Consider the following 56,711-nt stretch of genomic DNA (forward strand, 5'->3'; position numbering starts at 1 on the left):
TAGTGGACAGTCAGTGGTACTTTTTGAGGTGCACCATTAAGTACCTAACAAGAAAAATCATTGGGACAAGTTAAACAGCGCGGCTTTGCCGCTAACTTGCTCCCTGTTTTAAGCGTTAACTGTCTGTAGAAGCATGAAACTAGAACTAGTACATTGTGAGCGGTTATCACCAGAACTATTCGAAAGGCATCCTGTTTGGGCTGAGTACTATGAGCCTGACGATGAGCACCGAATGGTTGAGGATGGTTTCGATCGGGCAGAGGTACAGCGAGAATTAAAGAGGGTCAAATATTCGGATGACTATTTGATCCCATTTATTAATTACGATAAACCATCGCCATATGAATTCACTATTTACAAAGCAAGTGCAACAGTGAATGATTCCAAGGTTCTTTTCGCCACTCTTTTTGTGATGGAGAATACTGTTAACTCTGTGACTATTTTTGTGGGTAATGAGCAGTTTGTCTTAAATCTAACAGATTCTGACTTCAGCGAGGAAAAGGAGTTATGTGCTGCTTTAGAAGTAAAATCAATCTTTTCTCTTACGGTTAGGTCGGATAAAGGCATTGAATTTAATGAGCGTTTTGAGTCTGGAGCGTAAAGCAGTTAACAAGCACAGTCTGTCGGACGTCAAAACCTTCGCTCCTTCGTAGCTACGGCTTTGTCGCCGCAGCTGTGGGCGTTATGTTTCTTAAGTATGAAAAAGATCAGTGAAGCTATCGAGGCTGGGAAGCAAAGAGGACATTCTGGCGAATACTCAATTGAGGGCGAAGAATACTATTGCTCAGCGGCTATACAGAAATACGGCTTTGTATATAAAGCTCACCTTTCAATAATCAAAGAGAGTGATATGGCGCAAGAAGCCTTTAAAGAGTGTTTTACCCGCGAGTTTTCTTGCTTAAAAGAGGCTATTCGATGCATTGAAGAGAGTGGCCCGATCAAGTTTTCTTTATTTGAGTCCTTAAAAGGGCAAAAGCTGTTCAATCCAGCATTCAACGAAGAAAACGAAACATAACAATGCAAGTCACTAACTCGTCGCTACGCTCCTCGGGGAAAAAGGCCACTGCGCGGCAAGCCGCTGGCCTTTGCCCTTGCTTGCGGCGTTAGCTGCCAAATGAAAAACGAAAACAATTTATGCCCCTTGTAGTAAGAATCATCCTGATAGTTATCACAATCTCAGCTGCGCTCGCTGTTGGTACACCTGTTTTAATGAACTACGCCGACCAAAAAGCGTCATCAGCTAGCTCGCAAGCTGACCTACAATGGATCGCTGATCAGATGAACGCTAAGCTTCCGAAAATGGTCGGCGAGAACATGAGTTTTGATCAGGTTGCAGTTAGACCCGATGGCTTTCAATTCATCTACACCCTCGTTGATTACGCGGCGGAAGAAATAGATACGGCTCACTACCAAACAGTAGTGGAAGAGCACTTTGTAAGCTCATACTGCACGGCTCCACAAATGCGCGTTTTTTATGAACAAGGCATTAACGTATTAGCCACCTATAAAGGTAAGAACGGTGGCATTCTGGCAAACGTTGCAGTAAATCGCTCGGCATGTGTAAGCAGCTAACAATGCAGCTCACTAACTCGTCGCTTTGCTCCTCGGGGACAAAAGCCACAGCGCGGCGGTTTTGTTTTGAAGACTCAAGTTTAAACGAAAACCTCCGCATAAATTTTCCACCCATTATGCTGGGCGTTAGGTGGCCTTTTATATGGATATGCAGCACTTCAAAAAAGTAATTTACGACCTAGCCCAACGGGCTGGTTTCACTGTTGTTGAGTTTCATGGTCCACTGGCTACACCGAACTTTTTTGCTGCTTTAATGGAACAAAGGGAAAAGGAGTTTGCTGTTCTCGCTTCCATAAATTCAGATTGGGCCGTTGTCTCAGGGTTTGAACCGTCGGTATGCGAACTCGACTTCATCGATAGCGCAGACGTCGCACGAGAGCTTAAGTATCGCCACGGTATCGATCTCATTTCGAGCAAAGTGCTTAATGGTCCATTTGTAACGAGGCCCTATTTAAGCCATAACGATGTTAAGTACTGGAAGCCTCAATCGTTGGGCGAGGCATTGTTCAACTGGTGGGACTAGCTGCTAACAAACAAATCATGGTGCTGCTGCGTAGCCGGATCCTATACTCCAGCGCTTAGCGCTTACATTCCGGCCCGATATTTGGCGGCTGCATCCGAGTAATATGTATTAGACAACATGGAAGTATATCAATGTCATCAACATTCGATTTTTATCAAAGCGAAGAATTCAGAAATGAACTTAGGGTGTGCCGACTCTTCAGGTTGAAATACCCTAGAGGTGGTCACTACAACGATGGCTTTGAGCTTTTGGGTGAAATCAAATTTGCTAATGGAGAGGAGCTATTAAAGGCCTTAGATGTTATTGGTGTTCGCTATAAAATCCATAGCGAAAAACCACAGGTATGGTGTCCTCCACCGTTAGCTGTTGGCTCAGAAACATGCTGGATTGAGTATGAAAACATCGTCACCTGTTTCGGATATAAAACATACGTAAAAATTGGCACGTGTGAGCCTTCACTTGAATTCAATTTCAACTCAGTTAGCTGGTATGAAGTCACGTTAGAAGACGTAAAACGAGCAGCTTCTTTCGAAAAGGTTCTAATCTCATACAATTTGTTGTGAAAAAGGTGCCTAACAAACAAAAGCAGAGCGCCCCAGCGTTATAATTCACAGAGGATCTCATGTTAGGAAAGCATCAAAAGCATTACGAAAATTTTTATCACTCCACTCACGAAAATGCGCATCTGGATTCCAAAACAGAGCTTTTAGTGGGGCTTGCTGCCGCCATGGCGATGAATTGCTTGCCGTGTACAAATTATTACTTAAAGCAGGCAAAGCAAGCGGGCATAACAAAAGGTGAAGTTTCCGATGTTACGGCGAAGGTTATGGCTGTTGCAGCAGGGCAAAAGAAACTTCAAATGCAGGAGGTTCTCGCCAAGTACGAAATCGACCTGGACTCCTTTGAAAAGTGAGGTCTAACAAAGTTTTCTGATTCTGTAGTTGAGCTGATTCAGTAGACCCTAAAGTCAAAAACGGTGGCAACGCCGGAAGGAGTGAGTGCCCAGAGCGTTGTGGAAATTGTCACTAAAGTTTACATATTTGTTAAAAAAAATGAGGGCTTTTAAAAAATATCGATAAATAACAATTGGTTAGCGGTCTGGCGCATTTCCTGCTTATTTCAGCAAACTCTTATTGTAGTAGGGCAGTAATAATGAAAAAGCAGTTTTTTAAAATCATCATGGGGTTGTCTCTTCTGGTCAGTGCCAGTGCAGCGCAAGCCGCTTTAATTGAATATGTAGGCTCATGGCAGGTTGGTGACGGCCCGAACTGGAGCTCTAACCCGCTTGCATATTCAGGTGTTGGTGCAGCTGAGGAGCTGTTTGGTGCTGGCACTTATATGATCTCGACAATTGACGATCAGGTCGCGAACATCAATAACATGGCTCACTACGCGATTATTGGTATCGGCTTCGAGGTTTTTGCTGAAGACTACTTCCGTGGTGTAGAAGGTATTACTCGCTATCAGGACGTTTACATTTTCGATCGTGACCTCGATACCGTCTCTGCTTATGTTCGTGACTTCGGTGTTGGTGGTACTAACTATGCGTTCCGGATCAGTGATGTTCCTGCGCCAGCGCCACTGGCGATGCTTGGCTTAGGTCTGGCTGGATTGGCATTTTTCAGAAAGAAGAAAGCTGCTTAGTGTTTTAAAGAACATTTAGCGATGAGCCTCGTCTTTTGACGGGGCTTTTTTGTATCTTGAATACCGAGCGGCTTGGCTTCGGCCTGAGTGGTCTTTGGCTTGGTTATCCCATGTGGTGTATTGAACACAATGGTGCAGGTGTAATCGAATACCTGTGGTATGGGTTCAACTCCGGTGAAAGCTCAGCGGTTATATACGATTTTCAAGTTATCGAGCAGTTTAGCGGAAAAGGCTATGGCCGGAAGATTTTTGCCAAACTTGAACAAACGCTGAGATCTGAAGGTGTTGATTAAATTTAACTATTGGTAGCCTACGAAAACAAGCCAGCTGTCAATCTATATGCCGAGCTGGGATTTAAACCCACTGGCGTCAACATGGTGAAGTGCACGAAAACATGCAAGTCACTAACTTGTCGCTGCTCTCCCCGGGGGCGCAGGTGTCAGTTTCCTTGTTGCCGCGATTAAGCTCTACTCCTTACGTCTATGGGTTTGTCGTTGCGGCATTTGGGCTTGGTGTTGCTAGTGCTGTATTCGTGTAATATTTCACGGCGGCACTGAGGCATTGGGTTCTTAACCAATCTTAACCTTCCTTGACAGCCATTAACGCTGGTCTAGATAGACTGCTTGCTGATTTTTTAACAAAAGATACTCAGCATGTTCATAACCCAGCCAATGAAGTTAACAGTCGTTTTACTTAGTGGACTATTTCTCTTTGCATGTGATGACAGTGACGATGACAGTAGCGGCGCGACGACGATGCAGGTCTACAATGTCTCTTCTAACAGTAGTCCTCTAACGTATGAGTTTGATGATTCATATACGCTCAGTGATATCTCTTTTTCTGATGCTACCAGCCCAAGTACTGTGAATAGTGGGACTTACTCGTTAGTTATCTCTGGAGTGAATTCCAACGGTGTTGACGACGAGATCTATGACGGTGAGGTTTCTCTGTCTGGAGAGCAGCGCCATCTGTTTATTTCTGCGGGGGACTATAGCCAGCTTGAACTCTACAGCGTGGAGTACAATCTGGACGATCTGGGCGATGACACCATGCGTTTGTTTGTCGCCGATTACTCGACTGATTCGCCGGGCTACGATATCTATCTGGGGGAGTCAGGCCTGGGCTTTGAACTAGCGAGTTTGATATCAACGACAGCCTATGGTGAAGCAGTGTTAGTGGGGGATTATGGGCTTGATGTGTATGACGTCTACCTGACCTCAGTCGGCAATAGTGAAGTACTTTTTACGGCGGAAAATGTCAGCTTGACGGGTGAAACCGCTTATTTTTTGGTGGTTAGAGACTCGTTCGGTGCCACTGAAACAGGCATTGCCATCGATAAGGTGCTGCTTTCAAGCACGGTGATCCATTATGAGGACAACTACGCTAACGCCCAGTATCGGGTAATTAATGTTAGCCCTGATGCGGTCTCTACTAGCCTGAAGAGTGGTGATGATGAAGTTCGTTCAGAACTCGTCGCAGCCAAGGGAGTCACTGAGTATGAAATATTACCCTACGGTGATTACAGTTTGTCAATCATGAACGAGGCCGAAGAGGTACTCCTTAACAACCTGCTGATCAGCATGCCGCAAAATGCCACTAAGGGGATCGCCGTATATCAAGATGAAGCGGGTGCGACACAATCTATCGCTTTTGAAGAGTCGGTACGGGCGATCGCTTTCAATAGTGATATCACCTTGGCTAATCTCAGCTACGACTTAGATGATGTGGATGTCTATTTCGTTCCTGAAGGGGAGACCCTAGAGAGCACTGACTATGACGCACAGGATCTTGATTTTGAGGAGCTGACAACGGGGGTGTTGCCGAGTGGTTTTTATCAGATCAGTGTCGTACTGGAGCGCGACGATGACTCCATGTTACTCCTGTATCAGTCTGACATACTTGAATTTGCCGCGGCGACAAACTACTCCTTGCTGCTGTTTAAAGATGACACTGCTGAATTTGGTTACGACATGGCGGTGGTAAGTAACTGAGCTGATTTAGTAACGCAGATTAGTTTAATTAAGTCGATAAAGCGGGCTTCAGTGACCATGGTCACTGAAGCCCGCTTTTGTCATTCGTTGGTTTTATTTTTGCTCTTTGTTTGTGCCATGGATGGTCATTCTTATTGCCGGAACAGTATTGCCTCATAAGGAATAGTGTTGCCGTTTCAGTCGGTTAGCTATTCAAATGGGTGAATTTGATTAATTCATTTTTTACGTTTGTGGCAGGATTTTCCGATGCTTTTATCGTTATGGGTGTTGAAAGTAAAGTTAGGTAAATCTGTGTAAATATTGCTCTGATTGGAATTGCATTTGCTTAGTGATTGGTGCCACCAATTTTACTATTCACGGAGAACTGGCAATGAATATTTCAGGTACGGGTACATTTAGCTCGATACAGATGAAGTCACAGATGGATGAGGTTAAAGCGCAAAGGGATGAAATTAAGGCGCAGATGGATGAGGCTTTTGCTACGGCGGATACAGACAATAGCAACAGTGTAAGCGTGGAGGAGATGAGTGCTGCGTTGGCTGCACAAGGGGCCGAATTTAATGCTGAAAAATTGGCACAGCATTTCACTGAAATGGACACGGACGAAGATGGGCAAGTATCGGTAGCGGAGCGCGATGCGTTGCTGGAAAGCATGAAAGATCGTATGGAGGGGATGCCAACAGGCATGCCTGGTGAAACCGCTGGCGGTCCTCCTGGCCCTCGTGCGGCGGCAGATACCGCACCACTATTTGAAAGTCTGTTGCAAAGTTTGAGCGAGGATCAAGAGCAGGGCAGTACCGAGCAACTCGAATTGAACGAACTCATTGAGAAGCTGCAAACTGAAGGCTACAACCAAGACAATGTGGACCAAGCGGTGAACTATATTCGGGAACTGATCCCCATTGTCAGCACTACGGCTTGAATATTCGTGAAGTGGCCAGCTTTTAACGTGTCGCGTCTATCAAGGAGGCTTACATTGTTGCTCCTGACTGCGATACCGTTTCTACTTACGATAGCGACTTTGGTGCAGATGTTACTAACTAAGCGTTCCGGATTAGCGATGTTGCTGCGCCAGCGCCACTGGCGATGCTTGGCTTAAGTCTGGCTGGCTTGGCATTTTTTAGAAAGAAGAAAGCTACTTAGTTAAGCGTTTTTATGCGATGAGAAGCCCCGTCTATGACCGGGCTTTTTTTATGTCTAAAGCTCTCTGCGGGTTCTGCTCTGCTGGGTGGTTTATGCCGTTCACTAAAGCTGCAATGTTAAACGGTACCCGATTGCTCAATAGTTCGACAGTCTTCACGGTTTTTATGAATATTTGTAATTGCGTCTCAGCTTAATTAGTTGCAATATATGCTATGTATCATATTGATAAATAATAGTAAGTTATCAATGTTGAGTTGTTGATGTTCGATATTACAAGGATGTTTATGTGTATTCTCACCTCTTCGCGGATTTGTTCTGCGTTCTTTTTAATCATCTCTACCTTTGTGTCTAGTACCTCATATGCAACGACTGAAGGTAAGACACTTAGTTATTCCGATGGATTTGAGTCAGGTTTAGGTCACTGGTCTAATACTGCTGGCGCAGATACGGATGAATGGAGTCGAGATGCCTCGGGTACTCCTTCTTCTGGAACCGGCCCCTCTTCTGGTGCTGACAGTAAGTGGTACATGTACGTCGAAACATCTTCGGGCGGCGCTTATCACGCAAGTGAAACAGCCATTTTAATGGGGCCTGAAGTCAATGCCGCTTCGGTTACCGTGGTGTTTGACTACCATATGTATGGTTCAAGTATTGGCAATCTATCGCTTGAAGCTTTAAGTGAGGGCGTTTGGACTCAAATATGGAATGCCAGTGGACAAAAGCACTCCTCAAATGATGCTGCTTATCTAACAGGCGAGGTTGAGCGTAATGCTTATACTGAGTCGCTACGCTTTGTCTATACCGCAGCGGGCGGATTTAGAGGGGATGTCGCCATTGACAACATTGAAGTCTGGTTAGGCTCAATGGACCCGGTTGCTCCAGTTTTTGAAAGTAGCCCTTTAGTAAAACCCTTGGCAGTTATTGATGCTTCATATAGTGCAAGTATTGCGGGGGATGCACACGATGAAAACGGTGATAGTCTCACTTTCTCTAAGTTGTCAGGACCTCAATGGTTAGAAGTTGGAATTGATGGGCAACTTACTGGAATACCTCTGGCTACGGACATTGGTGCCAACCGTTTTGAAATAGAAGTCTCTGATGGTGAACTGACTGCGACTACTTTTTTGGATGTTATGGTCGCAGAAACTGATGTAAGAGCGCCGTTACTTGCCGCAGACTTCGAATCTGGCTGGGGCGGGTGGGAGAATGACGTCATTAATGCTTCTAATCAATGGCTTCGTCATATGGGAGAGACTCCTTCTCCTGATACAGGCCCTGATTCTGGAACGAATAATGAGGCTTATTACCTATATTTCGAAACGTCCGCAAATTTTGCAAATGACGCAGGAAATACTTCCATCCTTCTAAGCCCGACGATTGAGCCTGCAAATAGTGTCGAGTTAAATTTCGATTACCATATGTTTGGGACAGACATTGGTACCCTTTCTGTCGATATATTCTCTCAGGGTATGTTGGTGGAGGATGTTTGGCAGGTTTCTGGTCAGCAGCACCTGTCATTGGCTGCTGAATACACTTCGGTAAAGGTTGACTTGAGTGCTTATACCGATGTGACAGGTATTCGCTTTAAGGCATTGGCTGTTGGTGGTTTCCGAGGTGATATCAGCATCGATAATATCCAGCTGATAGGAATTACAGCACGAGATGAAGACAGCGACAATATCGACGACGCTTATGATCGTTGTCCAGACACTCCAGAGGGAGAAAGTGTCAATGATGAAGGTTGTTCTGCTTCGCAAATCGACAGCGACGGTGATGGTGTCAATGACGCTGAAGACCTATTCCCAAATGATCCGAATGAAACGTTAGATACGGATGGCGATGGTGTCGGTAATAATAGTGATGATGACGACGATGGCGATGGAATTCCTGATATCACTGATTTTTATCCGTTAATCTCATTAGGTGGTTTAACTGACTCTGATCTTGATGGTATTCCCAATGACTGTAACGAAGCTTGCGTTGCGCTTGGTATGGCGGCTGACTTAGATGACGATAATGATGGTGTTGACGATATCGCAGACGCATTCCCAGTTAATCCTACGGAAACGTTAGATACGGATGGCGATGGTGTCGGTAACAACAGTGATAGCGACGATGATAATGATGGCGTCGCGGATATATCAGATGCTTTCCCGCTAAATGCTAATGAACAGCTTGATACTGATGGCGATGGTATAGGTAATAATGCCGATAGTGACGATGATAATGACGGCGTCGCAGATATAACAGATGCTTTCCCGCTAGATGCCAATGAACAGCTTGATACTGATGGCGATGGTATAGGTAATAATGCCGATAGTGACGATGATAATGACGGCGTCGCAGATATAACAGATGCTTTCCCGCTAGATGCTGATGAACAGATCGATACAGATGCAGATGGCATAGGTAACAACGCAGACAGCGACGACGACAACGATGGTGTTTCAGACGCTCTAGATCAGTTTCCGCTGGACAGCACAGAATCTCAAGATTTCGATGGTGACGGTGTAGGGAATAACACTGACCTGGATGATGATAATGACGGCGTACCAGATACCGAGGATGCATTTCCTCTTGATCAATCTGAGAGCGCCGACCATGACGGCGATCTTATTGGCGACAATGCCGACCGTGATGATGACAACGATGGCGTAGAAGATAGCGTTGATTATTTTCCGCTCGTATCTTTGGATGGTCGTTCGGACACCGATAGTGATGGTGCGCCAGATACATGCGACATCGACTGTCAAAACTCTGGGTTGAGTGCAGACGTTGATGATGACGGTGACGGCTTGATCGAAATCGCGAGTCTGATGGATCTGGATAAAGTACGTTACAACTTGTATGGAGATGCCTTCGGGACGAAAAGCGCTAGCTCTTCAGTGGGGTGTGGTGACGGTTTAGCCGTTATTAGTTGCGCTGGTTACGAGTTGATAACGAATCTTGATTTTGATGAAAATGGCAACGGAATCAGTGATGACCCCTTTAATGCAGGTGAAGGTTGGGATCCTATCGGTGAGGAGGGATATGGTTCCTATGAGTTCAACGCTATTTTTGAAGGCAATAACCATGAGATCCGTAATCTAACCATTAATGTTATTCCCGCATACAACAATAGTATTTATTACTATTCAGGCTTGTTTGGTTCGGCAGGCCCTAACTCTGTGATCAGAAACCTTGCCGTTGTTGGTGCTAACTCGTCAGTCAATATCAATTCTGATTTCGTGGGGCTTTTGGTTGGAAAGAATAGCGGCCTGATTAGTAATATCTATGTGAGTGGAAATGTGGTTGCCCAGGACTATGCCGGCGGGTTAGTTGGCAGAAACTCTGGTCTTATTGAGCGCTCAGTAAGCATAGGCACGATCTCTGGTCAGTTTGATGTCGGAGGTTTAGTGGGCTCAAATTCCGGCACAATTTCGGAATCGGCAAGTCATATGAGGGTTTCTCGTGCATTAAACGATGGTGGTGGGCTTGTCGGAAGTGCTAGTTCCAGTAGCGTAATTATGAATGCTTTTTCTACCGGGAGCGTGACCGGACGAACGGTGGGTGGACTGATAGGGACTGCGATCGGCGGAATCGTTGAAAATACGTATAGCCTAGGTTTGGTCACGTTGTATGAAAATGCACATGGCGCAGGCTTTGCGTATTCAGCTTCTGACACGGATATTAATGATTCATATTGGAGTACTGAAAGTAGTGGTTTCTCTATTGGCTTGCATGAGGCAGCAACTGGAGAAGGACTGACAGGCTTGAATAATGATGAATTGACTTGCCCAACAGAGCCTGAAGCTTATTCTGATTGTTCAATTGCGCCAATGTATCTTAACTGGAGTGAAAGCATTTGGTCGTTCGGAACCCAGCAAGACTATCCTACACTGATAAACCTTCCGCAATATATAGACACTGACGGCGACGGTGTTTTCGATAATCTTGATGATTTTCCACATGATCCTGAAGAGTATCGCGATAACGATCATGACCTAATTGGCGACAATGTTGATGAAGATGACGACAATGACCTGATCCCCGACCATGTTGAAATACAAAATGGTTTGAACCCGTTGAATAAATTTGATGCTGGATACGATGCCGATTTAGATACGTTTTCGAACTTGGAAGAGTATCTTGTTGGAACCGATATAAATGATTTAACTTCGTTACCAGTTGTAATAACAAGTCAACATTATTCGTTTGAAAACCAGATCTTACCAAATGGTTGGCGGGTTAATTCCATAGCAATACCGTGGCAAGTAGATGACACAGCGTCATCAGACGGCAGCTATAGCATTTTCACTAATAACGCTGGAAGTGTGGAATTCAGCTTGCGATTTAGTGGTAATAGAGTTCAATTCGATGCCTATAATAATTGTGAGAATGTTGGACAATTTACGATCTCAGTTGATGGTGAAGAAATTGGGGCATACGATGTAAGTAATAACTGGAGCTCATACTCATTTAGCGTGTCATCAGGTGTAAGAACGGTGAAAATTGAGACGCTTGAAGATTGTGGTCTTCGTTTAGATAATATTTCTATTTCTCCTTTGGAAAACATTCTTGATTCAGGTGCAACATGGGTTGCTATATCGGATGGAGCATTGAGTCACTTTGATCTTCTCTTCTATAGTGATTCAGGTGATGTAATTCGGCGAGAAAGAATTCAAAGCCTAATAGTTGATACCGTTCCAAGAGACTTGGCTGTGTTGGAGGGGGGAAGAATCGCAGTTTTAAATGGCGAGAGTGACTCTGAGTTAGCAATTTATGATACCTCTACGCATTTATGGTCATTTATGAATTTTGAAAAATGGGACCAAATAAATAATGTGTACTTTGGCGCAGTCGATGTGTCAGGGAATTATATATTCTCGAACGACATGATTGTAGGAGAAGATGTTGATAGTGGTGTTATAAGGTTTGATACTTCTGATGGTAGCGCTGTTAGAGTAAAAGGTAATAATTATAATACACTGACGGTTGGGTTGGATAACAAGCTATATGCTCTAGATGAAAGAAAAGGGATTGATGTGTATGATCCTGTTTCAATGGAGGTAATAGGCATTGTTGAACTGCCGATTAGAGCTAAAATTTCTGTTGATGAGTTTGGATACATATACGCTTCTACATCTTCAGGGTGGATTAATAAGTATGACTCTACAGGAAGTAAAGTAGGGTCGATATTTATATCTAGTGAAGGTGTTCAGGATATATCTATTAATAGCTCTGATGAGATTTATTTTGTTAGTGGCGGTCAAGTGTTCGTTACAGATAGCTTATTGGAATCATACTTTAACGTAGCAAGTGGTGATATTTTGCTATCTGAATTTGTTAAATAATAAGCAATCTAATCCGTTTTAGATTAGCCGTCTAGACAATAAGTGCGTAGCTTGTTTTTAACGATTAAGTGCAAAGCCCCGTTTATGACGGGGCTTTTTTTATGTCTTAAGCCCCTTGCTGATTCTGCGCTGCAGGGCCGTTTATGCCGTTAATCTTTCGCGCTGAACGCCGTTATGCGTTAAGCCGTCTAAGCTTGAATTGTCGATGGCTTTAATCAGGTGGCGGGAGGTGAGTGATGACTCACGATAAAGACAAAAGTAGTTGGGCGATAGGCGGCGGCGTGTTGATCGGCACTGGCGTGGGTTTCTTTTATATTCAGACTTCTGTTTTGGCGTTTGTAGGCTCTATCATAGTGGGGCTTGGCTTCGGCCTGGTGTTGACTGCGTTCCTGTCGAAAAGGGCACAGCCTCATGATTGACATTGACCAAGCTGTTAAGTTGCTTTTTCCCCGAGCGCATCTATAACGACGATTCAAAATAAGATTTATTTTTCTGCACCTTAGCTTCTATTTCTAAAAAACGGCTATGGTTAATAAGAGTTAATTTTGGGAGATTTTTGATGATGAAATGCCGCCTAGTATTGTTGATGTTTTGTTTGTCTGCGGGTTGTTTTAGCGCAGCTAACGCCGAGGACAGTTTTGACACCAAAACTATCGGTGATCTGCTTACCCTGTGTGATATGTCGATTGATGACCCTTGGTATGGTGTGTCGCAGGCTTACTGTCTCGGTTATATCAGCTCGGCCCAAGATGCGCAGGTTATCGGTAAGAAAGGTGATCCTGCTTCCTGCCCTGATGCCACTGTGACGCGTCAGCAGATATTAGATAATTTTCTGGTTTGGGCAAATCAACACCCAGAGCAGATGGAGAACCCAGTGCCGGTGAGCGGCCTGACATTATCCGCCAGTAAAAAGTGGCCTTGCCAGTAATCGCTAAACATTTAACCCTTGCTATTGTTTAGACCGTCAGTAAGAGTTTCTCTATGCCAAAACCAACGGGCAGGATGATAAGCTGCCCGTTGGTTTGCTCATTTCGTTAAAAACGCCCCCGAATTCACCCTCGATTTTCTTTCTTCAGATTTGTGTCTTTGGACGCTTATCCGGCCGGTGTGTACAGGTAGCTGGATTGAATACCCAGCGGGATACCCAGCCCCCAATAGATCAATAGAAAGATGCTCCACAGAATGAGAATACTGATACTAAATGGCAGCATCAGAGACAGCACGGTACCTATCCCCGTGGATTTTACATAGCGTTGGCAATACACCACCACCAGCGGAAAATAGGGCATCAGTGGGGTGATGATATTGGTGGAAGAATCACCAATACGATATGCAATTTGGGTCAGATCCGGAGAGATATCCAACTGCATCAGCATGGGTACAAAGATGGGGCCAAGTAGCGCCCACTTTGCCGAGCTGGAGCCGACAAATAGGTTCACAAAGCCAGTAAGAAAGACAATACCAATCACTGTCACCATGGTTGGCAGCGACAACGCCTTGAGTACCTCTGCGCCCTCAATGGCCATCAACGCGCCAAGATTCGATTTACCAAAGGCATCAATAAATAGCGCACAGAAGAATGCCATCACGATGTAATAACTCATCCCATTCATCGCTTTGGTCATGCTGTTAATCATATCTTTGGTGGTTTGGTAAGTACCTGAGAGATAGCCATACACCACGCCAGGTAACAGGAATAGCAGAAAGATCAGCGGTACGATTGATTGCATTATCGGCGCTTTAAAGGAGGTCAGCTTGCCGCTGGCATCCCGCAATGGGCTCGACTCTGGCACCAGTATCGCAATAAGCATGATCACCCCTGCCAGCATCGTCAGGCTGGCCCAGCGCAGCGCACGGCTTTGTACGGCCGTAAGCTCTGCAAATTTAGGGATATCGTTAGGGTCACCATCCACTTCGACATCTTTCAATCTGGGTTCAATCACCTTATCTGTCAGATACCAGGCGATACCAATGATCAGCACTGATGATGCTGAATTAAAGAACCAGTTATTCAGCGGGTTAACCTGAATTGCTGGGTCGATAATTTGTGCGGCGGTTTGGGTAAAACTTTGCAGCAATGGGTCGATGGCCGACGGAATAAAGTTGGCGCAGAAGCCGCCACTGACCCCGGCAAATGCAGCAGCAATACCCGCTAATGGGTGTCGGCCCATGGCGTAGAAGATCACACCGGCCAGTGGGATCACCAGCACATAACCCGCATCGGTGGCGGTGTGACTAACGATGGCCACCATAACAACCATCGGTGTCAGCAAGCTGCTGGGTGTGGAATCCAGCATCCGCTTTAATCCGGCACTGATAAACCCGGAATGTTCCGCTACGCCCACCCCAAGCATGGCAACCAGCACCACACCTAAAGGCGCAAAGCCGGTAAATATGGGCACCATCCGACTCAAGAAGCTAGCCAGCGAATCGCCCGTCAGTAGGTTGTTTACCACGATCGCTTCGCCAGTACGCGGGTCGATGGCGTCGAAGCTGACCTGAGAAAAGATCGCCGATGCGATCCAGACTATCGCCAGACAGATCAGAAAGATAATCGCGGGATCGGGCAGCTTGTTACCCACCACCTCAATGCGATCCAAGGCGCGGGTGGTCCAGGTGGCTGACGTGTTATCCATGCATATTGCTCCGTGATAAATAGTTAACGTCGACTGACACAGCTACTAAGTGTAGAAGCTAAATTTATTAGTAATGAAAGAGTTAGGTGATAAATAAAAAATAGGGGATCTGTCTTCGATCCCCAATCTCATTGAAATCAGTATTTGGTGCTGCTGAAGTGGGGTATATAAGCGATTTGCTGCTGAAAGGCGTGCGAGGGTTGCCCAGAACGAGAGCGGCTTGAGCGAGCGCGTCAATATAGGAGGGAGCAACACTTTCTATCTGCGCACCTTATATCAGGAGATTTTCTATCAGCACATTGATTGCGCTATTTGTTTGAAAGAGCCGCCCTTGGGCGGCTCGGTTATCACTAGCCTGCAGTATCAAAGCTCTCTCTAACTTGTTCTCTTATCCGCTTCGACTTGCTGCTATAGCGCCTGCGTTGCCAGTACAAATACAAGCCAGTGCCAGCCAATATCACGGGGGCTAACCCCAAAACACACCAAAGAATACGGGTGAACAAGCCGCCAAAATAGCCAAAATGCAGCTTGCGAAAGCTGTCGATGAATACCCGCAGAAAACTGGCCTCGCGAATATCTATCTTGTTGAGCAAGGCGCCACTGGCTTTATCGAAACTGACTGTGCTGGCGTATTCGCTGTGCAGCGGGTTATGGCTGTTCACTTCACCGTAAAAAGTGATATCACGATCTGGTTCGTGGGGCATGGCAAGGTAACCCGCTTTGTAGCTATCAATTTCTACTTCCGCTTGTAACCGCAAAGACTCGAATGAGATCTCTGGGCTATGCAGTGGTGCCTGAATATAGACATGGTCGCCGTCGCCGTGTTCGGTCACTTCATGGATGATCCCCATGATGTTCCAGTAGCCACCGGTAAAGGCGATGACGATCAATATGGGCGAACTTAAGATGCCAATAAATTTATGCAGATCACTGAACAGGATCCGCTTGGCTGCGGTGGTTCGGAGGGTGAATAGTTTGGCCCAAAAGCGGCGGTAAAGAATAACGCCACTGATGCCGAGAAACAGCATGATCAGCGCAACCACAAACCCTACGCTGGCACCTTTTACGTGCAGTAAAAAGCTGTAGTGCAGCTCCAATAGCCAGTCGGTTAGGTAGTGGTCCATCGGTTGTGGTGCTGAAAGCAGTGCCCCACTGTATTGGTTGATATAGACCTTGGCCCACTCCTCGGTGCCACGGCGGATCAAGTAACCGGCATCAGAGCGTTGCTTGTCATCAAATATCTCCCAGCCGCCCAGTTCGAATTCGGGGTTGGCCGCCAACATGGTGTGCATCAGGCTGTCCAGACTGACGCGCGGCGTTTCCGCTGTCGCATCCACCTGCATGTGCTGGGGGCGCAGGAGGGAATCTATCTCAACTTTAAATACCAGTATGCTGCCGGTGATCGAAATAATAAGCAGCGGTAACATGGCGATCAGTGCCCCATAGGAGTGCCATTTAAACAGGGTCTTTCTCATGCTGAACTCTTCTTTCTTCGCATTGTGAGTGCGGCCAACGACAACTTAAAAGGCACCGAGAAGCACAATTGCTTTCGGTGCCTGTGTGTCTAAGCGCGCACATGACGGGTCTGTTGTCTGAGCTATGGGCGTTAAAATGCCCAGCTCAGCGTGGCGCTGTAGTTCGCCGGTGCACCGTAATAGCCCTGCGCCCAGTACAAACTGGTGAGGTACTTTTCATCAGTGACGTTGTAGGCGTTTACGCTCAGGCTGACATCGTCGTTAAAGTTGTAGCGTGCCATTAGGTCAACGATGGCATAAGCATCCTGCTCGGTAACAATCTCATCACCCGCATTGGCAAAATCGTCACCCACGACGCCCTGACTTCGCGATATATCGTCTTGCCAGCGCATGTTCATACCTGTGCTTAGCCCTTCAACAAACGGCACTTCATATACCGCGGTGAATTTGAACATTCGGCTTGGGGTATAGGCCGCTACTTGCTCATCTCCGTCGATATCAAAGTCGGTATAGCCAATGCTGACATTCAAGCCCTCATAGATCTCACCGGCGACGTCCAGTTCAAAACCGTTACTGCTGATACCATCAGCACCGATATAGCGCTGTTGGTCTGGTGGCAGGTTTTCGGTGCTGGGATCGAGGATCGCCAGGTTCTTCTGCTGAATATCAAAGTAGGCGACACTGGCAAGCAGGCGGCCATCAAACCACTCACTCTTCAGACCTATTTCACTGCTTTCGCCAGTCACTGGATCCAGGGTTTTATCGTCAATATCCAGCTCTGTCTGTGATTGAAACGTTTCGGTATAGCTGGCATACGCGACGACGTGAGGAAGTACCCGGTACACTACGCCTAGATAGGGAATAAACTCAGTATCGCCGGTGTCACGCACCACATCGTAAGATTCACCATCGACATCCCAATTGTTGTAGCGGCCGCCGACAATGGCATGGAAGCCATCGAACAGATTAAAGCGTCCGGTCACGTAAGCGGCTTTTTGTTCCTGCGTGACATCGCCACCGGTTTCACCGTCAGCAAAGACCGGTTTCGGCGTGTTGCCATCCCACTCATTCAGATCAGGCATCGCTGGGAAGCCTGCGCCAGTGGTGTAGTCGTAAAGGGATTTATCGGTGTAATCCAGCTTGGCGTAGTTAACGCCAGCTACCAGTTGATGATCACGACCAAACAGCTCGAAATCACCGCTGAGATAGAGGTCGAACAGATTGTGTTCGTCATCATGATGGTACCCGCTGGCGTAGCCTGTTAATCCTAATTCAGTATCTCGGTCGGGTGTACCAAACACGTAGAAAAGTTCGCTGTCTTCGTCGGTCTTGCGGTACGAGTAGGTCGAGCGTATCTGCCAATTGTCGTTAAGCTGGTGGTCAAGTTCTACCACGGTGTTGTTGCGTATCACGTTCCAATTGGACCAATCCGCTGAGGTGCTGGTGGAGCGTCCGTAGTCGGTGGCACTACCGTCGGTGTAATACAGTGGCAATGCGCCCCACAGGTTACCATCAGCATTGTTGTTGCTATAGCTGTGACTGAGCGACACCGTGGTGTCATCGGTCAGATGGCCTTCGAGAAAAATATAGGCCACCTGTTTGTCGGTTTCGTAACGGTCGAGATAGGATTCTTTGTCCTCACTGACCAGCACCGCGCGGGCGGCAAAGCGGTCACTGAAACGCTTGCTGCCATCAACCTCGACGCGACCACTGTTCCAACTACCGTAGGTGCCATTGACTACTAACTGATCGTCAGCGGTGGGGCGTTTACGGATGAAGTTGATGGTTGCTGATGGGTTGCCCACACCTGTCATCAGGCCGTTGGCACCTCGGATCACCTCTAATCGGTCATAGATGGCCGTGTCTTCTCCGGCGTGATTGTTTCCTGACGCCAATGGCAGGCCGATACCGTCAATCTGGAAGTTGGTAACGTCAAAACCACGGGCGGTGTAGTAGGTGCGATCGGTTTCAATACGTTCGACATTGATACCCGTGGCGGTATCCAGTGCAGCGTTGATATCTGTTAGCTGGAAATCTTGCAGCTGCTGATTGGTGATAACTGAGACGGATTGTGGGATCTCAATGATAGGCAGTTCTAACTTCGAAGCACCGCTCGCTGAGTGGGCGTTGTAGCCTTGAATATAACTGCCTTTTACTTCGATCCTTTCGATATCGTCTGTGTCGTTAGGGGTGTCAGCCCAGCTAAGGGAGCTGGTGCTAAGGGCTAAAGGGATGATTAACAGAGACTGCTTCATGTCGGTTTTCATCTATACGTCAGAGTGATGGTTTGACAGGCGGGGTAAGCGCCTTGCCAACGATGGTGTTAACAGCATGTGCTGTATTAGCGGCAGAATAGTACGATCATGTAATACGAATGTAAATGATAATAATTCGTAATAATAACTATAAGAGTGAAGAGGGAGATATGAGAGAGAGATGAGAGAGAGGGGAGAAAGATAAAGGAAGGAGCACTATTTGGAGAGCAAGCCTGCGTAACTACTTTTACGCTTGTTGACGTTAATTTGAGCGGTACCTAAATATTCGCTATTGATTATTTAGCAAGGCGAAGGGCTTTGCGCTCAATCATGGTTTTGTTCACTGGAACATGGCTTAGTGTTCGCGATGAAAGGAATCATAGCTTACTTAATCTCTTGTTTTCCTTTCCAAATCTGATACTTCTGGTTTGATTTTTATTGCGTTTGGCTTAGCTTCCGACGCGGTGAATTATCAAGGATGAGTATCCAACCAATGCATATGAAAAGGAAAGCACCATGAAAATCGCTGGCATTATTCTAATTCTTATTGGCTTACTGGATGTGATCGGCAGTCATGTCGGTTTTGATCTCTGGGGTGGCTTCTTCGGTATTGAACTGCCCGATCTGCTTTGGCAGTTCTCCGGTTATATCGAATTGGGTGCTGGTTATCTGTTGATGAAAATGGGCAGTAGCAGTGACGATGCTGCAGCCCAAACAGAAGCGGAGTAACCAGAGTGCTTTCTAGGCTCGATAAAATATTCGAGCCTAGAAAGCTAAATAGCGTTCTGCTTCATCACCCTTATCAATTTTTGATACCCCCAATCATCCCGCCGCGGGGAGGGGCACGCTGGTTTGAGTGGTCAAAAATAGTGGTTCTAGTATGATTGGCGACCGTTAATCATTATCAAAAGGAATTGATATGGACATTATCTCTAAGATCTCCTATTCGCTACTCGCTGTCATGCTTATCTCTGTCGTTGCTGCGTTGGTGGTGGCAGCACCAGAAGATAACCCCGATCCTGCTAATGGCGTCACTTTGAAAGTGCTTTATGTGCTGGTGAACGTGCTGGCGCTGTATTTTATTTGGTTTTAATCACCCGCAGCAGAACAGATGAGCATGTCGCGATTGGATCCTCTTTCAGATAAGCCATTTGCTATCGAGAAATTTGTGGGATGTTCTGCGCTACGTGTTCGACCTGGTTTAGTCGTCGATATCTATGCCCTTATCATTTACATGGTCTTGATCTATTCTTACGACTTAGTTTTTGGCGTGTCAGCCAGTATGAAACACTGAACATACTAAAAAACTCTTTCGGAGATAAACATGGAAAGTTTAAAGGCGATAATTCAACCCGCTATCCAACGCTTTACTGTGCTCATCCTACTTAGCAGCCTGCTTGGTTGCAGCCAATCACCTGGCGACAATCATCCCCCGACTTCATCCAAATCACCCTTTGCAGTGTCTAGCCCAGAGGCCCAAGGTATGCAATCTGCCCTGTTGGCCGATATGATGGCCAAAGCCTTGGATTCCAGCTATTCAATACACTCGATGGTGGTGATCCGTAATGGGCATAAGGTGCTGGAAGCCAACTTCTGGCCAAATCAGGCCGAAGAGCCCCATGCGATTTATTCGGTGACCAAAAGTATCGTGGCTACGCTGATTGGGATTGCACTGGAAAAGGGCTATCTGCAAAGCCTTGATCAGCCCGTTTTGGATTTTTTCCCTGATACTCAAATCGCCAACCCTGATCCGCGCAAGGCTGAGATAACCATCAGAGATCTGTTGACCATGTCTTCCGGTCTGGATTGCAGAGACTCGTCCCGCTATTACTGGTCCGGATTGAAGACATTAATGGAGAGTGCCGACTGGGCTGAGCACGTACTGAGCCTGCCGATGAAGGAATCCCCAGGCCAATACTTTGAATACTGCAATGGTGTTTCTTTTTTGCTATCAGCAATCGTCGAAAACAGCACAGGTATGGGAGCGCTGGCGTTCGCAGATAAACACCTCTTTGAACCCCTGGAAATAGACAGTGTGAGCTGGAAGCAGAACCACAACGGCCGTTATATGGGCTTTAGTGAGATGATGATGTCACCTGAAGATATGGCCAAAATTGGTCAGCTCTATTTAAACAAAGGGCAGTGGCAAGGACGACAGGTTTTGCCTCAGGCGTGGGTCGAGGAATCAACGATTGGGCACCTAAAGACTGACTTTTTAGATGGCTATGGCTATCAATGGTGGATCGATGATAGTGGTTACTACATGGCTATTGGCTTCCGCGGGCAGGCGATCTACGTGTTGCCAGATCAAGACATGGTGGTGGTGTTTACCGGCTATATTTTTGATTCTCGTACTTTCTATACGTCATTAGTTGAAGATTACCTGATCCCCTCTGTGCGCTCGGACGAACCCCTACCAGAGAATGAACCTGCTCAGCAAAAGTTGGCTGCTTTGTTAGAACAGGCAAAAGAGGAGGGCTTTTCTTGGGGGGATAAAGCGAATGGCTTCGCTAAAGATGGGGTGTTTACGCGTAAAGCAGCGCCGGCGTTTAGCTTTCAGTACCCGAAAGAGAGCATCAAGTTTGAGCTGGATCACCCACAGAAGATCATGAGAATGTCATCGCCAACACACAGCGATTTTGACGCCGCCGTGTTCGATCTGGAACAAGAGGTTTCTTACGCTGATGCCGTGCAATGGTATGCAAAAGGTTTGCAAGGAGTGGGCTCAGATATCCGGGTTGAATCTCAGGAAGTCTTAATTTTGGATTGCGGAACGGAAGCCTACCAAGCCCAATACACATGGCTCTACGGTGGTGAGGTCCCTTTATCGACACTGGTTGTTTTTGCCAAACAAGAGAACAAAGCTGTGGTTATTGCGGTTCATGACAAACAGTATGAGTGGATCGCACGTAGTTTGAAGTTCGATAAAACGGCCTATTGAGCCGTAGGAACCGCCAACACAACACCGTGTGTGCCTTCGTTGTATCAAGAAGGCACACATTGCCAAGATAAAGAGCAAAGCGATTGCTTAGCCATTCCAATCAAGCCTCATAGTCAGGTTTGAGCGTATTTCGGTCATACAGAGAATAATCGTATTTTGGTATGAATACCTTAACGCGGTCATCCAAGGGGCCTCAGTTGCCTTGGAATATTCACACATAACTGGCCTGAGCCTCTTCTACTTTGCTACCCGGTAGCATGTCTGCGGGGCTGGTAGTGCCAGCCCGCCGATCTCCCACAACATGCGTGTAGATCTCGGTCGTTTTTAGATCTGAATGCCCGAGTAATTCCTGTACTGTGCGAATATCTGTGCCTTTTTGAAGCAGCCGTGTAGCAAAAGAGTGCCGGAAGGTATGCGCCGTAACTCGCTTTTTAACGCCACTTTTAAGCACAGCCTTGCGTAGTTGCTTAGCAAAGCTCGTAGCATGTATATGATGGCGACACACGTAACCATCATGCGGATGTCGGCACAGCGTCGTTGATGAAAAGAGATACTGCCATGCAACGTCGGTCATAACGCCCTTGTACTTGCGATAAAGGGAAGACGGAACCGAAGTCATTCCTGCTCCCTCGACAAGATCTTGAGCATGACGTTTTTTAACGTAAGTAATTTGTGCCTGAAGCCTTGGTACCAGGGATTGGGGTAGCAATGTGTATCTGTCTTTTCGTCCCTTGCCTCGAAATACAAGGATGGACTTAAGCGAAAAATCGATATCCTTTACTCTCATAGAAAGCGCTTCCTGCAAACGCAGCCCACAGCCATATAGCAATACAGCGATCAGCCAATACTTACCTGTCATATGCGCGAGGATCTTGGCCACTTCCTCCTGGTCTAACACCGTTGGAATGTTTCTCGGTGCGCGCGTGTAGCTGTAGTTCAGTCCTTCAATTTCCCGACCAACCACATGACGGTACATAAAGATGATGGCGCACAGTGCGAGGTTTTGTGTGGCAGCACTGACCTCCCTGTTAACTGCTAAGTGACTGAGAAACCGTTCTATCTCGGCGTTGCCCATCATGTCTGGATGTTTGTAGTCATTGAAGCGAATAAAGTAACGGATCCAATGCAGGTAGGTCTTTTCGGTGCGGTAACTGTACTGCCGCGTGCGCAGCTCCTTGCGCACCGACTCGATGAATGGAGACTTAGCCATGTTGAACGTCCTTGTTTGACTGTATATACATACAGTTATAAGTCAGGTTGGCAAAATCTGCCAGGATTTTAGGTTCTATACGGAAAAGTGATTCTTTCTTTGCCGGAACTCATTATCTATATCTTGTTGAATATATTGGCTTTTACAGCCTGGGCCTGCTGCATGTTAGTTCCCTTGAGAACCCAATTCTTCTTTTTGTATGTCAGACAAGAGTAAGTCAAACGAGAGTGTGTGATGTAACACATTGATAGTAGGAAACTTAGCGCGTTATAGTGGGGAAATTATCAAAGGCTGGATGCTGATGTTTAGGCAGAGTTCAGCCTAATACACTGTTATATTTCAAGGAGAAAGCATGGACTTCGATTCTTTAGATAAATCAATTAAAACGGAACTTTGGACTTCTCTCCCTCTTTATCTGTTGGCAATCACCATACCGGTGCTGGCATGGCTAGGCTTCCTACAGATCGACGCTGATCTAGGTGTTTGGTTTCAACGAAGCGGCTCACTAATGGTTCTATTTGCCGTTTGGGTGGAGTTCAAGTTATTCAAAATTACAAACTTCTCCAATCCACTAAGCCCCGGTGGTCAAACGTGGGATGATCTTGAGACTGGAGACCGTTTGAAGGACAAGTACAGTAGTCTGATTCAAATTCTGAAGTACTTTGCAGCATTGCTGGCGATTTTAGGCACTCTAATCTGGGGGTATGGCGATCTCTTCAGAAACGTGGTTGCTTAAAAATATAACAATGCAAGTCACTATTTCGTCGCTTTGCTCCTCAGGGACAACGGCCACTGCGCGGCGAGCCGCTGTCCGTTGCCCGTGCTTGCGGCGTTAGGCAACCCTAAAGAACAACCTGAGGAATAAATGGAAAGTATATTATCAATACTCGGATCGGTTGCATCTATTGGGGCCGCGATATGGGCATTTATCGAAGCTGGTAAGGCTGCTGAGTCCGCGTCTCAGGCAGTCCAAGTCAGAGACGAGATGATCGACCGTAGACGTTTAGTTGAAGTTTCAAAAGTTCATGCCCAAACAGATAGAATTTTATCCGTTGTATCTAAGATAGGGCCGTCATGTAATATCAAAAAGCTAAAAGGCGTCGACTTTCATGGTATCGCAAAGGAAGTGGAGGAGTATGCAAGGTTTCTGAATGAGCAAAGCTCAAATTTCTCTGATCTCTTTGTAAATAAAGCTAGCTCACTGTGTAGTGAGCTAAATGATGATATTGAAGCATTATCAGATGCATCTGACCCCGAATCTATTAAAGAAGTTGGGAAGAGGATTTATTACAAGATTAATAGCTTCATGCCCTTTGTGAAAGATCTCGCTGACGAGCATCAGGAAAGTCCTGTCTCAGCTAAATAATATGGAAGGTAATATGAAAATATCAGATGGTGAAAAACTAATACTCCTGATGCTGAGTGAATTGTATGAGAACCTAGAAATAGACGGTGAAATTGAACCGAAATTTATCCAGTCCGCAATCTTTAGTAATAACTTATGGGCAATACCTTGGAAATATTCAGGAGTACCTTTTGAGGATCAAGATGATCCAGAAATTGTTAAAGAGGTACTTGATATATTGGATATGTGGAGCTTTATTGAGCATAGTTATGAGCAGCTGTCAGACGGAGAAAAAGCACAATTAGAAGAGGCGGCAAAGCCGTTTGGAAAAGACCCTAAGTTTCCCGGATTTGATGGAAATAATGAATCATCCTATATGGGAATTGCATCTTTTATTGTTAATGATTTAGAGCGATTCGAAGAATTCAAAGGTAGAAATTTTAATTCTCATTGTCCATCTTTAGATGGGCACGGAAGAATGCTTTCCGTTTTCGAGGGGATTCGAAAAGATATGAATTTTGGCCCATTATCTGTTGATGATCTAGCCCGTATTCTTAACGAGCGAATTCATCCAAGTAACAGAGAAAATGCCTAACAAGGCCAGCCAGAGGGATGCCAAAACCGCGGCTTCGCTCTGGTTTTGTCACCCCTGCTGGCGGCGTTAAATGGCACAAAGAATGACCGAACCGAAGCCGATAGAAGAGATAACTCTTGAAGATCTAGAGAGCCATCGTTGGTGCTATTACCAAGATGACGAAAAGGGCTATGACGGCTTCGAATATGTGATACCTGATAGTCATACGGATTTTTCGGACCAAGTAATTGAAATGGAATTGGCCTTCTTCACCTTTAGTAATGGTGGGGTTGCCAAAGGTATGTTCGATGGCTCCGAGGGCTTTCATATTTTCGATGGGCATACATGGTTTTCCATGTGGCATGGTGTGAGAGAGCCGACAGCAAGCGAACTGGAGAATTTCTCCTCGTTTCTTAAACACTATGGTTTTGAAATGCCCGTTCGCGCAGAGGCTCAAAGGTCTCGCACTAGCAAATCCTTTGGTGGCTTGCAGTACCTTAGTGAGGAGGGCGATGTCTGTGAATGTGCCATTTAACAAGTCACGCAAGTTCACTCCGGCCGCTGAAAAGCGCGGCCTTCGCGGGACTGGCTACGCCAGCCCCTTCGAGAAGCGTTAGGCTTCTCAAGGATGCAGTGCATGGAATCTTTTATCGAGTTAATTTCAAAAGTGCCTAATGTGATTTGGAGTGCAGTCATTGCGTCCTTACTTACGTTCATAGGTGTTTTGTGGACAAATAAAGGTAATGAAAAACGACAAACTGCGTTACTTGAGCACGAAAAACAAAAGTATCAATCAGAGCAAAAGTTAGCCTTAAAGAAAGAAGTGTTTTTAAACGTAGCTAGGTCATTTGCTGATGTATTAGGAATAATTCCTAAATTAATGAATTTAGATTTCACACAAAAAGAAATAGAAATTCAAATGTCAGATCATAGTGGAATTGTTGCCAAATCCTACCTTGCAGCAAAAGAAGAATCAGTTGCGGCTATTTTGAATTATTCAGCTGAAACGGCCGAAGTTTTTATTAAATTAATGAAAGAAAGAGCTGTAGCTTTAGATCACAAAAAAGCAATTGAAATATATCAAGCAACTATAGATTCAGCTAAAAAAGAAAAAGATAGAATCATTTCAATGATGAAAGAGTTAAATCTTCAAGGACACAATAATCAAGCAACTTTTGACTACTTAAATAAAAGCTACGAAATCCAAGAAGGTATTATTAATCGAAGTACTGTGAGCTTAGAAGAACAAAAGTCTATATTACAGCCTTTACATATGACTTTCGCAAAAAAATGCCTGAGTGAGCATAGTCGACTTTTATCATTACTACCACCAATGACAATTGCTCTTCGTGGCGAGCTGGAAAATGACCAAAATTCTCAAACATTTGTTGATGCGTTGAATGATAATATTCAAAGAATGAATGTAGCTTTTGATAGCATATTTGAGAGTAAAGAAGCCTAACAAGGGTTTTCAAGTCGGACAAATTACAGTTGGCTATTTGTTCGTGCCTCACTTATTTTAGCCAACAGCAATTTGCCGCTTAAAACGGCGTTATATGCATTAGGGGTTTTTGTGACCAAGTTTGAGTCAATAACTAAAGCAGCCGAGATGCTTGAAAAAAGAGTTGATGGAATGGAAGGACATCTTGGTGTTTTAGATGCTGTCCTGACTTTGTATGGTGATTACGGCACAACTCTTTCAGCTATGTCACTTCTGGTACCAACTATTACCTTTGAAGGTGGTGTGCCTTTTGCTCGCTTTCCGGGAGCTGCAGATACTCTTCCAATAGACTGTTTTCATGTTGACCTTATTCATCATTCTACAGCGGCAAGTGGTAATCCGGCTACGTATGCAGCAATAGGTGCTCTCTTGGCAGAAAGCTGGTCATCAATATTGATGAAATCGGGTTTCGCTGGTCATTTCGTTTATGATGCGGTGCAGGGCTATGACGTTGTGTATCGCATATAACCAGGCCGTTATGGGCGCTTCGCGCCTTGGGACTGCAAAACCACTGCGCGGCAAGCCGCATGTCGCCGCCCCAAATTTTGGCGTTAGGCATACATATGATTCGAGTTGCTGTTTTCTTATTAGCGTTGCTGATTAGTTCGGCATCATATTCCTGTACTGTCCCAATTTATGGTGAAGAGTACGATGCACTCATTGAGCTAACAGAGACCCAAGATAGGCATTCCTACCAAATTCGCGTTCCGGCAAAGGTAGGCGGATCTAAGTTGGTTGAAGCATTTCTCGCCTATACCAAGTTGCCCAAAGGTGAATTTATGGTTGGTGAGTTCTTTACTAAGATCCGCTTGAGGAAAAGTAGCGGGGATTATGTGAGTGCAGTATTTGATGTTCCTGAAAAGGAAGGCTACGCACCATATGTTCAAGTACGGTGGCCCGATGAAGTCTGTGCAACAGTCGCTTTTTCAGAATTCCCGCACAGCGATTGAATGCCTAACAAACAAATTAACCAAAGCACTCGTCGTTACGCTCCTCGGGGACAAAGGCCACAACGCTGCAAGCCGCTGCCCTTTGCCTGTGGTCGCGGCGTTATTGCTTGAGGACAGTTTCATGACGTAACCGGATAGAAAGCATGCGCGAGATGCCATGCTTGAAGCTGTTGAAAATCAAATGTCTGCCAATGAACCCCCTAAAGTTAAGCAAACCCTCGACAGGCTGATGTCCATAGGAATCAGCTGAAAAGAGTCACTCAAGTACATAGCATGGGCTTTGTCAGTGGAGATTTTTGGTGCGTTGAAGCATGGTGAAGAGTTTAACCCTCAACGTTACGACCAAAACTTAGACTCTTTGCCTGAACTGCCATGGGATGACGAATAGTTAACGTAACAAGCCGTTGAAACTAGCGCTTCTTTAGTCTCCGTCACGACCGCAATTGGCACCGCTGCGACATTCAGTTTCCGTTGAGTATACTTTTGCTCTGTTTGATAGTCAGGTTTGAGTGAATTGCCGTCATTGGTTCTAACTCGGGGTTGGACAAAAATGAGCTAGGTGACTAATGTCTGAGTCTGGCACTCTGGCGACAAATAAGCGAGGTGCCGCTGCTCAACAAGCGCCTAATAACACTGAATGAGCAGAACTTATCCGATAGCTGCCACCGGGGGCTACTGTAGAGTTGATTTCCCGATTTCACACCCGAAAAGGCTGCCCATAGTTGATATGGTCGAAGTATTAATGTCTCACCTTTCCTTTGAGTTAATATTGTGAATTTTACTGTCTACCCTAGTAACCGTTGCAAATGAGTATCTGGATTAACAGCCCAAGAAACCCCAAGGTCGCTGATTATGTGGAAAGCTACTGGTTTATAGCTAGTCCGCATAGCCGTCCAGGCTGCCAGTACCCCAAGCTAAACCCTCATCCCAATGCGCATTTGATCTTAGCGCCTGACGACCAGCCCTATTACTATGAGCGCAGCGCCCGAACCATACAGGGGGCTGGAAGCCACTGGTTGTTTCCTCATAGTCAGACATTAACGCTGGATCATACTCACGCCTTTCAGATGGTTGGCATAAAATTCCATATTGGCGCCACATATGCTCTAAATATGGAGCCAACCCAGCCGGTATTGGATCAAGTGATCGGGGTTGATGTGCCTAGTTTACTTCACGATGCGAAAGTCAGTGTGCCAGCACTTTTAGCCAGTGCAGCCCGTAACAGGGAAATGTGCTGCGACAGGCTCGATAACCTCCTGCTACCCTGGCTATCCCAAAGCCATCAGGATAAACACAGCTTACTTGTCCGCAAAACATTGCCGTTGTTACCTGATACGCCGGTTTCGCAAATTGGCGAATTATTACACTGCTCACAACGAACTGTAGAGCGCAGCTTTTCACGTGTGACCGGGCTAACGCTCAAACAATCCCAGTCGATAATAAAGCTGGAAGCCATGCTTGAATACCTGTGTCAGTTGGAGAGCCAGGACATTGACTGGGTTGCGATCGCCCAACAGTTTGCTTTTAGTGATCAGTCCCACCTCATCCGTTATCTGAAAAAAGAACTGGGTACGACACCAGGGGAATATGCTCGGCGACGCGACTTTACGGTTGATATCTATGGTGACTTCGACATCTGATAAAAACTGTCGTTTTTGTTCAATCACTTTCTATTTCTGCCCATTACTATGCCCTCCCAGACACAGTTAACACGAGTAGCAAAACCTTGAAAACAGAGATCAGGCACTATCGGGAACAGGACATAAGCGAAATACTGGATATATTTGAAGCCGCATCTAGGGTTGGGCACCCATTTGTGAAAGAAGGTTTTATCCAGCAAGAGCGTCACAATGTTGAGCAGCTGTACCTGCCGAATGCAGATACCTGGGTGGTACTGGCAGATGGAAGTGTTGCTGGGTTCATCTCCCTGATCGGCAATGAAGTCGGCGGCCTGTTTGTTGATCCTAAGTTTCATGGTCATGGCTTGGGCAGAGCCCTGATGGAAAAGGCACAAGCGCTACATAGCGATTTGTTGGTTCAGGTATTTAAGGAAAACTCAGTAGGCCGCTATTTTTACCACCGCTACGGTTTTCAACTCGTTGAGGAAACGATCTTTGAGCAGACTGGCGACGCCGTGCTCAAACTAGCGTTTAGCGCATAGCAAGGAAGAGCAGGGGGCAGAATGGCCAGCGTTTGCGATGGTAGGTTTTGAATTTCAGCTGAACTAGAGAGATAAAATGATTCGAAAATACAATGAACAAGACATAGAAGCGGTGCTGGATATTTGGCTGAAAGCATCGGTCAAAGCGCATGATTTTGTAGATGCTGAATTTTGGCAATCACAGGTAGAAAACATGCGTAATATCTATATACCGGCCTCAGAAACTTACGTTTTTGAGCGCGATTCGGAAGTTGCCGGGTTTTATGCCTTACATGAAAATACCCTGGCAGCAATCTTCATTGAACCTGAGTTGCAGGGGCGAGGTATTGGCAAAATGCTAATTGCTCACGCAAAAGCACAACGGTCTCAGCTAACTTTGTCCGTCTACAAAGAGAACGTTTCAAGCTACCAGTTCTATCTATCTCAGGGGTTTGCCGTATTGAGCGAACAAACTGATGAACATACTGGGCACCCAGAGTACATAATGGGCTCAGTAATCTAGTAAATCCCTCAATAGGCGTTCTGCCAACGACGGTTGTTGCCGGTTTGGAGCCACCAGTCCTTTTTCAGTTGAACAGGTGAATGACTCCTGATGGCACAGCCCTGCCGGTCAGCACTCGTTTGAGACCATATCTGGTTCACACCAAATCATCATGTTCAGCAAGCTGCCGTTCGTCAGACATTGCGTGGTGGCCATCCCTTGGCGCGAAGCGCCCTTAACGGCTTTGTTATACAACATGCTCCACCACAAACTCGTCCTTTCCAAACAACGTATGATAAGTTGACATTACAGCAATGAGAAAAAAGGCATGGATGAATAGCGGTGCTCCCATGCTGCCTAAGGCGTATTCACCAACGATCAGCCCCAATACCGAAGACCCAAACCCCGCTATCTTGGGCTTCCAATTTGATCTCTGAGTTTGAATTTCTACGCCATCACAAATCAATTGGCACTGTAGCTGGCATTTTAAATAGTTAGTGAATTTTACGTTAAACTTGTACTCGACTCCGCCGACTACGACAGACCGTTCGAATTTAAACTTAAGTGTACGGCTTTCACTAACCAAGGTTCCACCGATGTAAATTCGCTCCTTTCCGCTATAGCACGATCCCCAGAAGACAACTGGAATTCCGTTTGCTTCAAATGAAAACTGAATGCCTCGTAAAAATGATGCGTACGACTTGTCCATCACAGTCCTTTACCACGTTGTATAACGCTGCCGTAAGTGGTGCTAGCCAGCGGCTTGCCGCGCCGTGATTGGCATCCCTTGGCGCGCAGCGCCCATAACGGCCTTGTTATATTTTGTTATTGATAAACTGTTCATAGCATTCGGAACACAGCCAGTTGTGTCCACCATCGTTAAAACCCACTCCATGAGCTTTTACATTTGATTCATGGAGTTTCCACCAACAGATTGCACAATGGTCGTGATCCCAGGTTATATTTGGCGCTATCCAGACTTTCCGAGTCCAGTTTTGACTCAAAGCCCATGAGACCGGCTCTTCAACGTCTTCTCGCTTCCATTCATTACCATGAATAATCACGGTATCCATTACTTCACCTTCACGCCTACCCCGCATGCTTTGCGGGCGTTCGTGCCTTTTCTTACTTCACTTTATTTGTAACGCAATATTGCCTGCTTGGCTTCAGAATGTGCCGAACTATAAGCCCCAAACATGCCACCGAGCTCACAACAAGACCAGTAACCGCCTCCAACATACTCTGCGTCGGTTAAATCCCACTGGTACAACACGAAAGTAAAAGCACCATCTGGCCTCTCGCCAACGATAGCAATAGTGTTTCTACTATCAGAGTAGAACCTATCAATTTCTTTGAATCCATCAGACTCTTTAGAGAATTCAAATTCTGTTATTTGATACTCGTGACTCATATTGAAATATAACGCCTCAATCAGCCGACGTTTCAGCGGTCGGCTGCATTGACTTGTTAGGCGCTGCTATGTCAACTAGCTCATTCAGCTTCGGCAACTCAACGGCCTTTGTGATTGCTTCGCCAGCATAGTGTATTTGCTGATGGCACTTAGTAACTAGATTTGCCTCGGAGTTTTCTTGATACCATGCGAGATCTCTCGCTGACACCCAAGCTTCCAAGAAAGCTTGTCTCGGCTCCGCCTCTAGATACAATGAATTGTTTCCCCACCAAACATCACACTCTCTTATTATTTCAGGTAGATGCTCAGTACCAAGAGCGCCATTAATTTTGCGCCACAAGCAAAAGGCCTCTTGATGTGCTTGAAGTCGCCTCTCGACTGCAGCTAGCCTCAACTGATGCTGGGCTTTAAATGTTTCCAATATTTGGTCGTAAGTAGATTTAACTTGATCAATCTCTTTCGTAATATCTGATATATCTTCTTTGGTTGCGAGATTCTTGCCTTTTTGAGAAAGATAGCCAGGTAAGAAGTGTTTTATCAACAGAAAAACGACTATTCCTGCAACTACAGCTTCAAATCCATATCGAAGGAGAAAGTTAATCGTGTTCTGTACTTCTTCTGGACTCATAATTTCCCTCTAGGAGCCTAACAGTGTATTAGTACGACCTTGCTAGGTTAGCCTACCTTACAAGGTAGGAGGTGCGTAGGTATCGTCGAACTAATAAATATCAGAAAAACATCGAACAAGCATACAGCAAGCGAGCCACGCAAGAATCAGAACCAAATCAAGATTATGAGAAGCCTAAACAGCTAGCCAAATTACGTCGAGTTATAGAGATTACCGGCTTTGATGCTGGTGAAGCTATTGCTCACTGAATTGGGCTGTTTAAGACAGACCGCATTGCTTGCTATGACGTAGTCATTGACGGGAAGTAGTGGCAGAGGCGAATGGGGTGGAGCCTGCTCCTAGCTTCAATATGAAAAGCGATGCCACGATTAACTGGCGAGTTGTATCCCTAGCAAGGAATGGCGCAGAAGTGAGTTAGCGTCGAATAACCGACATTGGCACATTGCCGCGGCAAGATTACATTGAGCCGTCAACTTCATTGGTATCAGAGCGAGTATGAGTGACTGCAACTAAGGAGCATATCGGCTTGAGACATGCTCCAAAATCGCATTACGCCGCCAATGGGTTCTCATTCAGATAAGCCAAAAGACCATTGGCCATATTCACTGACCAAAATTGTCCTGCCAGGGTCAGCGTTACTTTTTCATCGTCCAGCATAGCCAACCCATTTTGCTGCCAAGCGGAAAACAGTGGGGTGGCATGTTTGAACCTTTGCTCACCAAGTAATTCTGCAGAGACTGCACCTTGGTCACAAGCACCGACAATGCGTGCGTTGCGCTGATGCTGTTTGCCTTTGGCCATCATCATGGCAACGGGCCATTGACTCGCTTCTAAGGCGGTTTGCCAAGGCTCGATATCCCGAGGCTGCATGTAGCTTAACCCGCCGATATTACCGCCAGCGCCCGCGCCGACGGCGAGAATTTCGGCACCGGATTTGGCCAAACGGTTGTAGCGGCTGCGCTCTTTGTCTGTGCTGGCCCAGTGGCAATAGCTGAGCTGTTTTAGCCCAGCCTGATTGAGGTAGTCTGCGCCTTGGCGATACAGCAGGGCACGCTGCGGCGTGTCCATTAAGCTGTCCAGCTGGCCGTTGTCCAACGCCCGCTGAATGCCGGTGCCTTGGAAATTAAGTAGCTGATACAGGTCAACACCATCGACACCGCTTTCCAGGGTGTCTTCCAGATCCTGCTGCCAGCTTTGGGTGGTTTGATGGGGCAGGCCATACATTAGGTCAATGGCAATGGTGGCGCTGTTACTGGCGGTCAGGCTTTTCAGCTGCTTAAGCAATGTTTCTCTATCATCAAGCCGTTTCGCCGCTTTTCTTACCTGTGTGTCAAAGCTCTGCACGCCAAACGAGAAACGGTTAAAGCCACCTGCTAACGCCCGCTCAAATTTGTGCTGATTAAATTTATTCAGCCGCCCTTCGAGCGTGATCTCGCAATCGTCCCGCAGTGGCAACCAGGCACGGATCCGCTCGCCCAAGCTATAGATCTGCTCGGCGGTGAGGTCGGTGGGTGTGCCGCCACCGATATATACGGCATCAAAAGGTTGGCTTTGCGACCATGGCTGCGCGGCTTTGCGCTCAAGATCGACGAGCAGACATTGAAAGTATTGCTCCATCAACTGGGGTGACGAGGCGTATTTAAAGAAATTACAGAAGCTGCAGCGCACCCGACAAAACGGAATATGCACATAGAGGGCGCGTTTGCCCTGCGCTTTGACTGGTGTGCCGAAGAGATTGGTTAGCTGCTGTTGTGCTACCTCGGCGGCGAACGGTGCCTGTCCACCCCGTCCGGCATGGGCGCTTGTTTTGCCGCTAAAGGCGTACTGCAGTGGCGAAGGGGAGGGACGTCCTGTCATCTCTTCGGTCAGCGTAGGGGAAGGTGCAGTTGGCTGAACAGACTGAGTGTGTTGATAAGATGCCGACATGGTGAATACCCTCGGAAAACGTAAAATGTTGTGATGTTGGCCAATCTGTTGTGGTCAAGATGGCAGTTAAAATTGGCGGCTAAATATGACGGGTTAAACCAAGTGATTTAACCCATGTGATTTAACCCGTAGCTAAAGCCTGGATCAGGCGTGGCTAGGTCAAGCGAATGCAACCTTGGCCGCTAGGCCGCATGCTCAGGTGTAGGCGCTGGTGCGGCTACGTCATCGCGCTTCTTATGACCGTCACGCAGGTGGGCAATGGCCTCACCTGTCAGGCTTTTACCGGTAAAGGCAAAGGCTTTACCAAAGCCTTTAACGAAGCGACCACTTTTCGGCGTCAGGCGAAACAGTTTGAAATCGCGCAGTTGGCTTAGCTGTTCGATACGCTCACCGTGGCGAGCCGCCAATATGTCGCGGCTGCTTAGCCAATCATCGCTTTCGAACGGCAGCAGTTCGGCGGTCATGCTGTAGCTGACGCGCTGGCGAGCAAAAAGCTCTTTCGCACTGTCTTCATCTTCAATGATCAGCACTGAGGCCTGCGGATTAGCCTGTAAGTTGATAGCGTGTACCGCGATCTCACTCAGTAATACATATAAACACTCGTCGCCGACCGCATAGGGCGCATGTGACGCATAGGGCTCGCCCTCACTGGTCAGTGAAGAGAGGAACAGGCTTTTTCGGTCATTCAACATGGCCATGATTTCTGGGCTAATACGCCCTGCGATACGTTCACTCGACATCTGTTTATCCCTCTGCAATTTTTTCAACGGGTGCTGTTGAACCTGTGGCTAATTCCGGCAACTTTCCTGTGCGCTTCATATCTAGGAATGCCGTTAACTGCTCTGGGTGGATCGTGCCGTCGGCATCCCGCCCTAAATAGATCTTAAAGATCGTACCGCCTTTGCGGTCTTCAAACACAAAGGCATAGCTGTCCATGCCGCGATGCTGTTTGGCCATCAAGCGAATGTTTTGGATTGCTTGCAGTTTCAGGTGGCCATGAAGCCCCGGCAGTTCGCCATTGAGGTTGAAGTAGCCGTGCCCCAGCTCACCGGGTGGAAAGGTGCCTTTGAACTCAAACACGCAGCCCGCCACAATGATGATGGTGGTGGTATTACGCCACTGACTAAGTAGGGTCAGCAGTGCTTGTGCTTGCTCACCCGGCAGGCTCTCCGGGTGCTCGATATTGTCGATGCTTGCAGTGATCATATTGATTGCCTTAGAAGCTGTACTTGGTGGATAAGATGACTTCACGACCCGCTTCGTCGAGTTCACTCCAGGCCTGACGATAATCTTTGTCAGTCACGTTGTTCAGCGTGAGGTCGATTTTCAGCGCCTTGATGCTGCTGGGTGTCCAGCTGGCATAGATATCACCCACGGTATAGCTGCCATAGGTGGTGCCATCGCTGTTGCCGTCATACTGGGTTTTATCCTGCTCTCTGGCGTGAGTGAGGCGGACGCCGGTGGTGATTTGGTCAGCCCAGAAGCCATAGCTGATATCAGCATTGAAGGTGTCGGCAGGTATGTTGGTGAGGTCGTCACTGGAGTTGTCGTCTTCACCGCGCACTATGCCGTAGGCCAAGCCCAGCTTGAAGCTGTCGAGGCGGTAATCGGCGGCGATCTCGAAGCCTTTAATGGTGGCTTCATCGACGTTCACCCAAGTGGTTGTGCCGGGATCTGGGAACGGCGGCGCAAAGCTGGGATCGGTAACGATCTGTTCAATAAAGTCGTCCACTTTGTTTTCAAAGATGGAGGTGGTGATATTGAGGCTGTCAGCTCCGGTAAATACACCGGCGAAGTTCATTTGCGCCATCAGTTCGGTATTGGCTGCTTGCTCCGCTTTCAAGTCTGGATTGGGAACAAAGGTGTTACAAAAGCCCGGGCCCATACAGAAGTGAGTGCCGGTGGAATACATCTCCTCGGAACTCGGGGCGCGGAAGGCTCGATCATGTCGCAGGGTCAGCTGTAACCAGTTAGTGGTTTGCCAGATCAATGCCGCTGACGGTGAAAAGTCGTTATCGGAACGGTCCTGACCGAGGTTTTTGGCTTCGGTTGAAAAGTAGTCATAGCGGCCACCCACCTCTAGCTGCCAACTCTCAGCGAATGGGATATTGGCTTGCACAAAGCCGCCCCAAACATCGGTATCTGCTTCTGGCGGTGTAGGGCGATCATCCCCTTGGCGTGAGGCGCTGAACTCTTCGCGATAGCCGTCCACCCCGTATAGCAAGGCTATGTCACCAAACCCTTCGACAGAAATCAGTGACAAGTTATTCAGGTTTAAGCCGTAAACGTCCAGATCGGTACTGTCGCTGCGCCCATCACTGATGCGGTATTCGTCCATCTCGACGTTATTCCAGTAGGCCATTACCTGAGCGTTGATCAGCGGCGAATCGGTGTCGATACGGTAGTCGGCAGACAGGTTTGTGGTGTCTTGATCGCGATTAATCAAGAAGTTACTGGTGCCATTGAAGTCAGCCGAACCATTGGAGGGCACGTTGCCGGAGCTATTCGCGGTTCTGAGATTGAATGCCAGAGATTGAGCGTCATCGATCTGCCATTCGGTTTTTGCCAACACGCCTTTGTCACGGGATGCAGAACCAGCCAGCGACTCACCGCTGCCCAATTCTATGTCATTACTGTCGCGATAGTAGCCACTGAGCAACCAGTCGAGCGAGTCGGTGCGTCCCGCCAGTGCGCCGGTGGTGGTTGACTGGTCGTTGTTCCAGTTGAACCCTTGCTTAACGAAGCCGCCAAGATCTTGTTCTGCGGTCAGTAGATCGCCAGCGGAAACTGTATTTTGTGCGACTACGCCACCTACCGCGCCAGAGCCCCACAGGCTGCTTGATGGGCCTTTGATCGCTTCAACACTTTGCAGCAGCTCAGGATCGAGGAAGTAACTGGGGCGGTGTCCTGATTCAAATACCTGGCGCACACCATCAACGGTTTGCAGCACTTTATTGCCGGTTAAACCCCGGATATTGACACTTTGGTTGTTGGCGCGCGGGCCACCACTGACACTGATATTGGGTTCGTTTTTCAGCACCTGTGCCACCGATTGTGGCTGAATGGTGTCTATTTCTTCTTTCTCAACCACGGCAATAGGGCGAGACACTTCGTCTACCTCTTGCGCCATACGGGTAGCGCTTACCACCACGGGTTTAATCTCTAGTAGCCCATCGTTCTGCTGCTCATCGGCAGCTGTTGCGGTAAAGCTAGAGGCACTGAACATACTGCCAATCAGTATGGCTAAAGGTTTTAACTGCATAATCGTCCCTAAAGTAACTGGTTGATAACCCAGGTTTAGTTGGTGGTTTTTTAGTGGGCCCGGTGACTGCGGTTGAGTTGAGAACGCTGCTCAACGTGTCACTTAGGCCATCTGTTAGGGCGGCACCTTAGCATCAAAAAGATCAAATGCAAATACAAATGGTTCGCATTTACATTTGATCTTTATCCAGTTACTATCGCTCCATCTTCGCTGTCATGGTTTTTATTTCGGCTGAGGGTGTGATCGGCGTTAAGGCATGCAAGCCATGTTAAAGCGCGGGGTATCACGCCGTTGATGAAGTGCTACCAGGGTTGGATATGAGTTTTTGTCTCTACAAATACATTAAGACGCAGTGGCCGCTGATGACGATGCGGGCGCTGCTGTTTTTTGGTTTAGTGCTGGTCTTATTTGGGCTTTCGTCACAAGTGGTTCCTGCCCCCCTTGCCAGTGCGAGTGCAAACGCCAGTGCTAGCGCCTTGGCGGTGAGTGTTAGTTTTGCTGTGCCGGCGGCTAAATCCCCTGTGGCCGAGAAACAAGCGCAGCAAGCTAAGCCAACCGATGCCGCAGTAAATATGACCGAGCCAAGCGCCACCAAGGCACTCATTGCCGAGAACAAACCAGTGATCAAGCCTGAGCCCAAGCCGGAAGTTAAACCTGTGTCGCCACAAAAACCGTTAGCTGAACCTGAGCGGCCAATCGAGACTGAGCCAGCAGAGGCGGTGCTCACTGCGAGTGAACCTACGGACGCTGTACCGACAGAGGCGGTGCCGACAAAGGCTACTCCTGCACACAAAACCCCCACAGAGCCAGCGTTGGCAGCCGTTGAGCCGCCGCTCGAATCCGATGATGTTTCCGAGCCGAGTACGCCCGCATTGGCCGCCGCAGCGCAAGCGGATGGTGCCCATCAAGAGCCAGAGTTTGTTCAGCCGCTGTTTGCTGCCCCACCGACACCGCCCCGTTATCCCACGGTGGCACGTAAGCGGGGGCGGGAAGGCGTCGTATTGATCGATATCTGGCTGGATGCGGAAGGCAAGCAGGCGAAACGTGAAATCGCGCAAAGCTCGGGCTGGAATGTACTTGATGAGTCGGCATTGAAGGCCGTCGCGCGTTGGCAGTTTCATCCCCATCAAGCGGCGGGGGTAAACATCGCCTCGCGTCTGCGGGTGCCGGTTGAATTCTCATTGCAATAACGCCGCCAGCAACCAACGAAACAGATAACAAACACTGAACCAATAAGTTGAAAAATGATGAATTACAGTCAACTACAGATTGAACTTGGACCACTGGCATTGCCTTTGGTCGCCTGCGCCTTGGTGGCCGCCATGATCATAATGGAACGCTTGGTGATGCTCAGTTATCACAGCTACAAGCGGACCTTAGCAGCGGGTGGCATGGCTTTGCTGCACGCCCATAAAGAGTATGCCAAACCGTTACGGGAAGAGATCGTTGCGGTGTGGCTGCATGGTCAGAAACAACGCCTAGCCAGTGGCATTCGTCTATTACAGATCATCGCCCTGGTGGCACCACTACTTGGCTTACTAGGCACAGTGATCGGTTTGATCCAGGTGTTTGATGTGATTGGCGTGCATAGCGGACCGATAGAGCCAGCCATGTTAGCCGAAGGGTTGGGCATGGCGATGAAAACCACCGCAGTCGGCCTGATCATCGCCGTACCAGCCGTACTCGGTGTGCATGGCTTTCAGTTGTGGGTAGACAAGCTGGTGGCGATTGCTGAGCACGGCATCAATGTCGACAACCTGAAACTGGATGGTGTCGGCATAGGCGTGTGGCCTGCAACGGCTTAATCGTTGCCAGCGTGCCAACCCTAACAACCCAAACACAGCGTAGATAAGTCGTAACCAATAAGACATATACCGATGATAAAGACCGCTTCCCATAGTGAGCTGAGCACCAGCCTTGAACTGACCCCGTTGATAGACATTGTGTTTATCGTGGTGGTGTTTCTGCTGTTAACAGCCAACAGCCGCTTGTTGTCGCTGCCGGTAGATATTCCTGCCAGTGACAGCGAAGTGACTGCGCAACCGGCAGCAGATAAGCCACTGACTTTGGTACTGCAACAATCATCGCCAGCCTTTGCCATTGATGAGCAGCATTTTGAGCAGTGGCCAGCCTTCAAAACGGCGCTGATAGCGAGTATTCGCGACAATGACAAAGCCGTGGTGATCGCCGCCGACAAAAACAGTCCAGTGGAATCGCTGTTGAAATTACTGGCATTACTCAATGCGCACCAAGTTGAAAATACCCAGATCTTGATGGAAGAAAGCCAACCATGAAAACTTCACTGACTCCCTCTGTTTTTGCCTCGGCCGGACGGGCTTTACGCACCACAATTTGTACCGTTGCGGTGAGTGCCACGCTGCTTGTTGCCAGCAGCGCCAATTTGTATGCCGCCGAACGGCTGGTGAGTACCGATGCCGGTGCGACCGATCTGATCGTAGCCATGGGGCTGGCTGATGAACTGGTGGCAATCGATGTTACCAGCCAGCCGCCGCAGGGTAAGCAACTGCCAAGTGTGGGCTACCACCGCGCCCTGTCTGCCGAAGGCTTGCTGAGCCTAAAGCCCACCACTGTGGTGGGTAGCGAGCATATGGGGCCGCCGGCGGCAGTACAGGCGCTGGAGAGCGCCAAGGTGCAACTGGTACAACTGCCCAGTGCCGATACTCCCACTGATCTGGCGAATAACATTCAGCAACTTGCGGCGGCATTAAATCGTCCCGAGCAAGGTGAAGCACTGCTGATCCAGTTGAATCGCCAGTTGGGACTGCTTAATGAAGTGGACCGCAGTGAGCAGCGGGTGGCGTTTTTGTTGGCGATGGATCCGAGCAAACTGCGTTTAGCTGGGGCGGGTACCGGGGGGGATGCCTTTATTGATCTGCTTGGTGCACAAAATGTCGCTGAGTTTGATAACTACCGCAATGTCTCAGCCGAGTCGTTGTTGAGTATGCAACCGACGGTGATTTTGGTGGCGGGCAAAGTGACAGACCAAGCGGTAACCAGCTTACTCACGGCCAACCCGATTTTGCAGCACACCCCAGCGGGATCACAGCAGCGCATTATTGCTGTCGACGGCAGTAGTCTGGTCGCTGGGCTCAGTATGGCGGCCGTGGCAGAAGCCAAGCGGACCAGCGCGCAGTTGGAGAAAACCCTTTGAAGCGTTGGTCTCTCGGTTATACCGCCAGTTCACTTAGTGCGCTGTTAATGGTGGGTGCCGCACTGTCGTTGGTGTCTGGAGCGATGCCATTGCCCGCCAGTGAAAGTATAAAAACCCTGTTCGATGCTGTTTTCGGTGGCTGGTTTGAACAGCCCATGAGCCAACTGGCACCGTATCAACAGGTGATCGTATTAGAGCTACGATTGCCGCGTTTATTGCTGGCGATCTGCGTGGGTGCGACGTTGGCACAATGTGGCACCGTGATGCAGGGGTTGTTTCGTAATCCGTTGGCCGATCCTGGCATTATCGGCGTGTCATCGGGTGCGGCGGTCGGCGCGATATTGGCCATCGTGGTATTTCCCGCAGCGTGGGGGGCGTGGACGATACCTACCGCAGCATTTGTGATGGGGCTACTCACCACTTTATTAGTGTATGGCTTAGCGCAATCGTCCCAGGGCACATCGGTATTGATATTGCTGCTGGCGGGAGTGGCCATTGCCGCCTTTGCGGGGGCTGCGATTGGTTTTCTTAGCTACTTTGCCGATGACCAAAGCCTACGCGAACTCAGCGTGTGGCAGATGGGATCGTTGGCTGGGGCAGGGCAAGCCAATTTGTGGTTAGCTTTTGTCACCATGCTGGCGGTGGCCTTTGCATTTCAACGTCGCGCGGGCGCGCTTAATGCCATGTTATTGGGCGAGGCGGAAGCACGCCATCTTGGGATCCCCGTTGAGCGTTTAAAAATAGAGCTGATTATACTGACCGCTATCGGGGTGGGCGTTACCGTTGCCTGCGCCGGTATTATTGGATTTATTGGTTTAGTCGTGCCCCACTTAGTGCGCCTGACCACTGGGCCGGATCATCGCGCGCTACTGCCACTATCAGCCCTATTAGGGGCGTGCTTGTTAGTTACCGCCGATCTGCTGGCTCGTATTCTAGTGCAACCGGCCGAACTGCCGGTGGGACTATTAACCGCGCTGCTTGGCGCACCATTCTTTTTGGCTTTGCTGATCCAGCAACGCAAACGCTGGGGTTAACCATGCTGCAACTTAATCATGTCCGTTGTCAGGTGGCGGGCAACGTGCTGTTAAATGTGGATGGATTTACTGCCAGTGCCGGGCAGATGGTGGGGCTGCTTGGCCCCAACGGCGCAGGCAAATCGACTCTGCTGAAAGTGATCAGCGGTGATATGGACGCTAGCGGCGATATCCAGCTGCACGGCCGAGCATTGTCGGAGTGGCCTGCGCTAGCCAGAGCGCGCCACTTAGGTGTCTTGCCGCAAGCCAGCCAACTCAGCTTCCCGTTTACCGCGCAAGAAGTGGTGGCGCTGGGCTTAACGCCACTGACACTCTCACGCCAAGAGGGGCAAAAACAGGTGCAGCAAATGATGGCGCAAGCCGACTGCCTCGGCTTTGCCGATCGCAGCTATCCGTCATTGTCTGGCGGTGAGCGCCAGCGAGTGCAACTGGCGCGCGTTTTACTGCAACTGAGTCAGGCTGAATCCACACCGCTGTTACTACTCGATGAACCAACATCGGCGCAGGATCTAGGTCAGCAACACGCCATTTTAAAGCTCGCCCGGAAACTGGCGGAAGAGAAAGGCTACGGCGTGATGGCCGTACTGCATGACCTCAACCAGGTGCTGCAATACTGCCATCAGGGCAGCCTATTAGTGAATGGCAAAATCATCGCCTCAGGCGCGCCTGAACAGCTACTCACCCAGCAAGTGATCGCCAGCCATTGGCACTACCAAGCCGAACGCACCGTACTCAGTGATGGCCGCGTGGCGATGTTGTGACTCAACGACTTTGTCAGTCGCTTAAGCTGATGATATCTTGACCTTATCCGTGTCTGTGCGACAGGGTAGAGTCAACTTTCAAAATTGGCTTAGATGGAGGGAGCTTCACCCACTCTCAGATTCAAAAGGAGTTGCGAATGAACAAAATAGCCTGTTTATCTATCGGTAGTGTGTTTTTCGGCTTTTTGGCGTTTGCCGGAAGTTATCATTACGTGTGCACTGTTACCGCTGGCGTAACGTCTTTTACCTATCCTCCTGAATCCGTCATCTGTGCGCTTATCTCATTGCAACTTGGCTTCACGGCAGTTAAGAATTTTTTACGTACACCCTTGAATCCAATAGAGCCTGCGCTTGATATCCATAACATGGCGCCAATGGAACCTCCTATTTATGGTTAGGTTTCAATACTAACAGCTGTTACAGCCGCTAAATAGAATAGCTAATTGAATCAGATGTTTTCCGTTTTCATTGATCCTTGCCGTTGGTTTCGTAGGCTTTTTTAGTTTGTAAGAGGGGTGTTCCAGTACATTATATTCAAGGAGCAAATTAGATATTTAAGTGCATTATCAATAATTCTGGCTGCATTAATAATACTCATCAAAAAATCTAGTTTTGAACATGCAAATTCTGCTAAGTTAATCGTAAATGTTATGACCTTTTTCTTGGCTGCAAGTGATATTGAGACTTGTAAAATAATAAAACCTGGTAAAAATAATAAATTAGCTTGTGTAATTGTAATGTCTATTTGTATTATTTTTTAAATTCAAGCATGTTTGTCTGGAACACATAATTGTCGCGGATGCACTCGCTTGCGCTGTCAATAACTGATTGAAGTTTTTATTTTTTAAATTTTACTTACTGTTTTTCAGTAACATTTATTTAGATTGCTAGGTGTGGGTTTCCTAGTCCACCTATATTATCCTTTACGTTTGTGGAATAGAGGAGATGAGGGACTTCACTCGATACTATGGCTTATTTGCGATAGCTTTCTTCCAATAGTGTTAATATTAGGTTTCTTTATATATGTTTGTTGAGTGAGGGAGCAATTTCCTGAGAACCTAATACTAGGGGATCGATTATGACTATCAAGCTTTTCAATATATTTTCATCTTCAATTTTAGGCGCTTGTCTCTATCTGTTGTTCCATTTATTGATGTTGAAAGTGTATGATTTATTTATCTTTGGGGGTGCTTCATTTTTAACTTTAATAATGACAGTTATATTGCTAGTTAATCCTAGGGAAAGAAGAGTAATAATGTACAAGTTTATAGCATTTTCTGCTTTGTTTTCTCATGCCTATTCCATTGCTCAGTGGAGTGAGCCAAGGGTTGGTTATCTATATCTAGATGCAATGGAAGTCGTTGAAACAAACAACTCTAGAGCAAACCTTGCCGGGGTTAGTTCTGAAGAATGTAACTCTGAAAATATTGAAAATCTGAGCTTGTCTAATGACACTACAGATCCTTTTACCGGATATGAGTTAAAGACCTTTTGGTCTGAAGGCCGATGCGTTTCATATAGCGTTGGTCCTGATAAGCTAGATCAGCAAGGCAAACGAAGTGTTGAATATCAACAGTTGGTATACCATCCGGACTCCACATTGTGGTCAATGCTTTTGCTACCTAAATACTTATCAGGAACAGCGTATTATAAAGAGAAATGGAGCGGCGATATCGTCTCCAAAAGGGACGCACGAGCTGGGACATTCACTCGACACGATCACTAACTGAACCAAGTTTTGTGCTGTTTTCGTTTCTTAAAGGATCTCTGGGATGCTTGCTTAAAGGCGAGGGGAGGGACTCAGCTATTGATGAATGGCAAAATCATCGCCTCAGGCGCGCCTGAGCAGTTACTCACCCAGCAAGTGATCGCCAGCCATTGGCTCAATTAAGCCGAACGCACCGTACTCAGTGATGGCCACGTGGCGATGTTGTGACTCAACGACTTTGTCAGTCTCTTAAGCTGATGAAACCTGCGTATTGGTGTTCTTGTCGCTAGAAATACACCACAGCGTTACGCTTGATCCTGTTATCGGGTTGTTGTTCGAGCCGTCAGACTTTCTGCTGTTTATCCATGTTTAGTCGTTATTTGGTAACGCTCTAATATAGCTACTTTTTTTCTGTGTTCACGGATTAGGAATAGCTAAAGTTGTGGGGTAGCTAACTGTTTGGGAAGCTAAAAAACTGGTAGAGTTGGTTTTACAAATCAGACATAGAAGGAAACATTCTCTCCGTTATCGGAAGAAAGATGCTTTCTACTGCTGTTATTTTCGATCAATCACCACTACAGGGAATGTCATATGAATAATGAACTTCAAAAAGCAGAGTCAGCTCTCAAGTCACTTCAATGGAAATTGGAAGCTGACGAGTACGATGATGAAGATGAATATAATGAAGCTACTGATAGTGTGGAACCAGCTGAGGTTTTCGAAGCAGCAAAGAAAGCTGCTCTATTAGGCTCCACGCAAGGTATGCACTTGTATGGCGTTCTTCTTTCTGAAAACGAAGAGACTCGTGCGGAAGCAAAGTCTTGGGTCTTGAAAGCCGCAAATCAAGGCTGTTGGGGGGCAATGGACGATATCGCCACTGAGCTAGCTGATACACTTGGTTCGTCAATTGTGGAGCAGTTGGCCTATTTCGATCTCTCCGGCTCAGGTGGTAATATTGATACGTGTGTGAAAGATTTAAAGAAGTACAGCGGTATTGAAGTTACAGAAGAGCAATACCAGGCAGCTATATCATTGCGAGACTCTGTAAAGAATGAATTTGATTCTAAGGGTATTGAGAAGTCAATGTGTGACTGTGTTTTCTCTTAGAGTATAGCAATACAGCCCATCAACTCATCGCTACATTTCTCTGGGGCAAAGGGAGCAGCGGTTATTGCTCTCCTACTTCGTCGCTAACAAACTAATTTATTTTAGTTTTTCATTCTAAAAATGGAATTATTGAGAGAAGTTCAATATGGATTTAGTCAAAGATAAAAGCATATCTGTCAATCATACTTGCACTAGGATTGCTGCTTACATTTGGTTAATGTTTGGTATGTTGATACTGATGTTTTTAGGCGGATTTATTTTTGATATTGTTAAAGTTAAACCTGGATACAGCATCTGGCTAATTGTTTCTTCTGTATTTGGAGCCGTATTTTTTGTGGCTTCGATCGGCTGCTTGTTAAAAAGATCTTGGGGAAGAAAGTTCGGTTTTTTTTGTTGTTTTATTTCGCTACCTATATTTCCTATAGGCACCGCTGCAAGCGTGTTAGGCTTATATGGGCTAGTAAAGGGTAGAGCCGAATATAAATCAAAGGGAAGGGGGGTATAAATGTTTGACCTATTATTTATTTTCGCCATCATTTTGATCTCATTGAGTTTTATATGGTCAGGAATAAATACTATTCTTAAGAAGAAGTTCATTGCCAAAGGGAAAATTAAATTTTTACTTTCTTCTATTGATGAAGGTAAAACAAATATCCAAGGCCGACATGCAGTATATATTGGTTCTGCATATACAGTCTTAGGTGTGATATTTCTTCTTATCGGATTATCTTGGCTTTATAGAGCATGGTCCCTAATGCCAGTATCTTAAAGCATCGTATCCGCGAGTCTGGCCTGCCACTCGACCCGGTGGCTAACTGACTCAGATTTATGCTGTTCTCAATGCTTCTTTACAGGATATCAGGAACGCTTGTTTAGAAGGTTGGGAATGGGTCTCTCGAGAAAGCGATAGCGCTCGGAGAGGGTTGACGGTTCGTTGTATGTCCGTATGCGCTATAAAACGAAGATCTGAAGGTTTGCTCTTATAGGTTAGACGCGCAAAAATGGAGGCCAAGCTACCGAAACCTAGGGGATATTGTGCGGTAGCTTGTTATTACTGGGGGTGATTAAGTCACTAAATTCTATTCTCCTATATTCGAAATGTTGTACCTGATTTCACCCACATAAGTGCCATTGTAAATGATCTCTTCTTTCCAGCGGCCTAGTTGCGTTCTGGAAAGCGTTCGCCACATTGTCTTTTGATTTGCCTTTAATATTCCTAAATCAGTTACGCCCATTTTTTGCCCTTTGTAATAGGAAATTAGCTGAACGGGAAGGTCGAGGCCTGTATCACTTTCTGCAAACGCTAAATGCATGACTATATTGCCATAGAGCAAGCCTGATTTTCCTCCCCATGCATTCAGTAAACGATCGCCTTGGCGCTTCGAGCCAACAGCTGCGCCAACAAACCCACCAAATTTGAATTCGTTTTTCATAGAAACGAGCCGTGGGCTTCCCCACACAGCCCAGTCTTGAGCTGATGACTTTTCACCTGCATTGACAGTGATAGCTATGGTGCCTGTCAAACCTCGGAAACGGGATAGATCTTGGCTAAAATCGTTGATGACGTGGCCATCTTGATTTTTACGGTACTCCCGCCGCAAAGGAATGCCCGAGTAGTTCGGGAACTCTGCCCAAATCTCGAAATATGCGCCATCTGAGCCCGATGCCCCTGCCAGAAAACCTATTTCAGAACGGAAGTCGGCACCAGCGTTAGGAATGGTGATGTTGGTATAACGTCCGGCGATGCGCCCATGAGGTCGCCATTGCGGGTGGGTTTGCAGAACTCGTTCGTAAAACCGATTATCCTCAAGCTTTGCGTTGTCGACGTATCTCGCGAAGCCTCGCGAGTCTGTTGCGCCGCCAGGGAATGGTAGTTTCTGCCAAGAGCTTGTCCAGTTTGCTTTCGGTGCTTGGTCTAGAAAATCGAAGAAAACACCTGATTCCAATGAGCGGCAAGTGATCTCCATAAAACTGTCACAGAAGTCTTGATTGCATATCTGAGCGGTTTCAAAAACTTTTGTATGAGACGCTCCGCCGACGTTCCAGGCAGGTATCCAACTGTTTACCTTTTTGTATGATTTAACCTTGCACCATTCTGAGGCTGCAGGTTGGCCACATTTGGTCGCCCATGAAAGACACCAATCTAATCGGTAGCCTTGATGCATCGGCTTCTCAAACCTTATTAGACCAGGGCCAGAATGTGCTCCGTGGTTTGTTGCATTTGCTGAGTTGAGTAAGGGCAAACAACAAATTGATCCTCCTACCATTACCAACCAAATCAGTACTATTTTCATCGCATACCCTCCTGGCATTGCCTAAGAATAGAAATCTGTTTGAGTTGAGAACCTGCTCCAATTAATGATTGGAACCTTTAAAAAAGAACAGCGATTTGTATAAGCATAGCGCCTTTGTATAAAACCATATAAATAAGAGGGGTATTGCCTCAGTGCGGGGGCTCAGTGACGATGGTTTTCTGCTGCAGACAGTGCGAACAATCGGCTTTTTTGGGTATGTCTGTCAGCTGGAGGGAAGTTCAGAGAAATCCATTTGCCCCACGAAATTGCCGCAAAATGCGCTAGTGAAGCGCAGACACTATTGCTCCACCATGTTTAAAAATCAAAATCGAACAATATTGGCACTGCGTGCAGTAAACCCTGTCCAAATTTAACCTTATTAAAACTATGGTTATTTACTAAGCTTTGATAGCACCAGAGGATGTGGTGCTGGTGTACCTCGGGAGTTGTCCGGGACGTTCCGTCCGGTCCTATTTCCAACTGCTTTCGGAGGTATTTATGTCTGAGACAAAACAGCCTGCGGCAACAAGAGATGGAGATCTTGCCGATCCTATCGCCGCATCGTTGCTATCTGAATATGATATTTTTGAACACTACGCGCCTGGTCTAGTGGTCGAGCAAGACCAGTGGTATGCCGTGTTTCATGTGGCCTCTCATGCCGTCGAGGTTCAGCTGCTGGGGGATTTTACTGATTGGGAAATTAACCCGATCGAATTGAGTGTGTTACCCAGTAAAAAGTTTTGGTATTACCGCTCGGTTTCCAAGGCTGGCAGTGTTCGGCCCAAAGATGGTGAGCGCTATCGTTTTCGAGTGAAGTATCAGGCAAACGGGCTTTGGTTTTACTACCAAGACCCCGCCGCCCGTCGCCTTGAGCACACTGGTTTAGATGGCAATTCGCTGGTGTCGGCGTCTGATTACCCGTGGCAGGATGGCGATTGGCAGCGTCCCGGCTGGGAGTATTACTGCATCTATCAGCTGCACCCGCTGCGCTTTAGTGGGCGTTACCCTGAGTTGAATCCGCTGCAAACGGTGACGGCAGAGCTGCCCGGTTATATCAAAAATACCGGCGCAACCGCATTGCAGCTGTTACCGGTGAATGCCTTCGCTGGCAATGTCAGCTGGGGGTACAATGGCACATTTTTCTATGCCATTGAGGACTCCTACGGCTCGCCGGACGATCTGAAAAAGCTGGTCGATACGGCGCATCAAAATGGCATGGCGGTGATCTTGGATGTGGTGCTGAATCATATAGGTAACCGAGACAACGTACTGTGGCAGCTCAATCAAGCTGAGTATGTTTCTGGGGATACAGCTTGGGGGCCGATGCTTAACTTCGGCAGTGATGTGACCCGTCATTTTCTTATCAATAGCTTGTTGTATCTGGCCAAAGAGTTCCATATCGATGGTTTCCGTTTCGATATGACCCATATCCTCCATCAGGGGAATACGTGGGCGAACCATGTGCGTTATCCAGGCGGTGTCAGTGGTTGGCCGTTTATTAAAGAGCTTCGCTATCGAATGAAACAGCTGGATCCCAACTTGTTATTGATTGCCGAGGAGTTGCCAGATAACTGGTATGTGACCAAAGAACACACACACAGCAATTGGGGCGGAGATTGGCATGGGCCATTCGATGCTCAGTGGTGTGACAGTTTCCACGATCATGCTAAGTCCGTATTGGCAGGTGGGCATCTGGACGAGCTGCGCAAGGTGCTGACACCGTTTGGCGATAACTGGCAGGATGCGGTGAATTACACTGAGTCACATGATGAAGTGGGCAACGAAGATAAACGGGTGGCGAAGATTGGCCGTAATGGTATGGGCTGGAATATGTCCCAGTTGGCGGCTGCTATGACGATCTTCTCCCGCGGGATCCCGATGATCTTTATGGGCCAGGAGGGTGGCGAGTGGCTTCAGTTTGGTCAGAATGGCAGGCCTGAAGGTGGTGGCAGCTGGTGGGATCACCGTTTAAGTTTGACCACTTACGAGACCATGCCTTATCAGCAAAAGATCCTGCTTTGGTTCCAACGGATGTTTGAGATCCGCAAAGCCAATATGGGAGCGTTTTCCTGGTCAGATATTGAGATCTGCCATCTCCATAACGACAACGGGATCGCTGCGTTTACCCGTGATGGCGGAAAGTACCTGATCGTGCTGAATTTCGGTCCAACGACCTGGTGGCACTACTCGGTAGGCGTATCTGGCTATTACAAAGAGTTAGCAAACACGAGTTGGCCAGCGTTTAATATCTGGGACTTTACCGAGGCCACCCGTCACGGCGATCAGCACCATGATATCCAGGACTTGCATATCCCGGCCTATGGCGCAGTGGTACTTGAGAGGTACTAATCGTTTATCTCACCGTTGTTGCTTTCAACATACCAGCCCGACCACGTGCCGGGCTTTTTTGTGAATCATCTTCGTTGATAGATGACCGCTAATTCTTGCCAGAATAGAAGGATAGTCTCTTAGAGAATGGCGAAATTACCGCCTCAGGCGCGCCTGAACAGTTACTCACCCAGAAAGTGACCGCCAGCCATTGGCACTATCAAGCCGAACGCACCGTACTCAGTGATGGCCACGTGGCGATGTTGTGAAAACCCTTAGGGGGTGACGGGATGGTTTTCTGCTGACCGCTACACCGGTCTAATGCGATCACAACCTGTATTGAACGGTATTTGAAAGCCTTAGCACTCCTCGGTGATTTTGCCCTGCCAATGAGCCGTCATGAAACCTTCCTCAAACCTTTAATTGTCGGCAACTATTTCGACATCAGCAAATCACACTTAATACAACCAAAGCAAGCGTTGCGCCCAGTCAAAAATTCCTTCGGTAAGCAGCGTTTACGGCCTGTTCGTTCACGCCAATGGCTAGGCTAAAAGTTGGATCAACTCGCATAAAGCAGACCGATATGATCATATTCAAACGCGCCTTTCGGTTGACGCACGGCATTTCAAAACTGCTCATGGTGTTTATGCCACTGGTGATTTTGGCTTGTGTAGCGATGGCGATCTTCCACATTCATCAGGGAGTCAAACACTACAGTGAAATAATCAAGGCGGATTCAGTTTTAATTGGCACTACCTACTACAAGATTGAAGACAAGATTAAACAACTCTCTGGCGCTCAAGAACTAAAGCGGGTGGAGGAGCAATGGGCACTGATCTACAGCCGAGTAAAAGCAGAGGTAGAAAAAGATAAACGGATAATTGACGACACGTTCAAAGCTGAGTGGGCCAAGATAAAAGCGGATGCAGCCAAAATTAACTCAGCGCTGGATGAAGTGAAACGAGAAACGGATCAGTTGGTGCGTACCGCAAATCAGGTCTCTAGCGCTTTGTTTGGCTTAGTGGGTTTTCTAAAACCGCTGCTTGATGCGATAGCCAATAATGCATTAAGTGTGCTGGTTAATTCGATTAACCAGTCATTTGGTGAAGTCGCTCTGCTGAGTGGCGAAGTGGCCAAAATGATCGAAGATGGCATTCAGGCGATAGAGGTTGAGCAGTTAGAAGAGCTCACGGATCGCCTTTTAGTACTTAACACCAGCATCAAGGCTGATTTAGAGCTTCTTGATCTGTCTTTGAATGATTTACGCCAGCTTAAAGACAACTTGGCCGAACAGAACCAGCAGCTTCTGGACGACAACGGGCTACCCATCGGCTACCAATTCGTTATTTACGGCCTTATCGCCTTTTTCTTATCCCTTTTCTACTTTGCGTATCTCTATCTGCGCCATTGGTTTCTAGACCCGTTGATTGAAGCGATGCAGATCATCAAATTGGCTTTTGAGCCCATCCCCGATCCCTGAGGAACGAAGCCATGAGTACGGTTATGGGAAGTTTTTCTGGAAAGGGACAGCTGACAAGAAAATAACACCCGCTCGACGCGATGATGACCAATGTGCAGCCATGGCGCAGTGGAGTTCCTACCTATGACACTAACAATCGCAGCTACAGGGAGTCATTTCCGCTGCGCTCCTATCTCTCATGGCTGCGGACGCTAGGTAGTTTGAAGTTCTGAATTCAATTCATTTATCTATTTGTCACAGAAAAACTGGTTAAATAAAAAGGATATTGCTCATACGTGTTCACTTGGATATTTTTAGGGATATCATCGACTACCGCATCTTATTCTTTGATTATTTGCGCTTCGATTGGGTGTTTTAGCTACATGGGCTGCATGGTGTGTATCTAGGAATTGTTCAAGTCGGCTGAATTTCAAAAGTGGCGACTCAGATTCACTCGATATGCGGATCATCTTATTTTCAGATTAAGTCGGTTTCTTACTCAGCAAGGGATAGCCAATGGTGCGAAAAGTAAAAACGCCACAATTAGTTGAACAACTGCAGTTGCAAGGCTCTGGTTACACTCGTAATCACCTGCAATCTGGAGACTTCTGGATTGTTTCCAGAGGCGCGATGGTCCATTGCTACCGGATATCGGATGCCAAGCTGGTGTGGTCGTATCAAGCGCAGTCGAGTGTGTATCAAGGGGAAGTCATAGCTGGTCGCCTATGGTTGCCGAGTGAAAGTGGCTTTCTTTGTTTAGCGCTTTCGAATGGTGAACTGTTATGGCAACTACCAGAATTCGAAGGCGATGTGCTTGCCGTCAGCCAGAATGAAATGATCCTTGTCAGCAAAGGCGATTTACAAAGATTGGAATGCCGAGCGGTAGAATCAGGCAAGTTGATCTGGGCAGATGACAAACTGGCGAGCGCGAGATCCTGCTGGGCGCATGATAGGTATTGGATATTGCAGTTGCGTGATGGCGAATTACTTTGTTTGTCACAGCAAGATCAATCTATCGTTTGGAGCAACCACCTACAGCAAGTAATCGATAACGCCGGGATCCATTTCTGTGAGTACCTAGGCGATTGTCTGGTTATTCACTCTGGTGGTGAGCTTGCCGCGTTGGATATTGCATCGAATGCAGTTCGCTGGCGCTTTGGTTTGCGAGACCTGTCTGACTTAACTGCCTTATTTGCTGGCGGCATATCAGTGTACTGCAGTGTTTATCAAGTGTGCAGCGATAGCGACAGCGTGACCTATTGTTATGTTTTGCCCGGGTGCGTTTATCAGCGCCTGTTTCGGTTGCGGTTGAGTGATGGCTATTTGCTCGAGCAATTTGATATGGAAGATATTCCCGGCCTCAAGATTCGAGCACTGATAACGGCCGACAATGACATGTTCTATGCAGCAGCGGGTAATCGACTACTTAACTATGACAAGCGCTCTCATCGCGTTACTTATCGCTACTTGGACAAAAACGGCGCTGAGTTTATAGGGATGCACATTGCCGAAGGGGCTCGAACTGTAACGAGAGACTTCGAAACAGGCCGTTTGCATTGGTTTGAATTGCCCGATTTATCGCCGACCACAAGCGCGAAGCAGAGCGAGATGGCGTTACGTTCACAGTTTAATTGCGAACAGTGGCAAAGCCTTAAAGAGCTGCCGTTAGCTCTGTATCTATTGCTCATCGTTACGATTGGACAGCGTGTTGATTTGGCTGACATGATGCAGGCCGTTAAACCGCAGCTGCAAGCCATGAAAAAAGACCAAGGCCCGCTGGTGAAAGCGCTGATGACAGACCTGGTTGCTGAGTTAAAGATTGCTCTGCAGAAATTAGTGTCGTTACAGCCCAAGTTTGATCACATGATTGCTATAGCGCTGACCCATCTGTCGATATGCGTCGATCCGGGCGTGGCAGAGGGTTTTAAGCGCACAATGCTGCAATTCGCAGATGAAAGTGCAGCTGCATTGTCATCGAATCACGAAATGCGACCAGAGTTACAACGTACTTTGCTTAGTCTGCACTCGGTATTCGATTTGTAGGAAACCAAATATCAAAGGGGTTATATCAAAGGGGTCAGAGTCATTGATTCTAAATGGGTGTAAGCAGTGGCGCACAGTCTGGCTTTGAGGCTCGCCTTTTTTACTGGGGCATTTCGCTGCGGCTGGCCTTAAGGCGGATGAATTTAATATTTAATGCTGTATTTGTGCGATCCCAAAGTTATTGATCTAGCTCCTTGCTTCCATTTCTTTTTTCCTGTCTTCTTCGGTTTCATCATTGTAAATCAAACTGTTATGGGTAGTGAGTTATGCAGAAGTTGTTGCGTGGGATCGGTCTGTTTGCTTCGATTGGTTTATCGGGTTGTGCACATCACTCGATGTTAAATGAGCCGGTCATTCTTGGCGTGTCTTCACCGATGAGTGAGGTCACTATCGAGAATAAACAGGAATCAGTTGGGACTAGCAAGCTGAATGTTTTCTCCTGCAGCCACGGTATTACCCTGCTGGACAATGAGGACTTGGCACCGTCGCCCTTACAGTTTGTCGATCGCTACGTAAAAACAGAGCTGAAAACTGGTGATAAGCAGGTATCGCTGAACCGCTTTGATGTTTACTTTAATCGTCAGTTGCCATCCTGGAAGAATAAAACAGCAGCCTTTAGTGCCGGGCTCGGATTTCTCGGCGAAGCGATCTCTGAAGATATGCGAGCCAAAGCGATGGACGAGGGGGATGATGTCGTCGGCTGTAAGGGAGAAGATAATGGTGAGTTCAGTGTCTTTGAGTTGGGGGAGTCACCTGATTTTGAGTCGACCCCGATAGTGACTCATATTGCGATTACAATCGACGGTAAGACTTATCAAGGGCGTGGCTTTAAGGACACTTACTCGTTGTCAGATCTGCTTTACTACGTGAAGGATGATGTTCGTAAATCTGTGTTATTAGCGCTGGACGATATCAAGTTGCAAATGCAGCAAGAACAAGGCTAGTCGTGGTGAGATAAGCCTTCGGCGCGATAGCTAACTAGCTTAGATTTTGCGTTGTTTGCCTCGCCTGGGGCATGAGTTCATTTGTTTGTTGGAAGCGTTAGCTGGCCGGAGGCCAAATAGAAGTGACATCTCAGAATTTCATTATTTTAATGCCGCTACTGACGGCGATGGCGCTGGTGTCTTTCGTCAATACCTCAAAACCAGGCAAGCCGGTTGTTGCTAAGTGGCTATGGGTTACTGCGTTTATATTTCAGCTGATGTGTCTGATTATCTGGTTGGCTGTTGGGTTCGGGACATTGCAGCTACATCCAGAGCTACCGTCAAACTATGCTTGGCTCTACTTTTTCGCCGGAATGTTTGTCGCTTACGTTATAGGCTCGGCCAAGGGAAAAATGATTGAAAGCCAAGAAAGCATAACTAAGTAGTTGTTTATCGATTGAACCTTTTTCTGCCTACTCAACCCTTTGTTACAAAAGTGAACTTTATGTAAAAAGCATGGCCGAACAACCTGTAGCAGTGATGTAGGGTGTAGGCAGGGTGATGGCATGGAAGTTAAGCAATAAGACGATTGTCTGGTCAATCGCTTTTCACGCTGCGCTGTTGATGCTGTTTCATAAGCTCACTATTCCCGTGTTTAAACCGGTTCCGCCTGCACCCAAAATTGATGTGTATGTCTATCATCAGCAGCCAACGCCTATTCCCCCGCCTATTGCACCGATACCTACACCGACAGCATCGACACCAGCACCGAACACCGCCAACGATGTTAAGCCCGACGCCAAATCCGCGCCCCAGGCTTTGCCAAAACCTTTGGATGATGAAGCGTCTCACGTTGAACAGATCCCGCCAGCAAAAGTGATGGTGGCTGTGGAACCGCCGCCAGAGGAGGAGCACGCGGTTCAGCCCGAGAAGCCGCTGCAGAGTTTTGCTCCCGAGGCCAAAGCAGTGCCGCAGAGTATTTTTGACCAGCCAGCGAAAGCGTCAGACGCAGCTCTTGTTGATACGTATTCCCGCCGCGGGCAACTGCGATCGCAACTGCAAGCGTTGGAAGCCCCCGTTCAGTATCAGCCGTCTGCATACACCACTTCTATCATGCATCCTGCAGGGACACCTATTCGGGGGGCAGCATTGCAGCAGGTGCAACAGGAGGTACCTGTGATTGAAGTTGAATGCGACGACGCAGTCACCGAAGGGGCGGCGTTACTGGCGGGTGTGATGGGCGGTACGTTGCGTTGTCAGCAGCGCTCGTTAAAAGAGTTTTTGCAACAGCGGGAGGCTGAAAGAGGCTACTGAATAACGCGTATTTGCGATCCGCCACTATTGGTAAAGGCTGCCAACCTACCCTAGGCTTTAGTCTCATTTATCGATGGAGCAGAGCGATGGCAGCAACAATCATTACAAAGGACGGCAAGGAGCATAAATGTCTCCGTGGAGATGCCGATGAGTTGGCAAAGTCAGCGAATGGTGGGGCAAAATTTCTGAAGTGTGGCAATACATGGATCGCGGTCAGTGATATCAAGACCATTAGCCTTGAGGCGGATGATAAGCCAGAGGTGCCCCCTTCAATACCGGATAGAGCAATCCATGTGCATCACAATCACTACTATGCGCAGGAGCGATAGCGCTAGCTTTTTAACCTTTCTCCCTATGAAGAGTGAATTTCGATAAGCGATGGGTACTTTGCCTTGCTAGATCGAGGGGTTGAAGTTCTTCATTAGGGTCTGTTCAATTCTTTCACTTTCTTACATTTATCTATCATTTCTTGAACAGATTAGTGGCTCCAACCCATGCAAAATAGCCACAGCAGTACCTTCATATACAAACTTCAAATCTCACTAAAAGAAGGATCTTCTATGACGAAAATAAATAAGGCTTGGTTTTGCTACGCACTTGCTAGTGTGTTGAGTTTGGGAGGGGCTTTGGTTGGTTGCGAATCGACGCCGCCAGCCAGTCAGCCAGAGGTTATCGCTAGCGTTACCTTTAAAATTAAGGTGCCGAACTCTACGCCATCAGAGGACGAGATCTTTATGATTTCAGACTTCGATGATTTTTTTAATCTAGACGTGATAGAGAAATATACTGCCACGCGTGAAGAGGACGGCTTCTATTACTTGGAGGTGCCTCAGCCTAATGTCGATCATTTCTATTTTCTTTTTGCCCGTCGCAGTGATGAGCGGCTAAAAGAAGTTGCTGAATCAGGAAAGTTAAGACCTGACCGTTTTTACCAATACAAAGGCGCTGATGAGCAGGTAGAGATCACGATTGAAAACTGGGAGGATTTCCCTACAGACTTAAAGCTGGGTGATACCGTCAGCCCAAACGTTCATCAAGTCGCAGATTTCAATATGCCTCAGCTGGGCAGAACGACAGATTTAGTTATCTATCTTCCTCCTGATTATCAGAGTGTATCCACCCAGAAGTATCCGGTCATCTACATGACCGATGGTCAGAACCTGTTCGATGAATTTACTTCATTCGCTGGCGAGTGGCGCATTGATGAGATCCTGGATAAGGAGATTGCCGCAGGCACCATGCCGCCAGTGATTATTGTTGGTATCTACAACGGACCGAAACGAGCCAATGAGTATATTCCCTGGGACTTTGGCTTTATGGGCCAGCCAGAGCAGTCCGTTGCTGATCAGTTTATTGACTTTATTCAGGAGACGCTGAAGCCCTATATCGACAGCAATTACCGCACCTTGTCAGGCGCAACCAGTACTGGCATCGCAGGCAGCTCTTTTGGTGGCTTGTTTGCACTGTATGCTGGAATAACACAACCAGATACCTTTGGTATGGTGGGGGCGTTTTCCCCTTCGGTTTGGGTCAACTTGGGAGATGCTAAGTACCCTGGAATCAAAGAGCTGGTGACGGCGGGCGATCTGTCTGCTCAATTACGTTT

The 56,711-nt window shown here is 47.3% G+C and carries 57 protein-coding genes (1 of these 57 running past the window's edge); 44 read left to right on the top strand and 13 right to left on the bottom strand.

All coding sequences use genetic code 11. The features are described 5' to 3' along the window. The first annotated feature begins 133 nt into the window (after positions 1–133). The 13 genes from EXY25_RS15795 (at position 134) to EXY25_RS15860 (ending at position 13,134) form a co-directional block, all read left to right on the top strand. Positions 134–601, top strand: coding sequence for a hypothetical protein (locus EXY25_RS15795; RefSeq protein WP_130567600.1), 468 nt, complete (start codon positions 134–136; stop codon positions 599–601). A 96-nt stretch (positions 602–697) separates the two neighbouring features. After that, positions 698–1,015, top strand: a complete 318-nt coding sequence (locus EXY25_RS15800) for a hypothetical protein (RefSeq protein ID WP_130567602.1) — start codon at positions 698–700, stop codon at positions 1,013–1,015. A 119-nt stretch (positions 1,016–1,134) separates the two neighbouring features. Next, positions 1,135–1,572 (top strand): hypothetical protein, encoded by a 438-nt coding sequence (locus EXY25_RS15805; protein WP_130567604.1) that lies wholly within the window; start codon positions 1,135–1,137, stop codon positions 1,570–1,572. A 142-nt stretch (positions 1,573–1,714) separates the two neighbouring features. Then, positions 1,715–2,095, top strand: coding sequence for a hypothetical protein (locus EXY25_RS15810; RefSeq protein ID WP_130567606.1), 381 nt, complete (start codon positions 1,715–1,717; stop codon positions 2,093–2,095). A 131-nt stretch (positions 2,096–2,226) separates the two neighbouring features. Further along, a complete protein-coding gene (locus tag EXY25_RS15815) occupies positions 2,227–2,658 on the top strand; it encodes a hypothetical protein (protein WP_130567608.1) in 432 nt (143 codons plus the stop codon). Positions 2,659–2,717: 59 nt separating this feature from the next. Continuing rightward, positions 2,718–3,008, top strand: a complete 291-nt coding sequence (locus tag EXY25_RS15820; protein ID WP_114338345.1) for a carboxymuconolactone decarboxylase family protein — start codon at positions 2,718–2,720, stop codon at positions 3,006–3,008. A 239-nt stretch (positions 3,009–3,247) separates the two neighbouring features. Beyond that, on the top strand, positions 3,248–3,739 hold the full coding sequence (locus tag EXY25_RS15825) for a PEP-CTERM sorting domain-containing protein (protein ID WP_130567610.1): 492 nt from the start codon (positions 3,248–3,250) through the stop codon (positions 3,737–3,739). A 110-nt stretch (positions 3,740–3,849) separates the two neighbouring features. Continuing rightward, entirely contained in the window at positions 3,850–4,032 is a 183-nt protein-coding gene (locus EXY25_RS15830; protein ID WP_130567612.1) for a GNAT family N-acetyltransferase, read from the top strand. Positions 4,033–4,392: 360 nt separating this feature from the next. Beyond that, positions 4,393–5,730, top strand: coding sequence for a DUF4397 domain-containing protein (locus EXY25_RS15835; RefSeq protein WP_130567614.1), 1,338 nt, complete (start codon positions 4,393–4,395; stop codon positions 5,728–5,730). A 370-nt stretch (positions 5,731–6,100) separates the two neighbouring features. Beyond that, on the top strand, positions 6,101–6,652 hold the full coding sequence (locus EXY25_RS15840; RefSeq protein WP_130567616.1) for an EF-hand domain-containing protein: 552 nt from the start codon (positions 6,101–6,103) through the stop codon (positions 6,650–6,652). 481 nt (positions 6,653–7,133) lie between these two features. After that, the gene (locus tag EXY25_RS15850) at positions 7,134–12,206 is read left to right on the top strand and encodes a thrombospondin type 3 repeat-containing protein (protein WP_130567618.1); all 5,073 of its coding nucleotides are present in this window, start codon (positions 7,134–7,136) and stop codon (positions 12,204–12,206) included. A gap of 236 nt (positions 12,207–12,442) precedes the next feature. Beyond that, positions 12,443–12,625, top strand: a complete 183-nt coding sequence (locus tag EXY25_RS15855; RefSeq protein ID WP_114338348.1) for a hypothetical protein — start codon at positions 12,443–12,445, stop codon at positions 12,623–12,625. 140 nt (positions 12,626–12,765) lie between these two features. After that, a complete protein-coding gene (locus EXY25_RS15860; RefSeq protein WP_130567620.1) occupies positions 12,766–13,134 on the top strand; it encodes a Rap1a/Tai family immunity protein in 369 nt (122 codons plus the stop codon). 166 nt (positions 13,135–13,300) lie between these two features. On the opposite strand, the gene EXY25_RS15865 is transcribed toward EXY25_RS15860, so the two are convergent. The 3 genes from EXY25_RS15865 to EXY25_RS15875 all read right to left on the bottom strand — a co-directional run bounded on the left by EXY25_RS15865 (position 13,301) and on the right by EXY25_RS15875 (position 18,572). After that, a complete protein-coding gene (locus EXY25_RS15865; protein WP_130567622.1) occupies positions 13,301–14,842 on the bottom strand; it encodes an AbgT family transporter in 1,542 nt (513 codons plus the stop codon). A 350-nt stretch (positions 14,843–15,192) separates the two neighbouring features. Further along, positions 15,193–16,317 carry a PepSY-associated TM helix domain-containing protein gene (locus EXY25_RS15870; protein WP_130567624.1) on the bottom strand — a complete coding sequence of 375 codons (1,125 nt, stop codon included), beginning with the start codon at positions 16,315–16,317 and terminating at the stop codon, positions 15,193–15,195. Positions 16,318–16,448: 131 nt separating this feature from the next. Further along, complete coding sequence (locus EXY25_RS15875; protein WP_130567625.1) at positions 16,449–18,572, bottom strand: TonB-dependent siderophore receptor; 2,124 nt, start codon at positions 18,570–18,572, stop codon at positions 16,449–16,451. Positions 18,573–19,088: 516 nt separating this feature from the next. Between EXY25_RS15875 and EXY25_RS15880 the strand changes: the two genes are divergently transcribed. The 4 genes from EXY25_RS15880 (at position 19,089) to EXY25_RS15890 (ending at position 21,513) form a co-directional block, all read left to right on the top strand. Continuing rightward, a complete protein-coding gene (locus tag EXY25_RS15880; protein WP_114338354.1) occupies positions 19,089–19,301 on the top strand; it encodes a hypothetical protein in 213 nt (70 codons plus the stop codon). Positions 19,302–19,491: 190 nt separating this feature from the next. Next, complete coding sequence (locus EXY25_RS18785; protein ID WP_158538028.1) at positions 19,492–19,665, top strand: hypothetical protein; 174 nt, start codon at positions 19,492–19,494, stop codon at positions 19,663–19,665. Positions 19,666–19,683: 18 nt separating this feature from the next. Then, positions 19,684–19,866 carry a hypothetical protein gene (locus EXY25_RS15885; protein ID WP_130567627.1) on the top strand — a complete coding sequence of 61 codons (183 nt, stop codon included), beginning with the start codon at positions 19,684–19,686 and terminating at the stop codon, positions 19,864–19,866. 30 nt (positions 19,867–19,896) lie between these two features. Continuing rightward, entirely contained in the window at positions 19,897–21,513 is a 1,617-nt protein-coding gene (locus EXY25_RS15890; RefSeq protein ID WP_130567629.1) for a serine hydrolase domain-containing protein, read from the top strand. A gap of 211 nt (positions 21,514–21,724) precedes the next feature. Here EXY25_RS15890 and EXY25_RS15895 read toward each other — a convergent pair whose 3' ends face one another. Continuing rightward, positions 21,725–22,723: an integron integrase gene (locus tag EXY25_RS15895; protein ID WP_130567630.1), complete on the bottom strand. Its 999-nt coding sequence runs from the start codon at positions 22,721–22,723 to the stop codon at positions 21,725–21,727. A 352-nt stretch (positions 22,724–23,075) separates the two neighbouring features. Between EXY25_RS15895 and EXY25_RS15900 the strand changes: the two genes are divergently transcribed. From EXY25_RS15900 to EXY25_RS15950, 10 genes are all read left to right on the top strand, one after another. Then, positions 23,076–23,459, top strand: a complete 384-nt coding sequence (locus tag EXY25_RS15900) for a hypothetical protein (RefSeq protein ID WP_130567631.1) — start codon at positions 23,076–23,078, stop codon at positions 23,457–23,459. 129 nt (positions 23,460–23,588) lie between these two features. Next, positions 23,589–24,089, top strand: coding sequence for a hypothetical protein (locus EXY25_RS15905; protein ID WP_130567632.1), 501 nt, complete (start codon positions 23,589–23,591; stop codon positions 24,087–24,089). 13 nt (positions 24,090–24,102) lie between these two features. Further along, the gene (locus tag EXY25_RS15910) at positions 24,103–24,663 is read left to right on the top strand and encodes a YfbU family protein (RefSeq protein ID WP_130567633.1); all 561 of its coding nucleotides are present in this window, start codon (positions 24,103–24,105) and stop codon (positions 24,661–24,663) included. Positions 24,664–24,745: 82 nt separating this feature from the next. Next, positions 24,746–25,177: a hypothetical protein gene (locus EXY25_RS15915; protein WP_130567634.1), complete on the top strand. Its 432-nt coding sequence runs from the start codon at positions 24,746–24,748 to the stop codon at positions 25,175–25,177. Positions 25,178–25,279: 102 nt separating this feature from the next. After that, positions 25,280–26,104, top strand: coding sequence for a chromosome partitioning protein ParA (locus EXY25_RS15920; RefSeq protein WP_130567635.1), 825 nt, complete (start codon positions 25,280–25,282; stop codon positions 26,102–26,104). Positions 26,105–26,215: 111 nt separating this feature from the next. Further along, on the top strand, positions 26,216–26,611 hold the full coding sequence (locus EXY25_RS15925; protein WP_130567636.1) for a hypothetical protein: 396 nt from the start codon (positions 26,216–26,218) through the stop codon (positions 26,609–26,611). Between the two features lie 26 nt (positions 26,612–26,637). Beyond that, a complete protein-coding gene (locus EXY25_RS15930) occupies positions 26,638–27,093 on the top strand; it encodes a hypothetical protein (RefSeq protein ID WP_130567637.1) in 456 nt (151 codons plus the stop codon). Between the two features lie 806 nt (positions 27,094–27,899). Beyond that, positions 27,900–28,733 (top strand): helix-turn-helix domain-containing protein, encoded by an 834-nt coding sequence (locus tag EXY25_RS15940; RefSeq protein ID WP_114340058.1) that lies wholly within the window; start codon positions 27,900–27,902, stop codon positions 28,731–28,733. Between the two features lie 176 nt (positions 28,734–28,909). Continuing rightward, a complete protein-coding gene (locus EXY25_RS15945; RefSeq protein ID WP_246019580.1) occupies positions 28,910–29,254 on the top strand; it encodes a GNAT family N-acetyltransferase in 345 nt (114 codons plus the stop codon). A 76-nt stretch (positions 29,255–29,330) separates the two neighbouring features. Then, positions 29,331–29,756, top strand: coding sequence for an N-acetyltransferase (locus tag EXY25_RS15950; RefSeq protein ID WP_130567639.1), 426 nt, complete (start codon positions 29,331–29,333; stop codon positions 29,754–29,756). A 226-nt stretch (positions 29,757–29,982) separates the two neighbouring features. Here EXY25_RS15950 and EXY25_RS15955 read toward each other — a convergent pair whose 3' ends face one another. From EXY25_RS15955 to EXY25_RS15985, 7 genes are all read right to left on the bottom strand, one after another. Next, positions 29,983–30,444: a hypothetical protein gene (locus EXY25_RS15955; RefSeq protein WP_130567640.1), complete on the bottom strand. Its 462-nt coding sequence runs from the start codon at positions 30,442–30,444 to the stop codon at positions 29,983–29,985. Positions 30,445–30,870: 426 nt separating this feature from the next. Further along, the gene (locus tag EXY25_RS15960) at positions 30,871–31,146 is read right to left on the bottom strand and encodes a hypothetical protein (RefSeq protein WP_130567641.1); all 276 of its coding nucleotides are present in this window, start codon (positions 31,144–31,146) and stop codon (positions 30,871–30,873) included. Positions 31,147–31,162: 16 nt separating this feature from the next. Further along, entirely contained in the window at positions 31,163–31,774 is a 612-nt protein-coding gene (locus EXY25_RS15965; RefSeq protein ID WP_130567642.1) for a hypothetical protein, read from the bottom strand. Positions 31,775–32,323: 549 nt separating this feature from the next. Then, positions 32,324–33,700: a heme anaerobic degradation radical SAM methyltransferase ChuW/HutW gene (gene hutW, locus EXY25_RS15970; protein ID WP_130567643.1), complete on the bottom strand. Its 1,377-nt coding sequence runs from the start codon at positions 33,698–33,700 to the stop codon at positions 32,324–32,326. A 182-nt stretch (positions 33,701–33,882) separates the two neighbouring features. Beyond that, positions 33,883–34,440 carry a HugZ family pyridoxamine 5'-phosphate oxidase gene (locus EXY25_RS15975; protein WP_130567644.1) on the bottom strand — a complete coding sequence of 186 codons (558 nt, stop codon included), beginning with the start codon at positions 34,438–34,440 and terminating at the stop codon, positions 33,883–33,885. A 4-nt stretch (positions 34,441–34,444) separates the two neighbouring features. Further along, positions 34,445–34,906, bottom strand: a complete 462-nt coding sequence (gene hutX, locus EXY25_RS15980; protein ID WP_130567645.1) for a heme utilization cystosolic carrier protein HutX — start codon at positions 34,904–34,906, stop codon at positions 34,445–34,447. A 10-nt stretch (positions 34,907–34,916) separates the two neighbouring features. Continuing rightward, a complete protein-coding gene (locus EXY25_RS15985; RefSeq protein ID WP_130567646.1) occupies positions 34,917–36,962 on the bottom strand; it encodes a TonB-dependent hemoglobin/transferrin/lactoferrin family receptor in 2,046 nt (681 codons plus the stop codon). A gap of 317 nt (positions 36,963–37,279) precedes the next feature. Here EXY25_RS15985 and EXY25_RS15990 point away from each other — a divergent pair, with 317 nt between their 5' ends. From EXY25_RS15990 to EXY25_RS16030, 9 genes are all read left to right on the top strand, one after another. Continuing rightward, positions 37,280–38,152, top strand: coding sequence for an energy transducer TonB (locus EXY25_RS15990; RefSeq protein ID WP_130567647.1), 873 nt, complete (start codon positions 37,280–37,282; stop codon positions 38,150–38,152). Positions 38,153–38,206: 54 nt separating this feature from the next. After that, a complete protein-coding gene (locus tag EXY25_RS15995) occupies positions 38,207–38,767 on the top strand; it encodes a MotA/TolQ/ExbB proton channel family protein (RefSeq protein ID WP_114339064.1) in 561 nt (186 codons plus the stop codon). Between the two features lie 72 nt (positions 38,768–38,839). Beyond that, positions 38,840–39,256 carry an ExbD/TolR family protein gene (locus EXY25_RS16000; protein WP_130567648.1) on the top strand — a complete coding sequence of 139 codons (417 nt, stop codon included), beginning with the start codon at positions 38,840–38,842 and terminating at the stop codon, positions 39,254–39,256. After that, positions 39,253–40,134 (top strand): heme/hemin ABC transporter substrate-binding protein, encoded by an 882-nt coding sequence (locus EXY25_RS16005; protein ID WP_130567649.1) that lies wholly within the window; start codon positions 39,253–39,255, stop codon positions 40,132–40,134. Before EXY25_RS16000 ends, EXY25_RS16005 begins: the two co-directional genes overlap by 4 nt. A gap of 47 nt (positions 40,135–40,181) precedes the next feature. Next, positions 40,182–41,168, top strand: coding sequence for a FecCD family ABC transporter permease (locus EXY25_RS16010; RefSeq protein WP_130567764.1), 987 nt, complete (start codon positions 40,182–40,184; stop codon positions 41,166–41,168). A 2-nt stretch (positions 41,169–41,170) separates the two neighbouring features. Further along, positions 41,171–41,929, top strand: coding sequence for a heme ABC transporter ATP-binding protein (locus EXY25_RS16015; RefSeq protein ID WP_114339067.1), 759 nt, complete (start codon positions 41,171–41,173; stop codon positions 41,927–41,929). A gap of 137 nt (positions 41,930–42,066) precedes the next feature. Further along, positions 42,067–42,327, top strand: a complete 261-nt coding sequence (locus EXY25_RS16020; protein ID WP_130567650.1) for a hypothetical protein — start codon at positions 42,067–42,069, stop codon at positions 42,325–42,327. A 680-nt stretch (positions 42,328–43,007) separates the two neighbouring features. Then, positions 43,008–43,655 carry a hypothetical protein gene (locus EXY25_RS16025; RefSeq protein WP_130567651.1) on the top strand — a complete coding sequence of 216 codons (648 nt, stop codon included), beginning with the start codon at positions 43,008–43,010 and terminating at the stop codon, positions 43,653–43,655. Between the two features lie 573 nt (positions 43,656–44,228). Next, on the top strand, positions 44,229–44,744 hold the full coding sequence (locus EXY25_RS16030) for a hypothetical protein (protein WP_130567652.1): 516 nt from the start codon (positions 44,229–44,231) through the stop codon (positions 44,742–44,744). A gap of 204 nt (positions 44,745–44,948) precedes the next feature. Here the strand turns inward: EXY25_RS16030 and EXY25_RS16035 are convergent, their stop codons facing one another. Both EXY25_RS16035 and EXY25_RS16040 read right to left on the bottom strand, forming a co-directional pair. Then, positions 44,949–45,281 (bottom strand): hypothetical protein, encoded by a 333-nt coding sequence (locus EXY25_RS16035; protein ID WP_130567653.1) that lies wholly within the window; start codon positions 45,279–45,281, stop codon positions 44,949–44,951. Between the two features lie 542 nt (positions 45,282–45,823). After that, on the bottom strand, positions 45,824–47,038 hold the full coding sequence (locus tag EXY25_RS16040) for a hypothetical protein (protein WP_130567654.1): 1,215 nt from the start codon (positions 47,036–47,038) through the stop codon (positions 45,824–45,826). A gap of 498 nt (positions 47,039–47,536) precedes the next feature. Here EXY25_RS16040 and EXY25_RS16045 point away from each other — a divergent pair, with 498 nt between their 5' ends. The 8 genes from EXY25_RS16045 to EXY25_RS16080 form a co-directional block, all read left to right on the top strand. Further along, complete coding sequence (locus EXY25_RS16045; protein ID WP_130567655.1) at positions 47,537–49,387, top strand: alpha-amylase family glycosyl hydrolase; 1,851 nt, start codon at positions 47,537–47,539, stop codon at positions 49,385–49,387. A 562-nt stretch (positions 49,388–49,949) separates the two neighbouring features. Further along, positions 49,950–50,846: a hypothetical protein gene (locus EXY25_RS16050; protein WP_130567656.1), complete on the top strand. Its 897-nt coding sequence runs from the start codon at positions 49,950–49,952 to the stop codon at positions 50,844–50,846. Between the two features lie 495 nt (positions 50,847–51,341). Further along, a complete protein-coding gene (locus tag EXY25_RS16055; RefSeq protein ID WP_130567657.1) occupies positions 51,342–52,868 on the top strand; it encodes a PQQ-binding-like beta-propeller repeat protein in 1,527 nt (508 codons plus the stop codon). A gap of 266 nt (positions 52,869–53,134) precedes the next feature. Further along, positions 53,135–53,812, top strand: a complete 678-nt coding sequence (locus EXY25_RS16060) for a hypothetical protein (protein WP_130567658.1) — start codon at positions 53,135–53,137, stop codon at positions 53,810–53,812. A 122-nt stretch (positions 53,813–53,934) separates the two neighbouring features. After that, complete coding sequence (locus tag EXY25_RS16065; protein ID WP_130567659.1) at positions 53,935–54,237, top strand: hypothetical protein; 303 nt, start codon at positions 53,935–53,937, stop codon at positions 54,235–54,237. A gap of 115 nt (positions 54,238–54,352) precedes the next feature. Further along, the gene (locus EXY25_RS16070) at positions 54,353–55,105 is read left to right on the top strand and encodes a hypothetical protein (RefSeq protein WP_130567660.1); all 753 of its coding nucleotides are present in this window, start codon (positions 54,353–54,355) and stop codon (positions 55,103–55,105) included. An 86-nt stretch (positions 55,106–55,191) separates the two neighbouring features. Further along, positions 55,192–55,434, top strand: coding sequence for a hypothetical protein (locus tag EXY25_RS16075; protein WP_130567661.1), 243 nt, complete (start codon positions 55,192–55,194; stop codon positions 55,432–55,434). Positions 55,435–55,665: 231 nt separating this feature from the next. Further along, positions 55,666–56,711 carry the 5' portion of an alpha/beta hydrolase gene (locus EXY25_RS16080; RefSeq protein ID WP_165419386.1) on the top strand. 193 nt of this gene lie beyond the right edge of the window, so 1,046 of the gene's 1,239 nt are visible here — the first part of the coding sequence; the start codon lies at positions 55,666–55,668; the stop codon falls past the right edge of the window.

The sequence above is a fragment of the Corallincola spongiicola genome (assembly GCF_004284785.1).
GTDB lineage: Bacteria > Pseudomonadota > Gammaproteobacteria > Enterobacterales > Neiellaceae > Corallincola > Corallincola holothuriorum.

What these genes read in the sequence shown, in the direction of transcription:
- EXY25_RS15795 (WP_130567600.1), top strand. Translation starts at nt 134, where the DNA reads ATGAAACTAGAACTAGTACATTGTGAGCGGTTATCACCAGAACTATTC.
- EXY25_RS15865 (WP_130567622.1), bottom strand. Translation starts at nt 14,842, where the DNA reads ATGGATAACACGTCAGCCACCTGGACCACCCGCGCCTTGGATCGCATT.
- EXY25_RS15825 (WP_130567610.1), top strand. Translation starts at nt 3,248, where the DNA reads ATGAAAAAGCAGTTTTTTAAAATCATCATGGGGTTGTCTCTTCTGGTC.
- EXY25_RS15985 (WP_130567646.1), bottom strand. Translation starts at nt 36,962, where the DNA reads ATGCAGTTAAAACCTTTAGCCATACTGATTGGCAGTATGTTCAGTGCC.
- EXY25_RS16000 (WP_130567648.1), top strand. Translation starts at nt 38,840, where the DNA reads ATGATAAAGACCGCTTCCCATAGTGAGCTGAGCACCAGCCTTGAACTG.
- EXY25_RS15895 (WP_130567630.1), bottom strand. Translation starts at nt 22,723, where the DNA reads ATGGCTAAGTCTCCATTCATCGAGTCGGTGCGCAAGGAGCTGCGCACG.
- EXY25_RS15870 (WP_130567624.1), bottom strand. Translation starts at nt 16,317, where the DNA reads ATGAGAAAGACCCTGTTTAAATGGCACTCCTATGGGGCACTGATCGCC.
- EXY25_RS15885 (WP_130567627.1), top strand. Translation starts at nt 19,684, where the DNA reads ATGAGCATGTCGCGATTGGATCCTCTTTCAGATAAGCCATTTGCTATC.
- EXY25_RS15850 (WP_130567618.1), top strand. Translation starts at nt 7,134, where the DNA reads ATGTTCGATATTACAAGGATGTTTATGTGTATTCTCACCTCTTCGCGG.
- EXY25_RS15915 (WP_130567634.1), top strand. Translation starts at nt 24,746, where the DNA reads ATGACCGAACCGAAGCCGATAGAAGAGATAACTCTTGAAGATCTAGAG.
- EXY25_RS16020 (WP_130567650.1), top strand. Translation starts at nt 42,067, where the DNA reads ATGAACAAAATAGCCTGTTTATCTATCGGTAGTGTGTTTTTCGGCTTT.
- EXY25_RS15860 (WP_130567620.1), top strand. Translation starts at nt 12,766, where the DNA reads ATGATGAAATGCCGCCTAGTATTGTTGATGTTTTGTTTGTCTGCGGGT.
- EXY25_RS16025 (WP_130567651.1), top strand. Translation starts at nt 43,008, where the DNA reads ATGACTATCAAGCTTTTCAATATATTTTCATCTTCAATTTTAGGCGCT.
- EXY25_RS15820 (WP_114338345.1), top strand. Translation starts at nt 2,718, where the DNA reads ATGTTAGGAAAGCATCAAAAGCATTACGAAAATTTTTATCACTCCACT.
- EXY25_RS15810 (WP_130567606.1), top strand. Translation starts at nt 1,715, where the DNA reads ATGGATATGCAGCACTTCAAAAAAGTAATTTACGACCTAGCCCAACGG.
- EXY25_RS16060 (WP_130567658.1), top strand. Translation starts at nt 53,135, where the DNA reads ATGCAGAAGTTGTTGCGTGGGATCGGTCTGTTTGCTTCGATTGGTTTA.
- EXY25_RS15840 (WP_130567616.1), top strand. Translation starts at nt 6,101, where the DNA reads ATGAATATTTCAGGTACGGGTACATTTAGCTCGATACAGATGAAGTCA.
- EXY25_RS18785 (WP_158538028.1), top strand. Translation starts at nt 19,492, where the DNA reads ATGGACATTATCTCTAAGATCTCCTATTCGCTACTCGCTGTCATGCTT.
- EXY25_RS16005 (WP_130567649.1), top strand. Translation starts at nt 39,253, where the DNA reads ATGAAAACTTCACTGACTCCCTCTGTTTTTGCCTCGGCCGGACGGGCT.
- EXY25_RS15805 (WP_130567604.1), top strand. Translation starts at nt 1,135, where the DNA reads ATGCCCCTTGTAGTAAGAATCATCCTGATAGTTATCACAATCTCAGCT.
- EXY25_RS15995 (WP_114339064.1), top strand. Translation starts at nt 38,207, where the DNA reads ATGATGAATTACAGTCAACTACAGATTGAACTTGGACCACTGGCATTG.
- EXY25_RS15900 (WP_130567631.1), top strand. Translation starts at nt 23,076, where the DNA reads ATGGACTTCGATTCTTTAGATAAATCAATTAAAACGGAACTTTGGACT.
- EXY25_RS16045 (WP_130567655.1), top strand. Translation starts at nt 47,537, where the DNA reads ATGTCTGAGACAAAACAGCCTGCGGCAACAAGAGATGGAGATCTTGCC.
- EXY25_RS15890 (WP_130567629.1), top strand. Translation starts at nt 19,897, where the DNA reads ATGGAAAGTTTAAAGGCGATAATTCAACCCGCTATCCAACGCTTTACT.
- EXY25_RS16015 (WP_114339067.1), top strand. Translation starts at nt 41,171, where the DNA reads ATGCTGCAACTTAATCATGTCCGTTGTCAGGTGGCGGGCAACGTGCTG.
- EXY25_RS15990 (WP_130567647.1), top strand. Translation starts at nt 37,280, where the DNA reads ATGAGTTTTTGTCTCTACAAATACATTAAGACGCAGTGGCCGCTGATG.
- EXY25_RS16050 (WP_130567656.1), top strand. Translation starts at nt 49,950, where the DNA reads ATGATCATATTCAAACGCGCCTTTCGGTTGACGCACGGCATTTCAAAA.
- EXY25_RS15910 (WP_130567633.1), top strand. Translation starts at nt 24,103, where the DNA reads ATGAAAATATCAGATGGTGAAAAACTAATACTCCTGATGCTGAGTGAA.
- EXY25_RS16070 (WP_130567660.1), top strand. Translation starts at nt 54,353, where the DNA reads ATGGCATGGAAGTTAAGCAATAAGACGATTGTCTGGTCAATCGCTTTT.
- EXY25_RS15835 (WP_130567614.1), top strand. Translation starts at nt 4,393, where the DNA reads ATGTTCATAACCCAGCCAATGAAGTTAACAGTCGTTTTACTTAGTGGA.
- EXY25_RS15950 (WP_130567639.1), top strand. Translation starts at nt 29,331, where the DNA reads ATGATTCGAAAATACAATGAACAAGACATAGAAGCGGTGCTGGATATT.
- EXY25_RS15800 (WP_130567602.1), top strand. Translation starts at nt 698, where the DNA reads ATGAAAAAGATCAGTGAAGCTATCGAGGCTGGGAAGCAAAGAGGACAT.
- EXY25_RS16010 (WP_130567764.1), top strand. Translation starts at nt 40,182, where the DNA reads ATGGTGGGTGCCGCACTGTCGTTGGTGTCTGGAGCGATGCCATTGCCC.
- hutW (WP_130567643.1), bottom strand. Translation starts at nt 33,700, where the DNA reads ATGTCGGCATCTTATCAACACACTCAGTCTGTTCAGCCAACTGCACCT.
- EXY25_RS15815 (WP_130567608.1), top strand. Translation starts at nt 2,227, where the DNA reads ATGTCATCAACATTCGATTTTTATCAAAGCGAAGAATTCAGAAATGAA.
- EXY25_RS15830 (WP_130567612.1), top strand. Translation starts at nt 3,850, where the DNA reads ATGTGGTGTATTGAACACAATGGTGCAGGTGTAATCGAATACCTGTGG.
- EXY25_RS15940 (WP_114340058.1), top strand. Translation starts at nt 27,900, where the DNA reads ATGAGTATCTGGATTAACAGCCCAAGAAACCCCAAGGTCGCTGATTAT.
- EXY25_RS15975 (WP_130567644.1), bottom strand. Translation starts at nt 34,440, where the DNA reads ATGTCGAGTGAACGTATCGCAGGGCGTATTAGCCCAGAAATCATGGCC.
- EXY25_RS16030 (WP_130567652.1), top strand. Translation starts at nt 44,229, where the DNA reads ATGAATAATGAACTTCAAAAAGCAGAGTCAGCTCTCAAGTCACTTCAA.
- EXY25_RS16035 (WP_130567653.1), bottom strand. Translation starts at nt 45,281, where the DNA reads ATGATGGCGAAAATAAATAATAGGTCAAACATTTATACCCCCCTTCCC.
- EXY25_RS15965 (WP_130567642.1), bottom strand. Translation starts at nt 31,774, where the DNA reads ATGAGTCCAGAAGAAGTACAGAACACGATTAACTTTCTCCTTCGATAT.
- EXY25_RS15905 (WP_130567632.1), top strand. Translation starts at nt 23,589, where the DNA reads ATGGAAAGTATATTATCAATACTCGGATCGGTTGCATCTATTGGGGCC.
- EXY25_RS16055 (WP_130567657.1), top strand. Translation starts at nt 51,342, where the DNA reads ATGGTGCGAAAAGTAAAAACGCCACAATTAGTTGAACAACTGCAGTTG.
- EXY25_RS15880 (WP_114338354.1), top strand. Translation starts at nt 19,089, where the DNA reads ATGAAAATCGCTGGCATTATTCTAATTCTTATTGGCTTACTGGATGTG.
- EXY25_RS16075 (WP_130567661.1), top strand. Translation starts at nt 55,192, where the DNA reads ATGGCAGCAACAATCATTACAAAGGACGGCAAGGAGCATAAATGTCTC.
- EXY25_RS15875 (WP_130567625.1), bottom strand. Translation starts at nt 18,572, where the DNA reads ATGAAGCAGTCTCTGTTAATCATCCCTTTAGCCCTTAGCACCAGCTCC.
- EXY25_RS15960 (WP_130567641.1), bottom strand. Translation starts at nt 31,146, where the DNA reads ATGAGTCACGAGTATCAAATAACAGAATTTGAATTCTCTAAAGAGTCT.
- EXY25_RS16040 (WP_130567654.1), bottom strand. Translation starts at nt 47,038, where the DNA reads ATGAAAATAGTACTGATTTGGTTGGTAATGGTAGGAGGATCAATTTGT.
- EXY25_RS15955 (WP_130567640.1), bottom strand. Translation starts at nt 30,444, where the DNA reads ATGGACAAGTCGTACGCATCATTTTTACGAGGCATTCAGTTTTCATTT.
- hutX (WP_130567645.1), bottom strand. Translation starts at nt 34,906, where the DNA reads ATGATCACTGCAAGCATCGACAATATCGAGCACCCGGAGAGCCTGCCG.
- EXY25_RS15855 (WP_114338348.1), top strand. Translation starts at nt 12,443, where the DNA reads ATGACTCACGATAAAGACAAAAGTAGTTGGGCGATAGGCGGCGGCGTG.
- EXY25_RS15920 (WP_130567635.1), top strand. Translation starts at nt 25,280, where the DNA reads ATGGAATCTTTTATCGAGTTAATTTCAAAAGTGCCTAATGTGATTTGG.